This is a genomic window from Limnospira sp. PMC 289.06 (genome assembly GCF_032350395.1).
In the GTDB taxonomy this organism is placed as follows: Bacteria; Cyanobacteriota; Cyanobacteriia; order Cyanobacteriales; family Microcoleaceae; genus Limnospira; species Limnospira platensis.
Genome location: NZ_JARPLC010000027.1, coordinates 1 through 47,815 on the forward strand (window position 1 = coordinate 1; position 47,815 = coordinate 47,815).

Below are 47,815 nucleotides of genomic sequence, written 5' to 3' on the forward strand. Positions count from 1 at the left end.
TCATAATGTTTACCTCCATTTTTTACAACTGTTCGGGGTCAATTCCTAACTCTCGTAGTTTAGCCGCTAGTTGGTCTTTTTGTTGTCGTTCAATTTCTAATTGATTTTGAGTAGTGATTAACTCATTTTGATATTTAGTAGCTGATTCTTCGGGAGTAGGCACTAAAACACCATCAGGACTAAAAAAGCGGAGTTGACGATTTTCTATTCCTAAGAATAGTTGCAGTTGTTCACTCCATAAATGTCCCTGATTATTGGGTGTTATCGGTTGATAAGTTCCCTGAATTAAAGCAAATCCTTGAAATTCTAAACTCTCTGGGTCAAACCAGAAATATTCGGGAGTGCGGAAAATATCTTGATAGATTTTCTTTTTCTCCGTGCGGTCAGTCTTAGCTGTGGAACTTGATAATAACTCGACAATGATATTAGGATATTTTCCCCCTTCTTCCCACACCACCCAACTTTTCCGCGATCGCCTTTCCGTGTCTAACACCACAAAGAAATCTGGTCCGCGAAAATCTGATGATTTTTTCTGATGAGGACTATAGTAAATCGTCAAGTTTCCCGCATCAAAATAATCGGTTCGGTCTCGCCATAACCAGTCTAGGCATTTAATCAGTAACAAGATTTGTTGTAGGTGTAAATAACTTTCCAATGGCAACTCCTGACTTTCTAAATCTCCCGGAGGAAACTCGATATCTTGGTCTAGGGTGATTTGAGTCGGTTCTAATTCCTGAGCTATAGCCATAGCTGTCTCCAGTCATGTATTGATAGTATAGTCTATTTTTGCTAATTATAGCATGGATATGGGAGGGTTAGGGGTGACGAAACATGATGATTAATAGCTGAGTATTTATTCTGGATGTAATCGGTTGTTAGTATTCAATGAAAGTTGATTAATTAGATTGATAAATATATGGAGAGCGATCGCCATAGTAGATTTATCAAATATTCATGACATAGTTAGGTAAATTTGATACATAAGTTTACATACTGGATGGAGAGCGTGGCGAAATGTTAAATATCTGTATAATCGGCAATCTGTATAGTTTTGAGGAATTTATAATATAAATATTAAGAAGTAGGATTTGTTGAGGAAATAATTTTACAATATCAGCATTAGATGTTTCTTATGGTAGGAAGAGGCGATTATGCCTTATGTATGCGAGCTAGGCACCGGTCAAAAAATTTATCTTGATAACCAAGGGTCGCAAACTTTTGTGACGATCGCCAGTGGATCACCCGGACAGCAACAGCAAGCCAGCAATGGATTCCAGACTGGAACCTGGACTTCCCCCCCCTCCATGTATCGGACGGAAAATGGGGTAGTGTTGAAAATAGAAACTGCTCAGGGTGAACACTTCGTGCAACTCCAGGGAAGTAGTATGAGTGTCATGGGTCAGACACCCTCCCTCGGAAGCGCCCAGCAGATGTCAGTTCAGCAGGTTTCGAGTACCCCTGCATCTTCGATGAAGCCAATGGAACCGATGAAGCCGATGGAACCGATGAAGCCAATGGAAGGGATGAAGCCGATGGAACCGATGAAGCCGATGCAAATGGGGAGTATGCAAATGAGTATGAACCCCATGGAAATGCGGATGGGTAACATGGAGCTAAAAATGGGTTCTTCTTCCTCATCGGAATCGGAATCAGGAGGTCGTAAATTCTGTAGTAACTGCGGTGCGACAGTAAAACCGGACGATCGCTTCTGCGGAAGTTGCGGTCATCAACTCCATTAAAAGCAATAGGCAATAGGCAAGAGACCAAAGGCAAGAGAGGCAGCTTTTTTGTATGGTCTTTTGCCTGCTTAAATTGCGAACTTACCAACCATATATCCCTCTTGCCCAAATTGAGTTATGTCAGTAAAAGTTAGCCTCAACCATCAGCTTGTCTACCATTTTGAAAATCCAGTAATTCTAGGTCCTCATACATTAGGATTGCGACCTTCTCCCCACTGTCGCACCCCTATTAATAGCTATTCCCTAAAGATTGAACCTGATGATTACACGATGACCTGGCAACAGGACCCCTATGGCAATTATTTGGGGAGGCTCAACTTTTTATCAAAAACCGATCGCCTAGGGATTACAGTAGATATTATTGCAGATTTACACCCGATTAATCCGTTTAACTTCGTCATGGAAAGCTATGCCGAACGCTATCCATTCATCTACGAAGAACAACTAGGGCGGGAATTAATCCCATTTTTAGAAATAGATGAATCCAGCCCCATACTCAAAGACTGGGTAGAACAGCACCGGGTCAAGGATATATATACCCCAGAATTTATAATTACCATTAATCAGAAACTCGCTGATTATATTAAGTATACAGTCCGATTTGAACCGGGTATTCAAACCTGCGAAGAAACCCTAAAAACTCAAATAGGTTCCTGTAGAGATACAGCATGGTTAATGGTGCAGATTTTGCGGCACTATGGACTCGCCGCCCGCTTTGTCTCCGGTTACCTAATTCAACTGAAACCCGATGTTCCCCCACTAGATGGACCCCCTGGACCAGAAGCTGATAATGCAGATTTACACGCTTGGGCGGAAGTATATATTCCTGGGGCGGGTTGGATTGGTTTAGACCCCACCTCTGGTTTTTTAGCAGCAGAAGGTCATATTCCCCTCGTGTGTACCGCCGACCCCCAAGCCGCCTCCCCAGTTCAGGGAACCGCCGAACCCTGCGGGTCAAATTTAGAGTTTGCGGTGACGGTTTCTCGTTACGAAAATCAACCGCGCACCAGTCAACCCTATAGCCCTAGTCAATGGGAAACCATAGACCGCCTCGGTCAAGCAGTAGAGGATAAATTGCAAAGTTTAGGGGTAGGTTTAACCATGGGTGGGGAACCTACTTTTGTTTCTATTGATGATTTTGAGTCTCCCCAGTGGCAGGTACAAGCCTTGGGAGAGGAAAAGCGCAGGTTAGCCGGACAGCTATTACACCGCCTAGAAAGTAAGTTTTCTAAGGGTGGCGGCTTGCTACATTATGGCATGGGAAAATGGTATCCGGGGGAAATTTTGCCGAGGTGGGCTTTAGGCTGTTATTGGCGAGAAGATGGTCAACCTATTTGGCATAATCGGGCTTTCATGGCGGTAGATGGTGACGATTATGGCTATGGGATTAAACAGGCAGAAGTCGTTATTCAAGAATTAGTTAAACAGTTAGGAATCGCAAGCGATCGCATTATTCCCACCTATGAATTAGAAACCGAAGAATTAGCCGGTTATGCCTTACCAATTTTACCAGTTGTCGAGTCAGAAGAATTACGCTGGGGTAGTTGTCCGTGGAAATTACCACAGGATAAATTGATTTTATTAAAAGGTGATTCCCCCTTGGGATTTCGACTGCCTTTAAGTGCCATAAGCTGGTCAGAAGAATTGCACCCAGAGGCGCGAGTACCGCTAGATCATAAACCTGCTGTGGTTGGTTCCGAACCCATCAATTTACCAGAAAATTCCGTGCGGGTAGCCATGGCGGTAGAGGCGCGGGATGGCTGTATATATGTTTTCGTTCCTCCCATAACTTCCGCCCGGTGTTTTTTAGATTTAATTACAGCCATTGAAAAAACCGCCACTGCTGTTAATATTCCCGTATTAGTTGAAGGATACACCCCCCCTGGAAATGATGGAATTATGGGATTTCAGATTACCCCAGATCCGGGAGTAATTGAAGTCAATATTCACCCCGCCAAAAATTGGTCAGAATTAACCGCAATTACCACCACTTTATATGAGGAAGCGCGGCTATGTCGGTTGGGAACTGAAAAATATGCCCTAGATGGTCGGCGCATAAGTACCGGAGGCGGCGCACATATCACCATTGGTGGTAAGAGCGTTCAAGACAGCCCCCTATTACGTCGCCCTGACCTATTAAGAAGTTTGATTTCCTATTGGCAAAATCACCCCAGTTTATCCTACTTATTTGCGGGGTTATTTATCGGACCGACTAGCCAATCACCCCGGGTAGATGAAGCCAGACACGAAGGTTTATATGAGTTAGAAATCGCCTTTCAACAGTTAGAAAAGGGGCGAGAAGTACCCCCTGGATTAGTCGATCGCTTATTGCGAAACCTGCTAATTGATGTCACCGGAAATACTCACCGTTCAGCATTTTGTATTGATAAACTCTACCCATTAGAGAATTATCGCAACCAGTTAGGGCTATTAGAGTTTCGGGCTTTTGCGATGCCTCCCCATGCACAAATGGGGCTATTGCAAATGTTGTTAATTCGTTCCCTAGTGGCTTGGTTTTGGGAACATCCCTATACTAAACCCCTAATTCGTTGGGGAACTACCCTACACGATCGCTTTTTACTGCCCTATTTTATTGAAGAAGATTTAGGCACAGTTTTAAGAGATTTAAACGCGGCGGGTTATCCATTTAATTTAGCATGGTTTAAACCCTTTGTTGATTTTCGCTTTCCCAACTATGGAGAAATTACCCGTGATGGCGTGACATTAGAGTTAAGAAATGCCATAGAACCTTGGCACGTTTTAGGAGAAGAAACCGCCAATGGCGGTAACGCCAGATATGTTGATTCTTCCATGGAAAGGCTACAGGTCATGCTACGGGGGGCGATGGGAAATTCTCCCGGTTTAGATGGCTTTTCCCATCGTTATATTGTCACCTGTAATGGCTATGCAGTGCCCTTAAAATCTACCCTTAAACCTGGGGAATATGTAGGCGGGGTCAGGTTCCGGGCGCGACAATATGCCTCTTTATTGCATCCTTCTATTAACCCCCATACTCCCCTATTATTCGATATTGTTGATACTTGGGCTATGCGATCTATTGGGGGATGTACTTATTATATCAACCCTCCTAATGGCGTTGTTTATACAACATTTCCCATTAATGAAAGAGAGGCTGAGTCTAGGATGTTAGAAAGGTTTGCACCCATGGGTCACACTCCCGGAACTTTGGAAATTTCCACCCCCAATTTAAGCCCTGAATATCCTTTAACCTTAGATTTGCGCCGGGTGCAAACCTCTTAAAGCCGCCTAAAACTGATAAACCGCCCCAACACCTTCTAAGCCTATATTCGTGTCTGGGGCGGCAATAATTAGCCCTGTATTAAAGCCGGCGATCGCACTACCAAAGTTCAACACTCCATCACTGGGAGGAAGTTGGGGGTGTAAATAGGTTTCTAATAATTCCCCGGTGCGTAACTGGAATTTGAACGCCGCCCCAAAATCAAAAGGACCGAAACCGGGAGATCCTACCACAACATTATTGTTGCTGGTGGTAGCTATGGACTCACCAAAGCGATCGCCTGTCCGTAAGTTTTCCGGTGTGTAATTTGCCAAAATTGACCCCGTAATACCATCAATTAAAAACGCCGCCCCAGCATTTATTCCCCGCTGGTCATCACCCGGAGATCCAATGAGAATATCCCGTCCAATTCCCGACCAAGCGACAGCATGACCAAAATTATCTAGTCCTGGGTTAGGGTTACGAAAAGACTGGATTAAATCTCCCGTTACGCTATTAAATAAATAAGCCGAACCCGGACCGTTTGACTGACCAACTCCCAAGCTACCCGGTGCGCCAATTAATACCCAGTCTCCCACAGAGGCGATCGCCGCCCCAAAATAATCATCTGGTTGCGGGTTAGGATTATTAAAAATTTGCCGTAATTCTCCCGTTATACCATCAAATAAATAAGCAATTCCCCCTCGCAATTCCGATGTACTATCCCCCGGCGCACCAATTATTATATCATTACCAATAGTCGCCAAACTGTAGCCAAAATAATCGAAAGGTTCCGGGGTAGGATTGAATAATTGAGTCACGGGTAAACCCGTTATGGTGTTGTAAACATAAACCGCACCCGAAGCAAAGGCGATGCTACTATCTGTAGGCGCACCAATTACCGGGGATAAACCTAAACTAGCAATAGCAGCGCCAAACTCCGAACTTCCAGCATTAGCAGAAGGGTTCTGAAAGGCTGGTAAAATTTCTCCCGTAGTATCGTCTAAAACATAAACTAAACCTTGGGAATTATTCCATCCCGGACTACCAATTAAAATCTGATTGTTCACAGCTTCTAAAGTCGCGCCAAACCTGGCAAAAGATTCAGGTATGGGGTTATTAAAAGTTTGGATAGGGTCAGGGGGAGTCTGGTCGGAAATAATCCTTAATGTCGCCATACTAGGATTAATTAAAGTAGCATTTCCGGTGGCATCTTGTAGCGATAATTCCAAGACTTCAGGATAGGTAACAATTGGGTTATTAGCGATGGGAATTGATACAGTTTTACCCCCCAATTCTCCATCAGCAAAATTAATCACAATGGGGCTGATATCAACACCACTGGGAGGTAAAGGAGTTAATAAACTGGGAACCAAAGTTACACTAACTGCACCATCTTCACCACCGGCACGCACCACGGTAATGGGTTGGGTACTCATGCCATTATCCTGTACTTCAAATCTAGTTGATTCAAAGGATAAAACACCCGGAACAAAAAAGTCACTGCGGCTAATATCATTAGGACGGATACCTCGCAATAGGGCTATAATTTCTCCGGTGGGAGTTTCCAGAATTGTATTATTAATATTAGGGTTACTGTCATCAAGAATAATATTTAGCTGGTCTATGGGAACATCTCCCAGCAGCAAAATAGTATCTTGTCCGGGGGTAAAATCAAAAATTTGGTCGGTGTCAGCGGTGGTAAAACCATCACCAGCCTCTAACACAAAGGTATCATTTCCCGTCCCTCCTACTAGGGTATTACTTCCGGCATTTCCGAATAGTATATTATTACCCTCGTCTGCTAAAATTAAATCATTTCCCAGTCCGCCATAGATGGTATCATCCCCCTCGCCACCGCTAATAATATCATCACCGAGTCCGCCAAAAATCAGATCATTTCCCAGTCCACCACCAATTTGATCATCATCAATTCCCCCATATAAGGTATCATTTCCCGGTCCCCCAAAGATGGTATTTTCTCCAGCATCTCCAAAGATTAAATCATTACCTTCTCCCCCCCTAATAATATCAGCACCTTGTCCACCATAAATCAGATTATTTCCCCCATCTCCATCAATAACATCATTTCCCGGTCCCCCAAAGATAGTATCATTTCCCAGTCCTCCTGATAAGATATCATTCCCAGCATTTCCAAAGATTAAATCATCACCTGCATTACCTTCGATATAGTCATCTCCCTGACCGCCATATAAGGTGTCATTTCCTCCCCCTCCAAATATTTGATCATCCCCCTGGTTTCCATAAATTAGTGTTGGGTCTACTAAACTTCGGACTGTATCATTTCCAGACCCTAGAAATACTCCCAGAGGAAACACCCCTAATTGATTCTCAAAAAAGGTGATATCTACGGGGTTATCATCTCCGACAAGGCGCAGCAAGCCAGTAATTGGGTCAGTTTCAGGTCTTAATACCATAGTTAATTAGGCGATCGCATTTCATCACTAACAGGGAACAGGGTATCATTTTTTCTCCCCATCCACAACTGATCAATAGTCACAAACTCATATCTTTGTTTTAATAATTCAGGAATTACCTTAGCGCTAGTTTCTGCTACCTTACAGCCACCAAAATAGCCATCATGAAGGACAATGATAGACCCATTTTTAGTCTGTCGCAAAATGCGATCGCTCACCACCTCGACCCCCGGCTCTACCCAATCTTCAGGAACCACAGACCACATCACGGTTCGATAGTTCCAATTATTCAGAAGTTGTAAAGTTTTCCCAGTAAAAAAACCATTGGGGGGACGCACATATATAACTTGATTTTCTGGCAATCCACAAATCTGACAAATTGCCGATTGAGTTCGGTCTAAACTTAACTTTAATTCCTGTTTATTTAACCGGGTAAAAGACTTATGCTGATAACCATGAATCCCCAGACCATGCCCGCGTTTATAGACTTCTTGAGCAATATTAGGATATTTTTCGACTAATATTCCCAACCAAAAAAAACTAGCTTTAATCTGATAGTAGTCTAAAACTTCCAATAATTCTAAAGTATATTGAGGATGGGGGCCGTCATCTATAGTTAGGGCGATTTGTCGTTGAGATAAATTCCCACTCCATAAACAATTAGGAAAACCGAATTTTAACAGATGGTATAAAAACGGATACAAAAAAGCTAATTGTGGTTTAATTTTAGATGCCATGTTACAAATTTACTTACTCGTAATCTACAAACAGTTATTGAGTTGATGAACTCAGGCAGAACTCTCACCCTCAGCCAGACCAGTAGCCCACACGGACTCTATAGCTTATTGTAATAGTTGATCGGCACCATTAACATAGGATTTGCGAAAAACAAGAGTTTGATCTATAATCATACTTAGCCTAACTATAGCAAAGTAATTATCAATGTATTAGGGTGGGTATTTATCGGGTATAATTATCAATAAAACTTTGAGAAACAAGATATGATCGAAGTCATTGTAATTGGTGGTGGGGCGGCGGGTTTTTTTGGGGCGATCGCCTGTAAAGAAACCTACCCTAAAACCCATGTCACCTTATTAGAAGCTGGAAAAACTCCCCTAGCCAAAGTTCGCATTTCTGGCGGCGGACGCTGTAACGTTACCCACGCCTGTTTTGACCCCGTGGAGTTTATTCGCAACTATCCCAGGGGTAACAAAGCCTTGCGCGGACCTTTTACTAGGTTTCAAGCGAAACATACTGTAGACTGGTTTAACCACCGAGGAGTTAAGTTAAAAACCGAAGCTGATGGTCGAATGTTCCCCATAACTGATGATTCCGAAACTATTGTTAATTGCTTATTAAATAGCGCCAAAAATGCCGGAATCACAGTCAGAACCGGGGCGGCGGTTGTGGGGATTACTAAACTTGATCGAGGCTTTCAAGTATGTTTAAAATCCCAGGAAGTTTACCAATGCGATCGCCTATTAATAGCCACAGGAAGCAGTCCCGCTGGCTATAATTTTGCCCAAAAATTAGGACATACTATCATCCCCCCAGTGCCCTCCCTATTCACCTTTAATATAGCCGACAAACCCTTGCAGGAATTAGCCGGAATATCCGTAGATTCAGTTAACCTCCAACTAACCGGAACCCCATTAACCCAAACCGGACCCCTGTTAATTACTCACTGGGGAATTAGTGGACCCGCCGTCTTAAAATTATCAGCTTGGGGGGCAAGATTTTTGCAGGAATGTCGTTATAAAACCCCCTTAATAATTGATTGGCTACCAGAATTAAATATAGACCAATTGCGAGAAATTATCCTGCAGACTAAATCAGAATTTGGCAAGCGATCGCCATCTTCCCACTGTCCAATTAATTTACCCCGTCGCCTCTGGCAATATCTAATTATCCGAGTAGGAATCAACCCCCAACAACCTTGGGCGGAACTATCTAAAAAACACTTAAATCAACTCATCGAAGAATTAAAACGCAGTCGCCATCAAATCACTGGTAAAGGAGTCTTTAAAGAAGAATTCGTCACCTGTGGCGGAGTCAACCTCAAAGAAATAGACTTTAAGACCATGGCAAGTCGGCGGTGTCCGGGGCTATATTTTGCCGGAGAAATTCTTGATATTGACGGCGTGACAGGAGGCTTCAATTTTCAAAACGCCTGGACAACCGGATGGTTAGCCGGACAGGGGATGGGCGGTTTTCCGAACCCCAATTAATTATGATCAGATCGGGAATTGTTCAATCAGAAATTGAAGTAATCACTGTCAACCAAAACCATCGCCCATTAGAGGAGAGGACACCATGAAAAAATTATATCGCAGCCGTGAACATTGCCAAATCGCCGGAGTAGCCGGAGGAGTCGCCCAATACTTCAATGTTGACCCCTTGCTAGTGAGACTCACCTTTATTATTCTAGGCCTATCCGCCGCCCCCGGCATTATCATCTATGGCATACTGTGGCTGTTAGTACCCAAGGAACCAACCCGTATTGAGGAATTTGAGGATAGCAAAACCTCCAAATTGTAACCCCTAAATGCTAGAATCGAGGATTGGACACCCTTTTCACAGCAGGCAGTTTCATGAGTGTGGCAGACGATAAAACCGTTGTTCGGCAGTATTTTAATTCAACAGGCTTCGATCGCTGGCAAAGAATTTACGGTAACGGCGAAGTCAACCGGGTACAGCGGGATATCCGCGACGGACACCAGCAAACCGTCGATCGCGTCTTAGAATGGCTGCAAGCTGATGGAAACCTAGGCGGCTTAATGGTATGTGATGCAGGCTGTGGAGTCGGAAGCCTCAGCATACCCTTGGGAGACGCAGGGGCGATCGTTTCCGCCAGCGACATTTCCGAAAAAATGGTCGCCGAAGCCAACCAACGCGCCAGAAACCAACTAATCACCCGCGCCAGCAATATCAACTTTATGGCGCAAGACCTAGAAAAATTAACAGGTCGCTATCACACCGTAATTTGCTTAGATGTGTTAATTCACTATCCCCAAAACCAAGCAGCAGAGATGATCTCTCATCTATGTTCCCTCGCCGAAACCCGGATCATTCTGAGTTTCGCCCCCAAAACTCTAGCCCTAAGTATACTTAAAAAAATTGGCGAATTTTTCCCCGGACCCAGCAAAACCACCCGCGCCTACCAACACCGGGAGGCAGATATCGTCAAAATTCTCTCAGATAACGGCTTTACCGTTAGCCGAGAATCGATGATTTCTACCAGCTTTTATTTCTCACGGTTGTTAGAAGCCATACGCTGTTGATATTATTAATTTAGCCTCAATAAGGAAGTCAGGGGGATGAAACCATGCAGATATTTAAGCTGATAGTCGCCAGTTTCTTGATTCCCCTGGGGTTAATATTCTGGTTATCCGCTGCTACCGAATTAATTAGCCCCACCAACATATCAGATAATCCCTGGGGGAAAGTAGCGGGGGGGTTGATTTTGGGCAGCATTCCCCTGTTTATGGGGGGATGGTTTATGTGGGAATGGTATCGCGAAAGACGCAGGGAACTCTACCGCCGCCAAAGATATAAGCGATCGGTATTTCTGCACCTAATTCGAGATAACAGAGGCTTAGTCACGGTTTCTAGCCTAGCCAAAGCCGCCAATATATCCCCCCAGGAAGCTAAAGCATTTTTAGATCGGGCGGTCTCCAAATATCACGGCAATTCCCAACAATTAATTGATGGTGAACATTATTATTTGTTTGATATTGATTAATCACTGCCAAATCTTCCCATTTAAACAAACCGTAGAGACAAGTTAAACCTTGTCTCTTGTCAGTTCATTATGGCTATTTACGGGCTAGTTTTTCACCTCAGAAAACTCTAACACCCGTCCATCCAAATCCTTCACCAAAAAATTTAGAGGTCTTTCGCTGCGGATTTTAAACTTGAGGGCTTGGGTTTGTACCCGCATCAAAACTTGGTCTAAACAATCGCGATCAAAACAAACATGACGATGGCGATTTTTCGGACCATAACTAGCACCACTGATAATATGAAGTTGTGTATTTTTCATCAACTGATACCACAAGCCATCAGAAGCCCCTAAATCTTGGTTATTAGCAGTCGATATGTTAGTGGAAAGGTACAAAGGATCGATGCCTGTCGCCCCCAAAGTTTGCTCATAATTATAGTAGTAATGTAGGGGAACATCAGCCACAGGCAAATTTAGCAACCCCTCATAAAACTGTCTGGCCATATTTAGGTCAGTGACCATAATGGTATGAACCTTGGGGGCGCTAGTCAGGAACATCCACATAGCGACAGCATAAGCGGCCAGTAGCATCACCATTACCCCCTGAGTTGAGAAAATGCTGTCGAGGCCTAATTCCGGTAAAAAAGCACCTAGGGGCAGTGGATGCGGTAGGAAATTTTCTATAATGCTAGTGGCTAAAACCATGAACGATAATAGAACATAAAGAACTGAACTGGATAGCTGTAGCTATTAAAGGTTGCGGATGCAACATAACTGATAACGCTTTCAGACCTATTCCAGATTTAGTGATTATCTTAACAAAAATTTTCGCAGGCGATGAAACCCACTGTCACCCAAAACGATCGCATAAATGATCTGATCGATGTATTTGTCTACGGGAGTCTCAAACCCGGCGAGTTCAATTACAACCGTTTCTGTCTCGGACGCACCATAGAGGAATTACCAGCGTGCGCCCTAGGGGAATTATATTCCCTCTCCCTAGGCTACCCCGCCATGACCACCGGGACGCGCTGGGTATCTGGAGTTATCCTATCCTTCACAGACCCCAGCCTTCTGGCCGACCTCGATCGCCTCGAAGACTACCAAAGCGATCGCCCACCGGAGCAAAACCAATATCAACGCCGCCGCATTCTCACCTACACCCCAGACCAAAAACCCCTCCGTGAGACCTGGGCTTATTTCATGTATCCCCAAGTAGTTAGCTCCTTCCAGGGAGTCTTGATTCCCAGTGGCGACTGGAAACCCAGCTATAATTAACCTAGGGGTGAGCTATCGGACCCTTGGGAATCACAATCAGCGGTTGATCTATGGTCAAACTAACCGCCTCTGGATTAACAATAGGTAGCAAAGGCTCATTGAGGGCAATTTGTAGTGGCTCCGACTCAACTCGGTTCAACTGAGCAAAGAGAGTACCACCCCCACCAGTCGGAGCCCAACTCGCTAAAACCGCCAAAAACAGAGCCGCGATCGCACCCCCACCACTGACCACCATCAAATTATTCCGGCGTTCAACCTGGTTGAACACAGCACCCGCCAACTGTTGAGCCGATTCATTATTTTTCGGCTCCGGAATGGAGTGCAAACGCGATCGCAGTTGCATCATTTGCAGATAAGCCGCCTTATATTGGCGATCAATATCCAACCGTTGCTGAACCTGGCGGCGTTCCGCCGGTGTCGCCTCACCATCAACATAGGCTGACAGTAGCTCATACATTTGGTCATCCCAAGTCCCTTCTCCCTCGGACTCAGGATGCCAATTCGGGTTCAAATTACCTAAGCGATCGTCATGGTTAGACTTCATTGGGACACCCCCTAAAACGCAAGCAAAAATCGAAACCAACGGTCTAACCTTTTTGAATTAAATCGGGGAGAAAATGTAGAGCCACAAAAATCAACAGACCGCCGGTTTCTGACCATTAACTTCCTATTATATTCCCTCCAAACGGAATTAGTCATGATCTCAACTAATCATTTAGATAAGGTTGTAGTTGAGATTGTAACCGCTGACGAGCCCTAGCAATACGAGACTTAACAGTTCCTAAAGAAACTCCCGTAATTTCCGCAATTTCCTCATAAGCTAGGCCTTGAATTTCCCGCAGCACAATAGTAGTGCGGAACACCTCCGGCAAATCAGCGATCGCCTCTTGTAGGTGATCATAAAACTCTCTAGTCGCTAAATCCTCATCTGGACCCGGACGATCCGCCGGCAATTCCCATTCCATCTCGCCATCATCAACAGTGCGAGGAGCATCCAGAGACAAAGCCGGTCTCACCCGTTTCCGTTTCCGCAGTTCATCATAAAATAAATTAGTCGCAATCCGGCTTAACCACCCTTGGAACTTAGCCGGTTCCTGTAGTCGCTTAATATTGCGGTAAACTCGAATCCATATTTCTTGTGCTAAATCCGCCCTATCTTGCCAATCAGGCGCTAGGTGAAACAGAATCTTATCCACATGGGACTGATATCGGCGTAATAGTTCCGTAAAGGCAAGACGGTCTGGCTGCAACCCTTCCTGACATCGTAGAACTAGATCATAGTTCGACAGCTTTTCAGGGGATAATTGCACTTCGGGAGTCGTTGCCGACCCGGAAGACCAGGATAGGGGTACAAATTGACTCATCATAGTTTCAAATTTGCGTATTGGGGCAGGCTGTTGGTCTTTGACGCGGCATGAACCGATTAAGTTCCTAATGTTCATCTGGTTAGCAGGTAGCTTCACATAAGCCAATACTAACCCAACTACTAGATCCGTCAACCCAATGTTCCTTTTTCCAAATCGGGGCGTTATGCTTTAGGGTATCAATGGCATACTGGCAAGCCTCAAAAGCCTCTCGGCGGTGAGGACAACCTACCGCCACCAATACACTAAGATCCCCAATTTGTAGATGTCCGATCCGGTGCTGTATGACCACCCGCGTTACATCAGGCCATTGAGTTTTAATCTGTTCGGCAATTTCCTGGAACACCCGCAGCGCCATGGGCTGATAGGCTTGATATTCCAAGGACTTAACCGGTTTGCCGTCCGTTTGATTGCGAACCATGCCACTCATTACCACGATCGCACCATTGGCCGGATCGTCCACCAGATTATAAACATCTTCCAAGGACAACGGCGCTAGGGAAATCGCAAAATCTGACTGAGTTGGTAAAGAATACAGGTTCATTGTTTAATTATTTCCATCTTCGGCAATATTCATCAGGATATTTAATAAGGTAAAGGGGATTCATACATCGGCATTTCATCCCTTTCTGACATTTCTCTAGCCCTTTGTTCCTGGCTGGCGATATCTTCATCACTCATGTACTCATCCGCCATTTCCAACAGTTCTGGCACTGTTACAAACTCATAACCCTGCCTTTTCAACTCCGCAATAATTCTCGGAAGAGCCGCTACTGTAGGCGCACGGTTCCCACCTCCATCGTGCATCAGCACAATACCACCCGATTTCGCTTGAGTTAAAACATTACGAGCGATCGCATCCCTACCCGATCGCCAATCTGCTGAGTCCACAGACCACATAATATTAGCGTGATTTTGGCTATGAACATACTGAACCAAACCATTAGTCATTACCCCCCCTGGCGGTCGAAATAGAGCCGTTTTAGTCCCCGTCACCTCCTCAATTAAATCCCCCGTACTATTAATCTCCTTCGCCGCTTCCGCCTGACTTACCTTATGATAACGGTGGTTCCAGGTATGATTAGCTAACGCATGACCTTCATCTGCTACTTTTTTCGCAATCTCCTTGTTATTATTCAAAGCCGCCCCAATCAAGAAAAACGTCGCCTTAATATTATTTCTTCTGAGAATATCTAAAACCTGTTCCGTCGTTCGCGGCCAAGGACCATCATCAAAAGTCAGAGCAATCACTTTCCGGTCTGGTGGCAAATTCACCTCTTTTATAGTAGTTCCTTGAAATCGTTGAGGAACCGAAAAATTAAAGCGTTCATCTTGTAACTCCCTCAAGGCTTGTTGTGTTGATTGTAACCTTTGAGTTATAGCCAGTTTTATCGATGGAATTCCTACATTTGGGGAAGGTTGTTCTGTGGGATTATTAGAGGTTTCTACCTCCCTTTGTGTCTGTCTCTGAGCCACTACTTGTTGGCTTATTGGAGGCTGATATGTAACTTTCGCTTGGCGGTCTATATGTAAAGTCCAAGGTAAAGCTACACCCATAACAAAACTACTTAATGCTGCCAATATTGCTAGAGTTAAAACTCTTTGTTGGCGGCGATATACTCTGTAGTAAGGCTGAACCACGTCATATCTCCTTCACACCAATTAAATTTTATGTTGATTTTTACTAGCTAGTTATTATTGGGGCAATTGATATACAATTACCCTAGATGAGGACAGCTTACCCTACCTAATCCCAGCTAATTCACCGGAATTTAGATAAGTTCAAGAACTGAGACAGTATCTCTATCCTAGCTTTCCTTTAAACCCCTAACCTAGGGTCAAGAGCATCATGATTTTTCAGATGTTCTTTATATAATCTAACAATTTCATTAGTAACTTGCTCAATACTGAGTCCATCGGTACTAAGTTCGATCGCATCAACCGCCTTTCGCAGTGGAGCAATAGTTCGGTTACTATCTAATTCATCCCGTCGGATGATATCCCGTTTAATCTCTTCTAAACTGGTATTTAAATCACCCTTCTGTTGTAATTCCAGATAGCGACGCTTGGCTCGTTCTTCCACAGAAGCAGTCAGAAAAATTTTCAACTCAGCATCGGGGAAAACATGAGTGCCAATATCGCGTCCTTCCGCCACCAAACCGCCCCGACGACCTAACTGCTGTTGTTGTTTAACAAGACCACGACGGACTGCTACCTGAGCCGCGATCGCCGATACATTGCGGGTAACTTCCTGGGTACGGATCGCCTCAGTCACATCAGACCCATCTATCAAAACCCTAATTTGATCTTGATCAGGAATCAACTCAATCCGTGAACCACTAACCAACTCAGCGATCGCCGGTTCATCATCCACAGATATTTGAGACTCAAGCACCTTCCAGGTAATAGCGCGATACATTGCTCCCGTATCAAGGTACATCAAATTTAACAGTTGTGCAATATGACGGGTAACAGTAGACTTCCCCGCTCCGGCCGGGCCATCTATCGCCACAATAGGCTGGCGAGTATTGAGCATGATATTATCAATTAAACGAGTATTTCCCACCGATGCGGCGATCGCCAAAAGTCCTATTTCCTCAACAGTTTCCATAGGAACTAAAGTATCCGGCGCAACCAGTTCCAAATATTCTAGCTTCACCGCCGGCACTCTCGCCAGAATTTCTTGCGCCGCCTGTAACAGACCTAATCGCGATCGCACTCCCTCACCGTAGCGCCGTCTCGCCGCCTGTAAAGCCTTATATAAAACTGTAGCTTGCTGTTTCTGTTCCCGTGTCAAATACTGATTACGGGAACTATAAGCCAGTCCCGAAGCCTCTCGAATAATCGGACAGGCCACCATCTCAATCGGCCAATTCAAATCCGCCACCATGCGCCTAATGACCGCCACTTGTTGAGCATCTTTCTGGCCAAAATAGGCGCGGTTCGGCTGAATCAAATTAAACAATTTAGCCACAATAGTTGTCACCCCCTGAAAATGTCCAGGACGGGATGCGCCACACAAACGGGACGTGAGCGAGTCAGGGACAATCACACAAGTTTGTTGAGATAAGCCAGTTTCTGTGTTTCCCGTCTCCTCAGAGCCATAAATCTCCTCAACCGACGGAGCAAATACCACATCAGCCCCATTTTCCCGACACAGTGCTAAATCCGCCTCCAAATTACGGGGGTACTTTTGGAAATCTTCCCTAGGTCCAAATTGTAGGGGGTTAACAAAGATGCTAACCACCACCACATCAGATCCATTACGAGCCTGACGAATTAAGCTCAAATGTCCTGAATGTAAACCCCCCATAGTGGGGACTAAACCTATTTGCCGATTATGGCAGGCTTGGGAATAAGATCGCCAAGCCGCAACAGTTGTAAACAGGCGCATAAAAGTAGTTTTGGGCGCAATAATTGCACCCTAGTATCAATCATTCCCTTCATTGTATAGGGAACAGCACCATCGACCTTAATTAGCTGGCGTGATCACCTCCACTGTTACCGGAGCCACCCCACTGCTAATCATACCGATCGCCTGTGCAGCTCCAGCAGACAAGTCAATAATCCGACCTCCGATAAATGGGCCTCGGTCATTAATTCTCACCACCACAGAACGACCGTTATGCTGATTGGTAACACGGACTTCTGTACCAAAAGGTAAATAACGGTGAGCCGCCGTCATAGCATCTTGGTTGTAGCGTTCACCATTAGCCGTGCGGTTCCCATGAAAACCAGGACCATACCAAGAAGCCCAACCCTGGAGACGATTAGCCACCGAACGTACAGCTACTGTAGTCACTTCTGGCTCTGGTCTTCCTTCAATCTCGCTGAGGGGTGGCGCATTACCTACCTGTCTCCGCAGGCGGTTAGTAGCTTGTAGTGCATCTGTAGCCAGATCACGGGTATTGTCGGGGAGGATAGTATTACCATCAATGGCTACTAATTTTTCCTCACCTACTTGGATCACATAATTTTTTTCCTGATCATTCCATCGGACTCTGATGGTATCTGCATCAATATTGTCTCGACTGATCTGATTAATTTTGACCGCGACATTATTGGCTCTAGCGACTGGATCGCTGGCTTGTGTGAGGTAAGCCACTATTAAATTACCAGTTGAACTCTCAGCTACATTGACAGATTGATAGTTGATGGGGCGGGCTGTCGTTTCTGAGGGGTTTTGAACAAAGGTGAGGACGGGGATATTACGAACGAAGAGGGTTGCAGCTTGTTTGTCGTCTAATTCATGGGTTTCAATTTGGGTGATGTTCCCCTGTGATCTGGCTAATTGCTCAACATGGCTTCTCCCATCACTTTCTGGACATAAAAGGCGATCGCATTCAATTTCAGCATAAGCTGGCGCGCAAACTGATAGAACCAGTAAAGAAACTAGACCACTCCAAGGTTTTGCGTTCATAAATCTCTTAGATGAAACAACCACGTTTGAACTGAAATTCACTTAAACCCTACATGGGAGCCTATTACAGCACCATAGTCATGGGTACTCAATTTCCTGTTCGCTTGGGTTGAAGGAACTGCAACACACTAGCACGAACTTTTCTATTTGGGGAGCTAGTCTGGGGGCATAGTTTGCCGTCGGACTGACAAACTGGACAGTTTGGTTCCGGCTCAAATTCCCGGTCATCAAGACTTGGGGTAATTTCTACTGACGCAATACTAAGTGGTTCCAAAAAGTATTAAAGTTTCTTATAAGCCTTATAGGAGAGTTCGCGGGCCAAGCCTGAACACAAAAAAACAACAATCAATTATGGATTATCGAGAAGCTGGTGTTGATGTGGTAGCGGGTCGGGATTTTGTTAACCGTATCCGCGATCTGGTACAGGGAACTTATCGCCCAGAAGTATTGGGTGGTTTAGGGGGTTTTGGCGGCTGCTTGGAGTTACCCACAGGCTACCGTCAACCCGTCCTGGTATCTGGTACTGATGGTGTCGGTACTAAGCTAAAGATCGCTCATGCTGTTGACCGCCACGATACTATCGGTATTGATTTGGTGGCTATGTGTGTTAATGATGTGTTGACCTGTGGTGCGGAACCTCTGTTTTTTCTCGATTATCTGGCTACCGGAAAACTAGAACCAGAACAATTAACCCAGGTGATCACCGGAATAGCTACCGGTTGTCAACAAGCTGGATGTGCTTTACTGGGGGGAGAAACGGCCGAGATGCCGGGATTCTATCACCCAGGTGAGTATGACGTGGCTGGGTTTTGTGTCGGTATTGTCGAAAAGCAACAGTTACTTGATGGTAGTCAGGTGAAAATCGCAGATGTGGCGATCGCTTTAGCTAGTAGTGGTCTCCATAGTAATGGCTTTAGTCTCGTTCGTAAGATTATCGCCGATCGCCAAATTGATTGGAATGACCGCCCTACTCAATTTGAGGGTCAAACTGTTGGCCAGGTCTGTTTGACTCCTACTCGCATTTATGTCAAACCTATTCTGAATGCTATTGCTAAGGGTTTACCCATTCATGGTATGGCTCATATTACTGGCGGAGGACTACCGGAAAATTTGCCCCGAGCTATTCCGGAAAATGCTGCTATTCGCATGATTCCCCACAGTTGGCCGATTCCTCCCATTTTTACCTGGTTGGCGGAATTGGGAGATGTTCCCCAAAGTGCTATGTGGGAAACTTTTAATATGGGTATTGGTTTTGTCGTTTTTGTCCCACCCGATCACGCCTCAGAGGCGATCGCATTCTTTCAATCACACCATATCCCTAGTTATACCGTCGGGGAGGTCGTCCCTGGAAATCGAGAATTAATTGGTTTGGAATAGCAACAGGAGAAGTTTTGGCTAAAAAAAAGCTCCTTTGAGATACAATGATATTTCGCCATCAAATACCAAAGCGACCTTAGCAAAGCAATGTCCATTCAATGGCAGACCGCTAAAACTTACCAAGATATTCTTTATTGTAAGGCGGACGGAATCGCCAAAATTACCATTAACCGCCCGGATAAGCGCAATGCTTTTCGCCCGAAAACGGTATTTGAACTGTATGATGCTTTTACAGATGCCAGGGAAGATCAGGCGATCGGTGTGGTTCTGTTTACCGGGGCTGGTCCCCATACAGATGGCAAATATGCCTTTTGTTCCGGCGGCGATCAGACTGTGCGCGGAGAAGCTGGTTATATTGATGATATCGGTGTCCCCCGTCTCAATGTTCTCGACCTCCAACGCCTAATTAGATCAATGCCTAAAGTCGTTATCGCCCTGGTAGCAGGTTATGCGATCGGCGGTGGTCATGTTCTCCATCTCATTTGTGATTTAACTATAGCCGCCGATAACGCTATTTTTGGTCAAACTGGGCCGAAAGTTGGCAGTTTTGACGGCGGCTTTGGGGCGAGTTATATGGCTCGTGTTGTCGGTCAGAAAAAAGCGCGGGAAATTTGGTTTCTCTGTCGGCAGTATAATGCCCAACAAGCCTTAGATATGGGTTTAGTTAACTGTGTCGTTCCCGTTGATCAGCTTGAGGCTGAAGGGGTCACATGGGCGTTGGAGATTTTGGAAAAAAGCCCGATCGCTATTCGCTGTTTGAAATCCGCTTTCAATGCTGACTGTGATGGTCAGGCGGGGTTACAGGAGTTGGCAGGGAATGCCACTTTGTTGTATTATATGACTGAGGAAGGAGCCGAGGGAAAACAGGCGTTTTTGGAAAAACGAAAACCAGATTTTCGTCAGTATCCATGGCTTCCTTGACCGCTTTCGCGCTAAACAGCGATCGCTTCTCAGGGTTGATCCCTTGAAGCTTCTAATTCTGGGTGAGTTGCAGTTATATTTGGGAAGTCTCCCACCATTGCTTCTCGTAGGGTCGGGAGAGTTTGATTCAGATGAATTACTGTATCCACCGTTTCCCAAGAAGGTGCAAAGACGGGAAGTGCTAGGGGACAAGCTTTCCAACTGCCCTGGACCGGAACGTGGAGTTGATGGCATAGCCCGCCACGTCTCCCCTCAGGAGTGTAGTGTTGACAACAACGACAAGCAGACGTTAACAGGTTTGAAGCTCCCATAGCAGGCTTCCTCGCTCAAGAATGATCCAATACCTATATTCTCGTATATCCTTGATCCCTGCCTATAATCCGTCATCCCTTATCCAGTATGCCTTAGAATCCGTTTTTATCGTTCAGGAAACTTTATAATTGTTTTATATTCTCTTCATATATAGATACAAACTTAGCTAATTTGTTAAAGAAATGTAAAGCATCGGGGATCCAGTTTAAAGACATCAAAACCAATTGGGGATCAATGCTAATTGATTGAATCCCCTATTCGTCTTGGCATTTATCAGGTGTCAGGAGTTCGGCAAAGCAAATGTGGCAAACAGACCAGCGTTGTAGTTCACCGGGAGGGGTGGGGGATTGACATCGAGGACATAGGGGCCAATGTTGCGATCGCCTTTGGATTTTGCTGGCCCAAATTTCCCAAGCAGCGATCGGCGTTTTCGGTGCAGCCACATCCTCAGATCCCCTCTGCTCAATAGTCCCAAATTCCCCATTAACCGGGATAGTGCTGGGATGTTGTTGAGTCTCCTTGGTTTCCGTCAAAGCACCCGCCGCCAAAAGATTAGACCCATCAGACCACTGAGCCGTGGAAAACTTGATATCATGCAAAGGATCACACAGCCACTGATTTAGGTGTCGGACAATTTGCTTACGCCTGAAGGTAAGCTCCTGAGTCCAAGCCGCGCTAGAAGTAGCTACCTGCAGAATATTTCGGTAAATCGTTATGGGTCGAGTATGAGCCTGTGCTGATTTTCCGACCACATCAGGCCAATGGCTAACTACTAGCTGAAACTGCTGTTGTTCCGGGGTGAAAATCCGGTCAGCAAAGGTATTTATAATCTGATCAATGGATTCAAAGTTCAATTAAAATCAACCCCATTTTCCAGGAATTTTGTTATGAGCCAATCTTCTCAAATTGAAACTACCTCCTCCCCCCCCCAACTACAACCAGTCCTCCAATCGGTTTTGGAAAGCCTAGACGTAAAACTAGAGCAGGAACTAACCCGCTATCGGCGATATAGAAGGCAATCTCAATCTGATAATCAGCAGCCTAGGGAGCCATCTAATAACCAATCGCAATCATTTCCAGGTGCGATCGCTCCTCCTGTCAGAACTCCAGAATTACCCGCAAGTCAAGCAGAACCACAGCGCCCCCCCACAGGCTGGGAATCAGTCGTCTTACCAGAACCCGCTCCCATTGTTCCCCATAGCCAAAACCAAACAACAGCCAACGGCAATGGTTCCAGCGTCGAAACCTCAAGCGCCACCTCACCGTTAGGCTACCTGGAATCGACCGAAAAACTGATTAGCAGCATCGAAAAACGTGCCGAATATAGAAAACAGCAACGCAGTCAAAGTTGGACTAATAGATTATTTACCCCCTTGGGGATGGTCTCTATGCTGCTGCTGTTTATTTCTAGTGCCATTTTAGGCTATGTCGTCACAGGTGGTGCCGGCTTGCAAATACTAGGCTTCAATCGTCTGTTTAGGGATTCTATGACTCCTACTTCTGAGCCAATGGATGCCAACAGAGTAGAACCGACATCTCCTAACCTGGCTACCCAGGAGTTTGTGGAGTTAGATCTCAATACCCTCAGTACCATCAATCCTAATCCTAACCCCCCTACCACTGCACCCCAAGCCGCTCCACTAGATGGCAGCGCAACACCTCCCCCCGCTCCATCTCCGTCTGTGGTGATTCCCACTGGTCCTGGACTTAATAACCTATCCCAGGAACTGTTACCTCAACCTGTCGCACCTACACCCGCACCCGCAGCACCCGCAGCACCCGCAGCACCCGCAGCACCCGCAGCACCCGCAGGCGGAACTACCCCCCAAGCTAATACTCCCACCCCGGCGAATACTCCCACCCAGGTTAATGCTAATCCTGTGAGGGCTGAAGATGGATTCTATTATGTGGTAACAGATTACGACAATGATGCCAAGCTAGAAACAGTGCGCCGAGTGGTTCCTGATGCCTACATCCGCAGATTTAAAACAGGTGTCAAAATTCAAATGGGTGCTTTGGGTGATGCGGAATCGGCTAAACTCCTCGCTGAAGAATTACGAGCCGCAGGAATTGCCGTTCAATTTGATACCCCATCACCAGGAGAGTAATCTTAACCATGGTTCACATGATAAGCCCTCCTGGTAACTCCGAGGTATTAATACCAGTAGAACCCACTTAATTGCTGATCATTTTCGGGGAACGAAAGGCTACAATAAGGACAGGTTAACCTGCTAGGTATTGCTGCTATCTGTGGATAGTATCATGCTTCGCGCCTGTCCGTTGACCATCTCTGAATATTGGTCAAGTGTTCACCTTTTCAGGTCATAATAAATGCAACTCCTGAATCAAGTTTGGCAGATGGTTGGCTCCCATGTTAGCCGCCTATTTAACCAAACTAAAGATCCTGACCAACTGCTCAAGGAAGCTATAGACCAAATGCAGTCAGATCTAGTTCAACTACGACAGATCATAGCTGATACCCGTAGCACCCAAAAACAAATAGAACAGGATTATATTGATGCTGAAAAAAGTGCCCAGGAGTGGCACAAAAGGGCTCAGTTGGGTCTGAAAAAGGGTTCTGAATCGGTAGCACGGGAGGCTCTAATTAGAAGGAAATCTTACTTACATACAGCTAGTCAGATGCAAGAACAGTTGCAGATACAGCAACAAATTTTGGCACAACTTAAATCTAATTTACGAGAACTCTCGGAGCGTGCAGCTAATGCTAAAACTCAGCGGGATCTGTATCGGTCTAGATCCTATTCTCTGGAGGCTTACCAACGTTTGAATGAAATGGAGGAAAGCCTTGATTATACTAGGATTATAGACCGCCTTGAGGAGCGAGCTATTGAATTAGAAGTGCGATCGCAAGAATTAATCAGCCGGGGAGATGAATACAACTATGATAACTATTCTGATGCCGAAATTGAAGCTGAGTTAAATGCTATGAAAGCTCAAATCCGATGGCGATCGCATTGACCATCAAATCCTATCAATATTTCACGGGTTCGGTTTAGACATCTGGGGAGGCTCTACTAATCAATCATGCGCTTATTTATTATACCCCCTATACCCAAGTTATCCTTACGTCTGGTCTTAATTGTTCCATTTTTACTACAAATTACTATAGCTTTCGGATTAACAGGATGGTTGTCTTATCGGAATAGAACTCGCGCCATAAATGACCTGGCTACCCAGTTACAAGTTGAGGTTAGTAACCGGATTAAACAGGAAATGAATACCTATCTGGAAACTCCTCACCTGATTAATCAAATTAATGTTGATGCTATCAATCAAGGGTTAATTTCCATAGATAACATTCCCGCACTAGAACGCTATCTATGGACACAATTACAGCAGTTCCCCACCGCCAGCTATATTGGTATGGGTATGGAAAACGGGGATTATATTGGCGCGGGACGCTATGATGATGGTTCCATTGAATTTGATATTTTAACTGATAGCACTAATCGTCAGTTAGAAAAATGGTTAACAGATGATCAAGGGAACCGAACTGAGTTGGTGAGTTCCCGCGATAATTATGATCCTAGAGGTAGACCTTGGTATCTGGTAGCGGTAGAGGCGGGTAAGCCAGTTTGGAGTGAGATTTATGGGTATTTTGGCTCCCAAGCCTTAGTGGTTTCTGCTAATCGACCAATTAATGATTCCCAAGGAAATTTACTCGGTGTAGCCAGCAGTGACCTAACTTTAAAGCGCATTAGTGAGTTTCTCGGTACCTTAGAAATTGGCAAAACCGGACAGACATTTATTGTGGAACGTAATGGTTATTTAGTGGGAACTTCTACCCTCGAAAAAACCTTTATTACGGATGAAGAAAATCGCGACACTGAAAGAATTTTGGCAGTCGAAAGCAGTGATATAATGACCAGAGAAACTGCCCAATATTTATTTGATAAATTGGCTGATATTAGTGAAATAAACAATCACGATCGCCTCAGTTTTTATGCTAATAGTCGGCGAGAGTTTGTCCAGGTAACTCCCATGATTGACCCTAGGGGAATTGATTGGTTAATTGTGGTGGTGGTTCCTGAAGCGGATTTTATGGAACAGATCCATGAAAATACCCGCATCACAATTTTATTATTTATGGCGGCGTTAGTGTTAGCAATAATTTTGGGTATTCTCACTGCTAGATGGATTAGTGAACCGATTTTACGCCTCAGTGAAGCCTCCAGTGCTATTGCTAGTGGGGCTCGTAATGCGACCGCTAGTGCTGAGTTAAATCAACAGGTAAAAGTTGAGAAGATTCGAGAATTGGGGATGTTATCTGAATCCTTTAATATGATGATACAAAATTTGCGGGATTCATTTATTGCACTAGAAAAGACTAACCGCGAATTAGAACAACGGGTATTAGAAAGGACGGCGGCGCTGTTTCAAGAAAAAGAGCGATCGGAAGAGTTATTACTGAATGTTTTACCTAAGCCTATTGCTGACCAGTTGAAAGCCAATAAAAAAGCTATCGCTTCTGCTATTGAAGAAGTCACTATTTTATTTGCTGATATTGTGGGATTTACTCCCCTATCAGCGCGCATGGATCCTATTGAGTTGGTGAGTTTACTTAATGAAATGTTTTCGATTTTTGATAACCTAGCCGATAAACATAAATTAGAGAAGATTAAAACTATTGGCGATGCTTATATGGTGGTGGGAGGTTTACCGCTACCGCAAAATAATCATGCGGAGGCGATCGCCGATATGGCTTTAGAAATGCAAGCAGCAATGAAACAGTTTCAAGGTAGTTATTTAATGGGTTCAGAATCATTCCAAATTCGCATTGGTATCAATACCGGAGCCGTGGTAGCTGGGGTAATTGGGATTAAAAAATTTATTTATGATTTATGGGGAGATGCGGTTAATATTGCTTCCCGCATGGAATCATCAGGAACACCCGGTTCTATTCAAGTCACCGAGGAAACCTACCACCGTCTCAAGTATAATTATATATTTAAAAAACGCGGTCTAATTCCCGTCAAAGGAAAAGGACAGATGACTACTTATTGGTTATTGGGGAAAAAACCAGTAGTAGATATTTCCTAATGATTACCATCTATCTATCAGTTAATATCCTGATCCTCAATTATCGATTTAACCGCATTAGATTGACTGAGGACATAAACACCAGCCACAGTTATTTCAACCGGAATAGTACCCAGTAAACTAGGGCTAGGGGCGAGTAATTTACCATTATACTGATTCAAAATCGGCTTAATCTGATTCAGGGAACTTTCCGCCGCCTTTTGTGTAGCAACCATTTCAGCTTTTCGCTGTTCAGGAGATAGACGTGGCGATCGCTGATGATTAGATGGGGGAACCTGGAGGAAAACCAGAACCCGGATTTTTTCCTGAGACTTGAGACCCGCCAAACGAGCAGCAAATTCGGGGCTAATTTTCATCTGGTAGTTCTCCCTAACGCAACTGTTTAATGGGGTTAATGGGGGGAGCGCTGCTGGGTTAGCATCTCCTAGCACCACCCCCAGCAAAGTTAATCCAATTATGCCGTATGGCATCATCAAAACCACCCCCCCTAATATAATCATTAAACCTATTTCAGAGCTTGTAGAGCTTCCCAAGGCTTAATTAACCCCCATCCCCAACGGTTATCCGGGCGCATTTGTTCTCCCCCAGGGTGTTCGGCTGTTTCTCGCAACACTTCCACAATTTTGCTCACTGGAACATCAGGTTGTGCAGCTAACAATAGCGCCACCACTCCAGCCACGTGGGGAGTCGCCATAGATGTACCATCCATATAAGTATACTCAAAAGACCCATTAGCCTGTTTAGTCGGAGGAACAGCCGAATAAACCTGAGCCCCAGGGGCGGATATATCCGGCTTAGTCACTAAGCGGTTAGGAGCATCATCTGGAAATACTAAACTCGCGCCACTGCTAAAAAATGTAATTCCCAGTTCCGAATTAGGGAGCATTTCCACCGCCCCAATAGAGAAAGCATTATGAGCATTTCCAGGACAGCTAGTATTACCATGATTTTCGTTACCGACCGCCACCACAGGCAGAATATCATATTGATTGATCAGCATATCAAAAACCTGGGCAAATAGAGGCTCATAGTAACTCATACCCAACGACATATTTATCACATCTGCCCCATTCTCAATTGACCAGGAAATACCCTCGATTAAGGTTCGCAGGGTGGCATTACCAATCAGAACCCCTCCCGCTAGTAAGTCCGCTTCTGGGGCGACACCAATTGAAACCCCACTTTCTGTTTTACCACCAGCCACAGTACCACAAACGTGGGTCCCATGATTTCCACCATCAAAGGAAGGCGTAGCCGTAATTCGTCGCCCTAAAGGGTCGATGACTACAAACCCTTTAACCCGGTCTTTTAAGGCTGGATGATCTCCATGTACTCCCGTATCGAGAACCGATACTGTAACCCCTTTACCTTTGGTCTTTTCCCACATTTTGGGAATTTCTAATAGTTCTAATCCCCAGGTTAACTTGTTATTTTCTTCCTGCCTCCGTAATTGTTGATAGTCAATGGCACTAGGTTCAATTAATTTGATTTTTTGGTTAGGTAAAACTGCTACCACTCCTGGTTGTTCCACTAAAGCTGGTAAAGTTTCGGCGGTCACTTCTACTGTAGCAATGGGTAATGCACCTGAACCAATAGCAGAGACATTGAAGTTTTGACCGACAGCACTTTTATAACTGGCTGCTAGTTTGCTGACTTCGGCTTGGTGACTGGTGGCGGTTTGCTGGATAGTATTAAATCTTTGTTGAGAGTCACGCGGCGCGATATTTGTGGGGTACTGTCCCTGGAAAATTACGATCGCATCTTGTTTCCCTTGGGGGTCGGTGTGGGATAAAAACGGAGCAAAAGCTGGTGAAATTTTGGGGTTAATGGTCATTATCTTATGTCCTGTGAATTGATGGGAATTACCTAGGTAGACAGGTTCACTAATCTGGTTTAGGATTACCTTGATTAGGTTGAACCATTCCCTACCTATTTAACTATTTGACCCCAGTTTACTAATATACTGACATCTGGGGTGAAGGGTTCGCACCTCTTGTGGTTGTCAGTCCTCAACTTCGTTGACCTCTCAACCATTTCCGGCAAGGTTGAGATTTTAGCTATCAGATACTGTAGCAATGCAGTCTATTTCTACCAATACATCTTTCGGTAATCTGGCTACTTCTACGCAGGCACGAGCGGGAGCATTTTCGGAATCGAAAAATTTGGCATAAATTTCATTTACGCTGCTAAAATGGCTCATATCCTTGAGGAAAATGGTGGTTTTGACTACTTCTGACCAACTGCTTTTGGCAGCAGTAAGGATCGCTTCTAGGTTCGCCATTACCTGTTTAGTCTGTTGTTCGATATCTCCTGAACCCATCAGTTGATTGGTTTCTGGGTCGATCGCAATTTGGCCAGATACAAATACCATACCATTGACGATTACAGCTTGGCTATAAGGCCCCACAGGAGCCGGGGCGTGATTGGTGCAGATGATTTGACGCTTCATATTTGGGGTGGTTATAACTGCTATTGTTGATGCTTATTTTACACCTGATCGTCAATATGCGATCGCCCCTTTTTCTATTTTCATCTTCCCGAAATTGCCCGAATCATTGCCCGGATCAACAACACAGTATAAAATTACTCTAGGAGGGAATTATTGCCGGGTAATATTCTCCAACCTACCGCAGTGGCAGTTAACTCGAAATGACTATGATTGATGAAGGTGTTATCAAATATCAATGTAATTGGATAGAGGCTGAACCCTTAGCCTCCCCAGTCTTAGCCGAGTTAATGTATTGGCGCGATCGCTTGTATTCTTTGGGACTCATTGGAGTCTATGACAACGGCATAGGGTTTGGTAATATCAGTGTGCGTCTGGGAAACTCTGGAGAATTTATCATCACTGGAACCCAAACCGGACACCTAGCCCATTTAACCCCCCAGCATTATACCTTGGTTTCCGATTTTAGTTGGCAGGAAAATTGGATCACCTGTCGCGGTCCGATTCAAGCCTCATCAGAAGCCTTAACTCATGCTGCCATATATAGCCATCAACCTCAAATTAAGGCGATCGCCCATGTTCATAATCCCCAAATTTGGCAGCAATTAATGTTTAAAGTTCCCACCACTAACCCTAATGTTCCCTATGGAACCCCGCAAATGGCAGAGGAAATGTTCCGTTTATTTGCACAGGAAAATCTAGCCGATCACCAAATTTTAGTCATGGGAGGACATCAAGACGGCTTTTTGAGTTTTGGTCAGAATTTGACAGAAGCTGGGGAAATTCTGCTACAATCGGTTAACATATATCCGACAACATAACTATAGTTGGAGTCTTATGCAAAGACGTTCTATCGATTCCTTAGAAATCAATCGTCGCGCAGTACAACTGTTTGATGCTGCCTCTAACCGCTATAAAATTACTGTTCAGGTCGCTAAACGCGCCAAGCAGTGCCGCTACGAGGATTTTGATAATTTTGACGATAATCTGATGAAGCCAGTTATGCGGGCTATTGTGGAAATGTCCGATGAGTTGACCCAACCCGAAATTATTGTTGATCGCTAAAGTTTCATGAGACCAAGTTCCATAAAGCGATCGCCATATCCTAGACTCGTTGCATTAGCAGTCGCGAGTCTGGTCCTATTCACAGCGATCGCTACATTGACCAAATCTCCGACCCGCGCCCAAATCCCCCCCCAGCATTCCTCACAATTAGCCCAAGGGGGAATGTTGCGGGTGCGTGATGTTTGGCAACAGGTATATGAACTTTTGCCAGACCTACCCAAGGAAAATCACCACATTTCCACCGAAACCGGAGAACCTGCCGAAGATAACACCCTAATTGATCGGCTAATTCGCTATCACGTTTATATCCAAAATCGCCCTACCCAATTTCGCCTAGACTGGAAACTGACCCTGGCTGATTATTTAGGTGCTAATAAAATAATGCGGCCTGAGCAATACCCCCGCGCTCGTGTTTTGCGGGAAAATCCCCTAGAGGGAGACAAAAAGGCGATCGGCTCCTTAAATAGACAACAACGGGATGCCTTAGTTGATGTTCTCGTCGGTATCTTTAATCCTAGCGCTGCTGATGCCGTATCCGAAAGACAACCCCCAGCAGACCCGCCGTCAACACCTCCCCCATCAAATGCTGGTGATAATCGCCGTTTTTCCCTCCCTCCCCTTCCCCAGCCGGGAGACTCAGAATTGTTGCTTCCTTAGTTGAGTTAACAAATGGACAAAATTTTGAGAAATGGGGCTGGCTGGCGGTTAGGCTGGGACCCCAACGCCTCGGAGTTTAAGGGGTTAGTCGGGGGAGAAGGATGGGCGGTTGAGTTAACGGAACCGGAATTAGATGATTTGTGTCGTCTGTGTGGACAACTCGCCGACACCGTTAGCCAAATAGCTGCGGAAATTATGGACTCCGAACGCCTCACCTGTGAAGCTGAAAGCGATCGGCTTTGGGTACAGCTAGAAGGCGTACCCCACGCCTACAGCCTAGAGTTTATTCTGAGTAACGGGCGGCGCTGTGAGGGAAGTTGGCCCCCGGAGGCAGTCCCGGAACTTCTGGCCGCCATGAAAATTTTAAAAATGTTCTAAAAAGTTGTTGGAAATTTCGATTATGTGTGTTATGCTAGTGAAGCACATCGGGGCGTAGCGCAGCTTGGTAGCGCACCACTTTGGGGTAGTGGGGGTCGTGGGTTCAAATCCCGCCGCTCCGATTTTACTTAAACCCTTATCCTAAGGGCGAGCGACGGGAACACTTAACCCGGTAGTCGCTCTGTTGCAGCCAATTTGCAGACAATTTGCACCTAGCATAGGGGTAGAAACTATTGTAACTCAATCGAACCAAGTTGGAAGAGATGAAACGGACGCTGTTTGCAATTATTCTAGGTGTGTTTATCGCGGTCACTTTTTTGGTAGTCCCGCCCGCAGTTGCTGCTACAAATGCGGTTACGGGAGGACAAGGTAACCCGACAACTAAGCCAGTGGTCAACCAGACAGCAAGGAAAAGAACAGACAATTCTCGGGCTAAATGTGACCCTTCCTATCCTGATATTTGCATCCCACCTTACCCACCAGATCTAAATTGTAAGGATATCTCCGATCGCAGTTTCGGGTGATCGGTTCTGACCCCCATAAGTTCGATCGCGATCGAGATGGAATTGGTTGCGAGAATTAGCCATTAGTCCTATCCGAAAACCTATGCTCTAACTTAACTGTTAATTAAGCCCACGATTGACTAATGCTTAAAAATATCATCGAACTGCATTAAATCTAAGGTTACAATAGTCGGCAAACATTGGAAACAATCCAGGGCTAAATCCCAGCGTTCCTCACGCTTGAGCATCTGGTTTAACTTATCTTTAGCTGATAGTAAATATCGCACATCATTAGCTGCATAATTAAGCTGATTTTCCGATAAATTTGCAGCATTTCCCCAATCGGAACTTTGAGAAGATTTATCTAATTCCACCCCCTCCAATTCCATGATTAAATCTTTTAAGCCATGTTTGCCAGTATAAGTCCTGGCTAATTTACTGGCAATTTTAGTACAAAATACTGGGTTAACTTCAATCCCCAGATTATGGCGCAAAGTAGCGACATCAAACCGGGCGAAGTGAAAAACCTTGAGGATATTAGTGGTTTCTAAAAGGGTTTTTAAATTGGGTGCTTCCCTTTGTCCGCGTTCAATCCGAATCGCCACCACCTGTCCTTTCGGGTCACAAATTTGCACCAAACAGAGGCGATCGCGCCAAGGTAATAAACCCATAGTTTCCGTATCGATAGCCAAAGCCTCAGCTTCCATGAACTCCGAAACACGAGAATCACTCAAATCGCGATCGCACACCTGAAAATCATTCATAATCACGCACCCCTCTGGTGGTTTATTGAACCATATATCCTCTCACTGAGGGCGGACAAAAATCTGGGTAAAATAATACTCCCCCTTAGCATTTATAGCCACACCAATTCCAGTCAAAGAATAGTCACCGATCATATTTTTATGATGACCCGGGCTATCAATCCAACCTTTAACCGCCTGCTTTACCGGATCAGCATAACCATAATTATAAGCCAGATTTTCAGCAATTTGGCGGAAGCGGATCTGACTACCGACAGCCTCAAACCTTTCTTTTGAACCATCATGGCTAAACCGAACCCGTCCCGTCGCCATATCCTCCGAATGACGGCGAGACTCATTACTGATACGAGAGTCCAGTTGTAGAGGTGACAAACCTCGGCTTTGGCGGTACTCATTCACCTGTTGATGAACCTGTCGTTCCAAACTAGCAATATCTCTGGTAGAAGCAATCACATAATTTGAGGGATTAACCACTGAGAAAAAACCCACTTCCGGGAGGAAATGATAACCCAAGATTAACCCCATTCCCACAGAAGCCAAAGCCATTAAATTGCGTGTCATAGTCAAATCTCTGAATCAAGAAACTTAGCTACTGTTTGCACATCCTTATCACCCCGTCCCGAACAATTGAGAACAATATTAGGGCTACCTTCGAGTTGAGGACAGAGAGTTTCTAAATAAGCGATCGCATGGGAAGTTTCCAAAGCCGGAATAATACCCTCCAACTGGGATAAACGCCCTAAAGCATCCACCGCCTCCCGGTCAGTAACGCTGTAATATTCAGCCCGTTGGGTATCCTTCAGATAGCTGTGTTCCGGTCCCACTCCCGGATAATCCAACCCGGCGCTAATAGAATGTGCTTCAATAATCTGACCATCATCATCCTGCAATAGATAACTCATAGCGCCATGTAGAACCCCCACACGCCCATGAGTTAGGGTGGCGGCGTGTTTTCCGGTCTCAATACCAGATCCGGCTGCTTCTACGCCAATTAGACGCACAGAGGACTCATTGACAAACTCATAAAACAACCCCATAGCATTCGACCCACCACCAACACAGGCGATCAGAATATCCGGTAAACCACCCCATTTTTCTAAACACTGGGCGCGGGTTTCCCGACCAATCACCCCATGAAAATCTCGCACCATCATTGGGTAAGGATGGGGGCCAGCCACAGAACCCAGAATATAGTGGGTAGTTTCCACATTCGTCACCCAATCCCGAATCGCCTCAGAAGTGGCATCCTTCAGGGTTCCGGTTCCCGCTGCCACCGGTCTGACTTCTGCCCCTAATAGCCTCATTCTAAAGACATTCAGGGCTTGGCGTTCCATATCCTGTACGCCCATATAGATTACACAGTCTAAGCCGTAGCGGGCGCAAACCGTAGCGGTAGCGACTCCATGTTGACCCGCCCCAGTTTCCGCAATAATCCGTTTTTTGCCCATTTTGCAGGCTAGGAGAGCTTGGGCGAGGGCGTTGTTGATTTTATGAGCGCCAGTATGGTTGAGGTCTTCCCGTTTTAAGTAGATTTTCGGACCGCTACCGTCAGGTCTAGCATAGCGATCGCTTAAACGGGGGGCAAAATACAGGGGACTCGGCCGCCCCACATAGTCCCGCAATAAATCTTCTAGTTCCCTTTGAAAGTCGCGATCGCTCACATAATGTTTAAAAGCCGCTTCCAGTTCGGCCAAAGCTGGCATTAAAGTTTCCGGGACATATTTACCACCAAATTGCCCAAACCGTCCTACAGATGGGTCAATTACTGGATTGGGGTTCGTTGATGAGTTGGAATGTAGGGGAGTGGTTGTCATGAACAGGGGATTAATTTTCAGTACATCCAATGATTATAAGCCCTTCGAGACAGGTTGCACAATCGCCCTAGGAGTTGATATTGGTCTGTACATCAAAGCTATTTCCGACATAAGTTTGTCGGACACAGCCCACAATACTTGTCTGAATCGCAGCTAAAATCATTAAGCGAGATTTTTATATGCCCTACCATGCTCAAACATAGTGACTTTTCCCAAATAGACCAGACCATTCGCGTCCAAATTCTCAGCGAAGCACTCCCCTATATCCAAAAATTTGCTGGTCGTACCATTGTCGTTAAATATGGCGGCGCGGCCATGAAAGACAGTAACCTTAAAGATACTGTCATGCGAGATATTGTGCTGCTGTCCTGTGTTGGTATTCGGCCAGTGGTAGTACATGGTGGAGGCCCAGAAATCAATACCTGGTTAGGGAAACTGGGAATTGAACCCCAATTCAAAAACGGCTTACGGGTCACAGATGCCCCCACAATGGATGTAGTCGAAATGGTACTCGTGGGGCGAGTCAATAAAGAAATTGTCTCCCTCATCAATCAGGTAGGAGGTTTAGCAGTAGGATTATGTGGTAAAGATGCTAACCTGATCCGCGCTCGTCCCCAGGGTGAAGAGGGCATAGGATTTGTGGGAGAGGTAACCAGTATTGATACCAAGTTACTAGAATCCTTAGTTGATGGCGGTTATATTCCTGTAGTGTCCAGCGTAGCATCTGATGAAACAGGTCAAGCCTACAATATCAATGCTGACACTGTTGCTGGTGAAATCGCCGCCGCTTTAGGGGCCGAAAAATTGATTTTGCTCACCGACACAGCCGGAATTTTAGAGGACTACCATAAACCCGAGACCCTCATTGCCAAGTTAGACATTCAGGAAGCCAGGGGACTGATTGAACGAGGAATTGTGGCTGGCGGTATGATTCCTAAAGTTACCTGCTGTGTGCGGAGTCTCGCCCAGGGAGTACGCGCCGCCCATATTATCGATGGTCGCCTTCCCCATGCCTTGCTTCAGGAAATCTTTACCGACGCGGGAATTGGCTCTATGTTAGTAGCCTCTGACCTTAAATACTAATAGCCAATCCCGTCACTTAATCATATAGCGGGCTATCTAGCCCGCACCCCGGAGAAGGGGCAACCCTTGTTGGCACGGTATGCCTCATCTGCACCGTAGCCCCAATTCGTCAATTAGGGCTACTGCCATTAGTGGTGGGTTGTTGACTATGCTTTAGGCTCAATACGAGCGTAGAAAGCACCACGGATTTTCACCTCAACAGCTTCTTTCGCACCTAAATCATTATCAGAAGGCTGTTCGCTTTCAAAAATGCCAGCAATTTCGCCAGTTTCGCCATCAACTTTAGCTACCTGTAGGGAAATATGACCAGCCTTAAACTTGGTATCAGCAAGTTTAACATTGGCATTAACATAATCTTCCTCGTCAGCAGTAGCAGGTAAAGCCACAGCATTATCATAACCAGAAGCCAAACCCCGTGCCTTCGGATCGAGGAAAGTTGAACCCCGATAGGAAGGGACATTAAAATCCCCAGAGAAGTCGGTAGAAGTATTAATGCTAGTCAGTCCAGGTTGACTGGTGGCTACTAACCCTTTAATAGTGAATAGGAATGGCACTTGCTCACCACCAGGGAGTAAAACGGTAATGGGCTGAAAATCAATCCCATCTTTTTCAGTAAATTTCAGGCTGCCATCTGGCTGAAATTTCAAGAGACCGCGAACCTGGTCTAAGCTATAAGTGAAGCGAGTTAACAATCTGCCTGGTACAAACTCAGCCTCTTGTCGCTTATTAGCCGGTTCTTCTTTCACAAAGTAGCTAGTAGGTTGCAGACACAAGCCTGTAATTTCATAGGAAGCATTTTGGTCAAGGGGAATTGAACCCCGGGCGGTTTCAGGAAGACTCGGACAGTTAACCGCTAAACCAGTGTTCCGAATATCATCATAAGTTAGTAATGATGGATCTTTTGCGGATGGACTTTCAGAGCAAGCTGTGAGTACCGAAAGGCAAAATGCCAAGAATGTCGCCACTAAAGCGCGATATTTCATTTTCAACCTCAATATCCAAAATCGATATGTGACATAATTTTCTAGTTGGCAGAATCGACGCTCCCCGCTCCCTAGATTGAGCGAGTCACCTGATCCCACCCCATTTTAATGGGGGCTGTCCAATACAGCATTTTACCCTGATTACGACTTTTTTGTTACCAGAAGTACAAATTTATCGGCTTTAAGTGTTTTTACCTGGGTTTATTTACGGATTTAAGCGGAAATTGGTAGCAGGTTAGATCTATGATGAAATCGTGAACAAGCATAATCATAATAGGAAATTATGGAGCAGGAGACTGATTTTGAGGCTCAATTGCAGTTGTTGACCCAGAATATCCAGGATTTGACCGTCCAAGCTAATGATGACACCCTCATGCTGTTATCCCTATTGCGAACCTTAGAACAGCTTCACCAAAAAATCCGAGAAGATGTGTTTCAGAAGACTTTACCCAAGAACAGACAGGAACTTTATCATTTACTGCGCGAGATAGAAGCCCAAGGGGGATGGCCATATATTCCCCGTAAATCCCTAAGATTCATTTTGAAAAATCTGGATTTATCAACCCCCTCTGATCCGGACAATAAGGGGGCGTAGTGAGTATAGATGCGATTTTGGGGTCTTTTGAACGTTTTGGCATTAATCTTGGCTTAGAACGCATTACAGAGCTTATGGTGAGGTTAAATAATCCTCACTACCAAGTCCCTGTTTTGCATATTGCTGGAACTAACGGTAAAGGGTCGGTATGTGCCTATTTATCCTCAGTGCTGACGGAAGCGGGATATCGTGTGGGGCGCTATATTTCTCCCCATTTGGTCGATTGGACTGAGAGAATTTGTATCAATGGGGTTCCTATAGATAATCGGGATTTGCAGATTGTACTGCAAGATGTGATCAGGGCTATTTCTTCTGATGAACTGTTACCGACTCAATTTGAGGTGATTACTGCGGCGGCTTGGCTTTATTTTGCCAGAGAGAAAGTCGATGTGGCGGTGATTGAGGTGGGCTTAGGGGGACGACTCGATGCTACTAATGTGATTGATCAGCCTTTGGTCAGTGTAATTACTAGCCTCAGTCGGGAACATTGGCAGCGTCTGGGTCCTACTTTGGCGGATATTGCTAGGGAAAAGGCGGGTATTCTTAAACGAGGATGTCCGGCGGTGGTGGGACCCCTTCCGCCGGAAGCGCGAAAAGTGGTGAACGATCGCCTTTTAACTCTTGGCTGTCCCACTACTTGGGTCGAACCGGCACAATTGCTCAAGTCTGACCCTTTTCACCCGGTAGCTAGTTATGGGAATTTCCAATATATTTTACCCATGCCGGGACAAGTTCAATTGCTCAACTCAGCTATAGCGATCGCCGTTTTGGAGTCTCTCAAACAACAGGGTTGGGCGATTTCTGATACAGCTATCATCGAGGGTATCGCTAAAACTCGCTGGCCGGGTCGTCTACAATGGATAAGTTGCCATGACAATCGCTCATTTTTGCTTGATGGAGCGCATAACCCGGCGGCTGCGGCGGCTTTGCGTGAATATGTGGATGAGTTGCAACAGAGGGGAACTGTTGATGGTCCGATTACCTGGGTAATGGGGATGTTATCCACTAAAGACCATGATGATATTTTCAGGGCGACGTTACATTCTGGCGATCGCTTACATTTAGTTCCCGTACCTGATCATAGTTCAGCGATGCCGAACGGGCTCGCCCACCTCGCCCACGAAATTTGTCCCCAACTTGGATATTGTCAAACCCATAGCGATCCTATTGTAGGCTTAGAAACAGCTTTAGCTAATTCAGATAATAGTCTAGTAGTCCTGTGTGGTTCCCTATACTTAGTAGGTCATATCCTGAAAGCTGTCTCATCAGGTGGGGGGGGATATTGATACTCAGTCCGAGAGAATTTGGAGGCGGATTTTCCCCTCGTCGCTATCTCCTAGATTAACCTCAATCACCTGACCGGCTAACTGTTCGAGACAATTAAGGAGCGATCGCAAGTGGGGGGTACTGGCTCCGGTATCTACATATAAGCGATCGGCGAGACTCCCCACTCGTCGCCAAGTGCTATGAAGTTTAACAATAGTTTGTTCCAACTGAGTAGCCTGCTTAACCAAATCGGAAGCCGTAGCTAAACACCCCACCCGCAAAGCCTCTTCCAAAGCCATTTCCAGATCTACCGAAGACTGATTTAAAGCCTGAACCTGTGCAGCAGCATCAAGATATTTAGCTAAACTACGAGCATCAGAGGTTAACTGGCGCACGGTATCGACATCAGGGTTAGCGACCATTTCTCGTTGAATTTCCCCAACGTGGGTATCTGGTAACTTTTCCATTTCCCGCACCAGAGGCGCTAGATAACGGGGTGGAAGCGCTCCCACAGCGGCTTTTTCCCGGACTTCATCAGGAACCAAATCGGAACTCATAGCGGTCCATTCATCAGCCAGTTGGCGGACTTCCCTTGTTGTGATGCGATCGCCTGCACAGGCCACATCACTGACCATTTGCTGTACTTCTGGGGAAGATTTAGCGGTTTCGATAAAAGCTCGTTTACTGAAATTGTTAATAGCATCGGGGTTCAGATGTCCCTCAGCCAGGAGAGTATCAGCACTATTAGCCAGTTCAATTAAAGCATAAGCCTGACTTTTGCTGATTTCTCGCTGTTTGAGCCAGTGGAGAAAACCCATTCCCCGACCTTCGCCGCCTCGTTTTTCGCGATCGCGAACCGCCCGCAAAATCCGTCCCCGCCAAATTTCGGTTTGTAAATCAAAGCGATCGCACACTTTCCAGGCTGTGTCTACCTGATGAGCAAATTCATGGTCGGAAACTTCCTCATCTTCAGGATCAGGGAGTTCAAAATTAAGGTCACTCAACTCGGTGAGAACCTCAGCGAGTTCAGTCGCAGATTGGGGAATTTCAGGCATCTACTAGCGTAATGGTTATGGACTTGCCGGAACATTATACATTAACAGGTCTTAGGCAAAGCTGTTTCTGGGTAAATCCGAATCTTCTTTGATAACAGACCTGTATTTCCTGAGTCCGTACAATCGGCAACTGAAGACCTGGACAATGGCATGGTTGTTGTGTGAGATAATGAGTCAATATACCACCATAACTGGAATAATATTTCCGGAAATATCCTTAAATTACTTGTTAATCCCCCTCTAATCAGAAACACCGAACTACCATGAAGCAAGCGATCGCCATTCCTTCCGTTTCCGTAACCTACGCCCACCGATGGCACTTCTACCCGCACCAACGCCCCCCTGATGCGCCATAATCAAGAGATCGCCTACCAAAAAAGGGGGGAACAATATCTGCTGATTAAATCTCCCCCCGCCTCTGGGAAAAGTCGGGCGCTGATGTTTATCGCCCTCGATAAGCTGGAAAACCAGAACCTGAAACAAGCGATCGTCGTTGCCGGGGGAAAAGGCGATCGGTGCTAGTTTCCATGATGAACCTCTGACTAAGTTTGGCTTTTGGGCAGATTGGCACGTTGAACCCCGGTGGAACCTCTGCAAGCCAGACGGCAGCGATGGCGGTAAAGTAGAAGCGGTGAAAACCTTTCTCGAAGCGCGATGATCAAGTCTTAATTTGCACCCATGCCACCTTCGGCTTTGCGGTGGATAAATTTGGCGTAGAAATGCGCTTACGATCGCCTGATTGCGGTTGATGAGTTTCACCATGTTTCCTCTAACCCTGACAACAAGCTGGGAGACCATATCCGCCAACTGATGGCTCGCGACAAAACCCATATCGTGGCCATGACGGGTTCTTATTTTCGGGGGGATGCCGAAGCAGTCCTACATCCCGAAGACGAAGCCAAATTTCACCACGACTACCGGTGCACTATTATGAACAACTCAACGGCTATGAACACCTAAAACAACTGGATATCGGCTATTATTTTTACTCCGGTAGCTACACCGATGAAATCATGCAGGTACCGGGCCCCAACGAAAAAACGCTTTCTGCATATTCCTAACGTTAATTCCCGCGAGAGTACCAAGGACAAAATCCGGTACGCTTAACATATTATTGAGGCATTGGGAGAATGGCAAGGCACGCCTCCACTTGCAGGATTTCAATGGGTCAAAACCGCGCCCGGGTAAGATTCTCAAGATTGCCGATTTGGTGGATGATGACCCCAGCAAGCGGGATAAAGTGGCAGCCGCACTGAAGGACCCCACCCACAAAGATAATCGCGATCGCGTTGATATTATCATTGCCCCCCTGATGGCTAAAGAAGGCTTTGATTGGATTGGTACAACACGCTTTAACCATTGGTTACCGTTCCAGTTTGACCGAAATTGTCCAGATTATTGGGCGGGCGACCCGCGACGCACCGGGTAAAACCCGCGCCCGGTTTACCAACTTGATTGCGGAACCTGATGCCAGCGAGATGGCAGTGACAGAGGCGGTGAATGATACGATTAAGGTGATCGCTGCCAGTCTGCTAATGGAACAAGTCCTAGCCCCCCGCTTTCAGTTCAAACCCAAGCGCCCGGACAATCAACCCACCCCCGGCTTTGACTATGGAGAAAGTGGCTACGATCCGAGTCGATGCAATGTGGGAGTTAAGCCACCAAAGCGGGGAAATTCAGCTAGAAATTAAGGGTTTAGCCCTACCCAAAAGCCCGGAAGCCTCCCGCATTTGTCGGGAAGATTTAACGGAATTGGTGACGGCTTTTGTCCAAGATAAGCCGAGTATCGAGCGCGGTCTATTTGATGAGGAATTGGTGGCAGAGGAACTCACCCAACTACGGATGGGTAAAATTATTAAACAGAAATTCCCCCTACTGGATGAAGGCGATCGCGAAGCCGTCCGCCAACACGCAGTAGCCGCTCTCAATTTGGTACAACAAGCTAAGAAAACCAGTAACGAAGGGGACGGGGTAGCCACCAAAAACACCGCCCTAATTGACGGGGTGCGGCAGTTTTCCCTATCGGTGACAGACTTAGATATCGATCTGATTGACCGGATTAATCCTTTTGGGGAAGCATACGCGATTCTAGCTAAGTCCACTCGTCGGGAACGCCTGAAACTGGTCGCAGAGGCGATCGCCGCCAAGCGAGTCAATCTCTCCGTAGAAGAAGCGCGAGAGTTAGCAAAGCGGGCGCTACAGTTCAAACAGGAAAGGGGTCGGTTGCCTTCCCTCACTGCCGCCGATCCTTGGGAAAAGTGCATGGCGGAAGGGGTTGCCTTTGTGCAACGGAAAGTTAAGGAGGAAAAAAAAGCCTAAAATCAATTGATAGCTCATCTGGAGGTGAAAATCCATGAAGCTCTCCCTAGAAAAACCCACCCCCCCAAACTCCATCCTCCAACGCCACAACGCCACCTGGCAAGACTATGTGGCTATCCGGGATCACCCGGATATAGACTGGCAAAAAATCTCATTTCATCAAGGATGGTTGTGGGTAGATATGGGTAAAGAAGGACCGAATCATGCTTCGTTCAGTGATTTGATAACGGCAATTTTCTTTGTTTGGGTATTTCTGCACCCTGAGTTTGTTTTGCAATCTTATGGTCGCGCTTGTCATTGAATGCCCCGATACCCACGCCTGTGCGCCAGATTTAGTGCTGTACAAGGGTGATAATATTCCCCGATGGCAACCCGGACCAGCCGCGCCGGATTGACTTGCGTCGCCACCGTTTGCCGGACTTGGTGGGGGAAATTGCTGATACTACCCTCAGCCTTGACCTAGATGAACAAAAGCAACTCTACGCCAGCTTAGGGATTTCTGAATATTGGGTGGTTGATATGAAAGGGCGGCGGATTTTTGCCTTTAGCTTGACTCCATTGGGGCATTATGAAGCGATCGCCCAGTCCCAAGTATTGACGGGGTTGCCGATCGCCCTTTTAGAACAAACCCTAGAACGGCTGAACACCGAAACCAACACCGCTGCTGCCAATTGGTTAATCCAACAGTTACAAAACCCGCCAGAACATGCATGAGAGCATTGCTGAACCTGAACACCACGAGGAAAACAATGGCTAAATCCCCGCCCAAATCTACCACTGATGAAGATTTAGAACTGTTGGCACAGTTGGGGATAAATATCGCCCCGGAAGCGACTCCCGAATATTCCCCTAGAGAAGAACGGATTATCGCGCTCGTTTGAGGAAATCGATCGCTTTGTTGCCGAAAAAGGTAGACTTCCTCAACTTATGGGCGATCGGGATATTTTCGAGCGCCTCTATGCAGTGCGCCTGGAACGTTTGCGGGAATCGGCGGAATGTCGCGCCCTCCTTGAACCTCTGGACTACCGAGGACTTTTAAACATCGAAAATGATGCCAGTTTTACCGAATCAGAAAACCTGGAAGAGGACCAAATTGATGCGGCGCTTTTGGCTTCTTTGGGGGTTGATGCTGCTCCCGAAAATGATATCACCCAGTTAACTCATGTGCGATCGCGTCAAGAAATTAAGGCGGCGGAAGAAATTGCCCAGCGGTTTCCCTGCCAGAATTTTGATGAATTTAAACCCATCTTTGAGGAAGTTCAGCGTCAGTTAAAAACAGGCGATCGCCAAGCCGTGAAATATCAGGATTATGCCACCATTAATCAAGGGGATTTGTTTATTCTTGATGGTCAAAAAGTTCTGGTAGCAGAGACGGGGGAGATGTTGATCACTGACTATGGTCTGAGAAATTATAGGCTCCGGGTAATTTATGATGGCACGGCTGAGAGCAATCCTCTGTTTAGATCACTTCAGCGAGCCTTAAATAAGGATAAAACCAGCCGCCGCATCACTAAGCTGGATCGGCGGGATTGGGGGCGTTTATTTTCCGGTCAGCCCTAACCAGAAGTTAAATCAGATGATGATGATTTAATCACGGGTTATATTTATGTATTGCGGAGCCTATCTGACGAGCCTTTTATAGCCAAAAATCGGTCGATTATTCATAAAATTGGCGTGACGGGTGGGGATGTTAAAAAGCGCATTGCTAAGGCAAAGCATAACCCTAACTATCTGTTAGCAGATGTGGAAATTGTAGCCACTTTTCAACTGGCAAATATCCACCCGAAAAAGCTAGAGCTTCTCCTACATAAGTTTTTCGCGGGGGCGCGATTAGACCTGGAATTGATGGATCGTTCTTCTTGATTTTTTCCCAGTCCAGCCTAGAGAGTCGTTTCTAGTGCCATTAGATGCCATTGAAGAGGCGATCGCCAAAATCCAGGACGGCACCATTGAGCAATTCCAATATGAGCCGGAATTAGCCAGTATTATTAGAGTATCATAACACATTTTAGTAATAAAAAGCAATTGGGTTCCCACAATGGACATTTTCCCATGGGTTTTGGGAACCCGCAGAGTTTAATAGTTTAACTCACCAACGGAGTGAACGACGATGATTACAGAAATAGAGTTAAAAGATTTCAAAAGTTATAAATCGGCGACATTGCACTTAGGGCGGCTTACGGTATTAATTGGAGCCAATGCTTCCGGTAAAAGTAATGTTATTGAAGCCTTGCGGCTTTTATCTCGGCTTGCCACTGGGGAAAGACTTGGATTGCTCAGAAATCCGCAAAAAAAAGGAGATAATTTCTTTCGAGATAATGTCGAACATTTGGGATATAGAGGAAAGCAGACATTTCAACTAGCTGGCTTGACAAACCATCCCGATTGGGAAAGTTTTGAGATTCAACTAGGACTCAGTTCAGACAACCATTTGCAGGTTATGCAAGAACGGATTACCAGTTCAACTTCTAAAGTTCCGTTGTCTGAAATCACCAGTGAACCGCAAGGGGCAGGAAGTGATATTTTTGTGACTTATAATAATTTCGCAAAACGCAGCAAAAAACCGAGCCTGTTTTGTAGTATTTATTTGGCGGTTTTTGCCCAACTTTTAAGTACCATTTGATTTCGACCTGAAAATCTCAAAAGTCAAGAAATTATCCCGAATTGTTGAGAAAAATATGTCCGTTATTTAAGTGGAATTGTGTTTTTAGAACCAGAGCCTAGCTTGATGAAAAACTATGGTCACAAAACCGATTTAATTTTGCGTGAGAAAGGGCAAAATTTATCGGGAGTTATTTATAATTTATGTCAATCTACAACCTCTAAGCAGGCGGTTTTAGACTTTGTTTGTAGTCTTCCAGAACAGAATATTGAGGAGATTAGTTTTTTAGAAACCCCTCGGGATGAGGTGATGTTACAACTCACTGAAACCTTTGGAGGGGTGGCAACTCCTTATGATGCCGCCAGATTGTCTGATGGAACCCTGCGAGTTTTATCCATTGCAGCAGTATTACTTTCTGCACCGGAAGAAAGTTTAGTAGTCATTTAAGAAATCGATAATGGTGTACACCCGAGTCGTGCGAGTGCCTTACTGTCTCGGATGGCTGAAATTGCTCGACAACGTAACCTCCGTATTCTCATTAGTAGCCATAATCCTGCTTTATTAGATGCTCTTCCTGATGAGGCAATTCCTGAGACTGAATTTTGTTATCGCAGTCCTGATGATGGGTCAAGTCAGTTAATTCGGTTGCAAGATATTCCCGATTACCCGGAACTGATTGCTCAGGGTTCCGTGGGTCATTTAATGACTCGGGGACTGTTAGAACGTTTTGTCAAGCAGCATCCAGGAAATGAGAACAAAAAACAGCAGGCTCTAGACTGGTTGACTTCGCTTAATTCCATGGTGGAGGCTCACTAATGGCGGATGTTTCGATTGTCGATACTTCGGTTTTTTGTAATGTTCTTAATATTCCTAAATTGAATGATGAGCGAGGCTTAGTCATGGAACAACTTAGGGATTTTTTGGAAAAAGGAACCCATTTGCTGTTACCAATGGCGGTTGTTTATGAAACCGGAAATCATAATATTGCTCATATCAGTGAGGGTCGTTGGCGCCGACAATGTGCTGAGTTGTTTGTTGAGCAAGTTAAAATGGCGATCGCCGGAGAAACCCCTTGGACGGTAATGCAGGTTCCCACTTTGGATGAAGTGCAACTCTGGTTGACTGATTTTCCGGATTCAGCAACACAAGGTAAGGGTATGGGTGATCTGTCAATTATCCAAGAATGGGAAAAATCGAGGCGCTTGTTTCCCAATCGGCGGGTGTTTATCTGGTCTTTAGATACTCACCTTCAGGGGTATGATTCCCATCCTTAAAATGTTTAAGAGGAAGACAGTAATTTGGTGAGGGAGATAGGAGAGCTTTCGTGATGCAAACAAGGCCAATCGCATTTGCTATAGTCTTACAGCTTGTTATAATAGGGTCAGTATATAAATGAAACTTTATGTTGTGGAAACCCATAGAAAATTTACCCTGTAACTGGCAAGATTTAGCTAGTAGTGAACTGCCCCCTTTAGTCACCGTTTGGAACGAGCAAGCAGATCGCATGCGTCAATCGGGATAGTTTCAAATCTTTAGCGAAAAGCTGCGGCGGGAAATCGCCATTGAAACCGGAATTATTGAGCGTTTATACACCATAGATCGCGGCATCACTCGTTTGTTAATTGAACAGGGAATTAATGAAGCATTAATCCCTCACGGCTCTACAGATATTCCAGTTAAACAGGTCGTTTCGCTCATTAAAGATCAAGAGGCTGCCATTGAGGGATTATTTGATTTTGTTGGGGGTCAAAGAAATCTATCTAATTCTTATATCAAGCAGTTACATCAAGTTTTAACCCAGAGTCAGGAAAGCACAGAAGCCTTAAACCCACAGGGAAAAATCTTTAGGGTTTCCTTAATTAAAGGCGACTGGAAACGTCAACCCAATAACCCCCTCCGACCAGATGGCACAATTCACGAGTATTGTCCGCCGGAACAAGTAGCATCGGAAATGGAGCTATTAATCACCTTACATCATCAACATCAAGAACAAAAAGTTCCCCCAGAAATTGAGGCGGCTTGGTTGCATCATCGATTTACCCAAATCCACCCTTTTCAAGATGGAAATGGTCGGGTTGCTCGTTGTTTAGCCAGTTTAGTTTTCATCCAAGCGAGTTGGTTTCCTTTAGTGATAACCCGGGACGATCTCGCCGTTTATATTGCCGCTTTGGAAGATGCGGACTGCGGTGAATTATCGAGTTTAATTAATCTTTTTGCTAAGAGCAAAAAGCAAGTATTTTTAGCTATCTTCAGCCTTTAACTGATTCTCCGTTTCAATTTTCCTATGCTGATGAACAGGAAAATTTGATTCCCCGTTTCCAGCAGTGGCTACAAAATGTCATGGTGACTGGGTTAGAGTATTGGAATAACAGCCTTTAAATGATTTTAAGGGCTTGATTGATCTACTTTATCAGTTTTCTCAATGGTTGGGTCTATGAGGGAAATTCCACTATTGAAGACTTGGAAATCATTAAGCCGAATTTGCCAGCACAACTGGAAGGGTTAAAAGATACCTATCTCGATGTTAAAGTGCGCTTGAATGACGGCACATTGGTGATTATTGAAAGGCAGGTTTTGAATGTGCAATCCTTTCCAGTTTGACCGAAATTGTCCAAATGATTGGGCGGGCGACCCGCGACGCACCGGGTAAAACCCGCGCCCGGTTTACCAACTTGATTGCGGAACCTGATGCCGTCGATGCAATGTGGGAGTTAATCCAGAAAGCGGGGAAATTCACCTAGAAATTAAGGGTTTAGCCCTACCCAAAAGCCCGGAAGTCTCCCGCATTTGTCGGGAAGATTTAACGGACGCGGAACGGCTGAAACTCGTCGCAGAGGCGATTCCCTCGCCTGAGCTTCGCGATCGCCGCCAAGGGAGTCAATCTCTCCGTAGAAGAAGCGCGAGAGTTAGCAAAACGGGCGCTACGGTTCAAATAGCAAAGGGGTCGGTTGCCTTCCCTCACCGCCGCCGATCCTTGGGAAAAGCCTATGGCGGAAGGGGTTGCCTTTCTGCAACGGAAAGTTAAGGAGGAAAAAAAGCCTAAAATCAATTTATAGCTCATCGCTGCTGCCAATTGGTTAATCCAACAGTTACAAAACCCGCCACAACCACCGGACGGCATTGCTGAACCTGAACACCACTGCGTTTGCACAGCCAGAGGCGAGGAAATATCGCCAGGTAAGCTTAAATCAGGATAAAGCCAGCCGTTGCATCACTGAGCTAGATGTAGTGGGCCCCCTATTTTCCATCTGGCAGCCAGAGGCTTATTAACGAAAAGAGGCTAATATTGATAATATAGGTGCGAGACGTTCAGGCATGAAATATGGTTGAAATACCTCAAATAACCGCCTGGTGGGGACTTCAACCCCTTGGTTGAATATAAGGAGCGCACTCCTGACCATCCTCATAACTGTTTATATGTCCCAACGTTTGGTATAGAATATACAAAGTGCGAGACGTTCAGGCATGAAATATGGTTGAAATACCTGAAATAACCGCCTGGTGGGGACTTCAGCCCCTTGGTTGAATATAAGGAGCGCACTCCTGACCATCCTCATAACTGTTTGTACGTCCCGAAGTTTAGTATCACAACGATACAAAACGAGGCAGGGAACCCAAGGTCAAAGCGAACTAACTTATACAAATTCCTTATAGTAAGCCCAAAAATGGATAAGTAAAAGCTAGGAAATTAGGGTAACGGCGATAGCCACCCCCAGTTTTGGGAATCACAATCTCAGGATTGAAGCGGGGAACGGAAGGCATGAAGCAGAACCAACTGCCAAACTTGACCACTGCCAACCATCCATGATTAGGGAAACCGAATGTCCGGCTTGAACCATCGTAAATTCTAAGTAGCGAAATAGGTTGATACGCTGCGCTCAAAAGAGTATAGGGAAAAGTAGGGTATTTTTGTTAACACCTACACAGACCTTTAAAGTACCTCGGTGGAGAGGACAAATCTAAAGATGGAATGCCCATACAAACGGAACGTTTTAACCCCTTCTAGGCTCCGACAATCTGGTCGAGAGAGTCAGTAGTGAAAGTGTAAGCGCAAGCCTATTAGGGGGTGAGATGTGACCAAAAGCCAACGCCCTGTTGTAATGGCAGGGATATGCTAACAGGTCACGGTTTGATTGTAAAGAAATAGAGCCTAGTAGGTGTACAAATGGCGATAGCGAGTTTAAAGAAAGGGTTTGGGAAACCAAAACTAATCAAGACTACGAACAACGCATGGAAGGCAATCCCATGGACTAAGGTTCAACGGAAAGTTTTCAAGCTCCAAAAGAGTATATTTCAAGCAGCTAAATCGGGACAAAATGCAAAGGTTAGAAGGTGGCAACGTCTATTGGTGAAATCATACTATGCCCGGCTCTTAGCAGTGCGGCTGTAGGGGCGGGTTCCACGGTCAGCCATGCC

The 47,815-nt window shown here is 45.5% G+C and carries 57 protein-coding genes, 1 tRNA gene and 1 pseudogene; 39 read left to right on the plus strand and 20 right to left on the minus strand.

Annotated elements, in window-relative coordinates; genetic code table 11:
- Positions 1–22: 22 nt before the first annotated feature.
- Positions 23–748: a Uma2 family endonuclease gene (locus P5674_RS08275; RefSeq protein WP_315669929.1), complete on the minus strand. Its 726-nt coding sequence runs from the start codon at positions 746–748 to the stop codon at positions 23–25.
- Positions 749–1,151: 403 nt separating this feature from the next.
- On the opposite strand from P5674_RS08275, the gene P5674_RS08280 reads away from it, so the two are divergent.
- Both P5674_RS08280 and P5674_RS08285 read left to right on the plus strand, forming a co-directional pair.
- Positions 1,152–1,739, plus strand: a complete 588-nt coding sequence (locus P5674_RS08280; RefSeq protein WP_006618951.1) for a zinc ribbon domain-containing protein — start codon at positions 1,152–1,154, stop codon at positions 1,737–1,739.
- A gap of 117 nt (positions 1,740–1,856) precedes the next feature.
- On the plus strand, positions 1,857–5,000 hold the full coding sequence (locus P5674_RS08285) for a transglutaminase family protein (RefSeq protein ID WP_006618952.1): 3,144 nt from the start codon (positions 1,857–1,859) through the stop codon (positions 4,998–5,000).
- A 6-nt stretch (positions 5,001–5,006) separates the two neighbouring features.
- On the opposite strand, the gene P5674_RS08290 is transcribed toward P5674_RS08285, so the two are convergent.
- Together P5674_RS08290 and P5674_RS08295 are read right to left on the minus strand one after the other, a co-directional pair.
- A complete protein-coding gene (locus tag P5674_RS08290) occupies positions 5,007–7,415 on the minus strand; it encodes a calcium-binding protein (protein ID WP_006618953.1) in 2,409 nt (802 codons plus the stop codon).
- Positions 7,416–7,417: 2 nt separating this feature from the next.
- Positions 7,418–8,152, minus strand: coding sequence for a polysaccharide deacetylase family protein (locus P5674_RS08295; protein WP_006618954.1), 735 nt, complete (start codon positions 8,150–8,152; stop codon positions 7,418–7,420).
- A 264-nt stretch (positions 8,153–8,416) separates the two neighbouring features.
- On the opposite strand from P5674_RS08295, the gene P5674_RS08300 reads away from it, so the two are divergent.
- The 4 genes from P5674_RS08300 (at position 8,417) to P5674_RS08315 (ending at position 11,157) form a co-directional block, all read left to right on the plus strand.
- Positions 8,417–9,643: an NAD(P)/FAD-dependent oxidoreductase gene (locus P5674_RS08300; protein WP_006618955.1), complete on the plus strand. Its 1,227-nt coding sequence runs from the start codon at positions 8,417–8,419 to the stop codon at positions 9,641–9,643.
- 85 nt (positions 9,644–9,728) lie between these two features.
- On the plus strand, positions 9,729–9,953 hold the full coding sequence (locus P5674_RS08305) for a PspC domain-containing protein (protein WP_006618956.1): 225 nt from the start codon (positions 9,729–9,731) through the stop codon (positions 9,951–9,953).
- Positions 9,954–10,006: 53 nt separating this feature from the next.
- Complete coding sequence (bchM, locus tag P5674_RS08310; RefSeq protein ID WP_006618957.1) at positions 10,007–10,696, plus strand: magnesium protoporphyrin IX methyltransferase; 690 nt, start codon at positions 10,007–10,009, stop codon at positions 10,694–10,696.
- A gap of 44 nt (positions 10,697–10,740) precedes the next feature.
- The gene (locus P5674_RS08315; RefSeq protein ID WP_006618958.1) at positions 10,741–11,157 is read left to right on the plus strand and encodes a hypothetical protein; all 417 of its coding nucleotides are present in this window, start codon (positions 10,741–10,743) and stop codon (positions 11,155–11,157) included.
- 84 nt (positions 11,158–11,241) lie between these two features.
- Here P5674_RS08315 and P5674_RS08320 read toward each other — a convergent pair whose 3' ends face one another.
- Complete coding sequence (locus tag P5674_RS08320) at positions 11,242–11,841, minus strand: hypothetical protein (RefSeq protein WP_006618959.1); 600 nt, start codon at positions 11,839–11,841, stop codon at positions 11,242–11,244.
- Positions 11,842–11,973: 132 nt separating this feature from the next.
- Here P5674_RS08320 and P5674_RS08325 point away from each other — a divergent pair, with 132 nt between their 5' ends.
- Complete coding sequence (locus P5674_RS08325; RefSeq protein WP_006618960.1) at positions 11,974–12,414, plus strand: gamma-glutamylcyclotransferase family protein; 441 nt, start codon at positions 11,974–11,976, stop codon at positions 12,412–12,414.
- Between the two features lies 1 nt (position 12,415).
- On the opposite strand, the gene P5674_RS08330 is transcribed toward P5674_RS08325, so the two are convergent.
- The 6 genes from P5674_RS08330 to P5674_RS08355 form a co-directional block, all read right to left on the minus strand.
- On the minus strand, positions 12,416–12,958 hold the full coding sequence (locus P5674_RS08330) for an anti-sigma factor family protein (protein ID WP_006618961.1): 543 nt from the start codon (positions 12,956–12,958) through the stop codon (positions 12,416–12,418).
- A 163-nt stretch (positions 12,959–13,121) separates the two neighbouring features.
- On the minus strand, positions 13,122–13,778 hold the full coding sequence (locus P5674_RS08335) for a sigma-70 family RNA polymerase sigma factor (protein ID WP_006618962.1): 657 nt from the start codon (positions 13,776–13,778) through the stop codon (positions 13,122–13,124).
- 82 nt (positions 13,779–13,860) lie between these two features.
- Positions 13,861–14,322: a molybdenum cofactor biosynthesis protein MoaE gene (locus tag P5674_RS08340; protein ID WP_014277270.1), complete on the minus strand. Its 462-nt coding sequence runs from the start codon at positions 14,320–14,322 to the stop codon at positions 13,861–13,863.
- A 41-nt stretch (positions 14,323–14,363) separates the two neighbouring features.
- Positions 14,364–15,419: a polysaccharide deacetylase family protein gene (locus tag P5674_RS08345; protein WP_006618964.1), complete on the minus strand. Its 1,056-nt coding sequence runs from the start codon at positions 15,417–15,419 to the stop codon at positions 14,364–14,366.
- Positions 15,420–15,597: 178 nt separating this feature from the next.
- Positions 15,598–17,172 carry a bifunctional pantoate--beta-alanine ligase/(d)CMP kinase gene (locus tag P5674_RS08350; protein WP_315669930.1) on the minus strand — a complete coding sequence of 525 codons (1,575 nt, stop codon included), beginning with the start codon at positions 17,170–17,172 and terminating at the stop codon, positions 15,598–15,600.
- A 78-nt stretch (positions 17,173–17,250) separates the two neighbouring features.
- Positions 17,251–18,198, minus strand: a complete 948-nt coding sequence (locus tag P5674_RS08355; RefSeq protein WP_315669931.1) for a septal ring lytic transglycosylase RlpA family protein — start codon at positions 18,196–18,198, stop codon at positions 17,251–17,253.
- Between the two features lie 351 nt (positions 18,199–18,549).
- On the opposite strand from P5674_RS08355, the gene purM reads away from it, so the two are divergent.
- A complete protein-coding gene (purM, locus tag P5674_RS08360; protein ID WP_006625103.1) occupies positions 18,550–19,575 on the plus strand; it encodes a phosphoribosylformylglycinamidine cyclo-ligase in 1,026 nt (341 codons plus the stop codon).
- An 87-nt stretch (positions 19,576–19,662) separates the two neighbouring features.
- Entirely contained in the window at positions 19,663–20,496 is an 834-nt protein-coding gene (gene menB / locus P5674_RS08365; protein WP_006625102.1) for a 1,4-dihydroxy-2-naphthoyl-CoA synthase, read from the plus strand.
- A 29-nt stretch (positions 20,497–20,525) separates the two neighbouring features.
- Here the strand turns inward: menB and P5674_RS08370 are convergent, their stop codons facing one another.
- Together P5674_RS08370 and P5674_RS08375 are read right to left on the minus strand one after the other, a co-directional pair.
- Complete coding sequence (locus P5674_RS08370; RefSeq protein WP_006668788.1) at positions 20,526–20,807, minus strand: hypothetical protein; 282 nt, start codon at positions 20,805–20,807, stop codon at positions 20,526–20,528.
- A gap of 255 nt (positions 20,808–21,062) precedes the next feature.
- On the minus strand, positions 21,063–21,662 hold the full coding sequence (locus P5674_RS08375; protein WP_006625100.1) for a DUF721 domain-containing protein: 600 nt from the start codon (positions 21,660–21,662) through the stop codon (positions 21,063–21,065).
- Positions 21,663–21,695: 33 nt separating this feature from the next.
- Between P5674_RS08375 and P5674_RS08380 the strand changes: the two genes are divergently transcribed.
- The 3 genes from P5674_RS08380 (at position 21,696) to P5674_RS08390 (ending at position 25,869) form a co-directional block, all read left to right on the plus strand.
- A complete protein-coding gene (locus tag P5674_RS08380) occupies positions 21,696–22,916 on the plus strand; it encodes a hypothetical protein (RefSeq protein ID WP_006625099.1) in 1,221 nt (406 codons plus the stop codon).
- 223 nt (positions 22,917–23,139) lie between these two features.
- Positions 23,140–23,787, plus strand: a complete 648-nt coding sequence (locus P5674_RS08385) for a PspA/IM30 family protein (protein WP_006625098.1) — start codon at positions 23,140–23,142, stop codon at positions 23,785–23,787.
- Positions 23,788–23,853: 66 nt separating this feature from the next.
- Entirely contained in the window at positions 23,854–25,869 is a 2,016-nt protein-coding gene (locus P5674_RS08390) for an adenylate/guanylate cyclase domain-containing protein (RefSeq protein WP_006617441.1), read from the plus strand.
- 17 nt (positions 25,870–25,886) lie between these two features.
- On the opposite strand, the gene P5674_RS08395 is transcribed toward P5674_RS08390, so the two are convergent.
- The 3 genes from P5674_RS08395 to P5674_RS08405 all read right to left on the minus strand — a co-directional run bounded on the left by P5674_RS08395 (position 25,887) and on the right by P5674_RS08405 (position 28,318).
- Positions 25,887–26,225, minus strand: coding sequence for a DNA primase (locus tag P5674_RS08395; RefSeq protein WP_231852032.1), 339 nt, complete (start codon positions 26,223–26,225; stop codon positions 25,887–25,889).
- Positions 26,226–26,374: 149 nt separating this feature from the next.
- Positions 26,375–27,703, minus strand: a complete 1,329-nt coding sequence (locus tag P5674_RS08400; protein WP_006617443.1) for a S8 family serine peptidase — start codon at positions 27,701–27,703, stop codon at positions 26,375–26,377.
- Positions 27,704–27,922: 219 nt separating this feature from the next.
- On the minus strand, positions 27,923–28,318 hold the full coding sequence (locus P5674_RS08405; RefSeq protein ID WP_006617444.1) for a RidA family protein: 396 nt from the start codon (positions 28,316–28,318) through the stop codon (positions 27,923–27,925).
- Positions 28,319–28,518: 200 nt separating this feature from the next.
- Between P5674_RS08405 and P5674_RS08410 the strand changes: the two genes are divergently transcribed.
- From P5674_RS08410 to P5674_RS08430, 5 genes are all read left to right on the plus strand, one after another.
- Positions 28,519–29,136, plus strand: coding sequence for a class II aldolase/adducin family protein (locus P5674_RS08410; RefSeq protein ID WP_014277263.1), 618 nt, complete (start codon positions 28,519–28,521; stop codon positions 29,134–29,136).
- A 16-nt stretch (positions 29,137–29,152) separates the two neighbouring features.
- Positions 29,153–29,380 (plus strand): DNA-directed RNA polymerase subunit omega, encoded by a 228-nt coding sequence (locus P5674_RS08415; RefSeq protein ID WP_006617446.1) that lies wholly within the window; start codon positions 29,153–29,155, stop codon positions 29,378–29,380.
- Between the two features lie 6 nt (positions 29,381–29,386).
- Positions 29,387–30,037, plus strand: a complete 651-nt coding sequence (locus P5674_RS08420) for a hypothetical protein (RefSeq protein ID WP_014277262.1) — start codon at positions 29,387–29,389, stop codon at positions 30,035–30,037.
- Between the two features lie 12 nt (positions 30,038–30,049).
- Positions 30,050–30,415 carry a DUF1818 family protein gene (locus tag P5674_RS08425; protein ID WP_006617448.1) on the plus strand — a complete coding sequence of 122 codons (366 nt, stop codon included), beginning with the start codon at positions 30,050–30,052 and terminating at the stop codon, positions 30,413–30,415.
- A 48-nt stretch (positions 30,416–30,463) separates the two neighbouring features.
- A tRNA-Pro gene (locus P5674_RS08430) sits at positions 30,464–30,537 on the plus strand.
- Positions 30,538–31,058: 521 nt separating this feature from the next.
- Here the strand turns inward: P5674_RS08430 and P5674_RS08440 are convergent.
- The 3 genes from P5674_RS08440 to trpB are packed head-to-tail and all read right to left on the minus strand — an operon-like array spanning position 31,059 to position 33,496.
- A complete protein-coding gene (locus P5674_RS08440) occupies positions 31,059–31,682 on the minus strand; it encodes a ribonuclease H-like domain-containing protein (RefSeq protein ID WP_014277260.1) in 624 nt (207 codons plus the stop codon).
- 42 nt (positions 31,683–31,724) lie between these two features.
- Positions 31,725–32,243, minus strand: coding sequence for a CAP domain-containing protein (locus P5674_RS08445; protein WP_006617450.1), 519 nt, complete (start codon positions 32,241–32,243; stop codon positions 31,725–31,727).
- 2 nt (positions 32,244–32,245) lie between these two features.
- Complete coding sequence (gene trpB / locus P5674_RS08450; RefSeq protein ID WP_014277259.1) at positions 32,246–33,496, minus strand: tryptophan synthase subunit beta; 1,251 nt, start codon at positions 33,494–33,496, stop codon at positions 32,246–32,248.
- Here trpB and P5674_RS08455 point away from each other — a divergent pair.
- On the plus strand, positions 33,495–33,653 hold the full coding sequence (locus P5674_RS08455) for a hypothetical protein (RefSeq protein ID WP_157888751.1): 159 nt from the start codon (positions 33,495–33,497) through the stop codon (positions 33,651–33,653). The genes trpB and P5674_RS08455 overlap by 2 nt on opposite strands.
- Before the next feature lie 32 nt (positions 33,654–33,685).
- Complete coding sequence (argB, locus tag P5674_RS08460) at positions 33,686–34,579, plus strand: acetylglutamate kinase (protein WP_006616814.1); 894 nt, start codon at positions 33,686–33,688, stop codon at positions 34,577–34,579.
- Between the two features lie 146 nt (positions 34,580–34,725).
- Here the strand turns inward: argB and P5674_RS08465 are convergent, their stop codons facing one another.
- Entirely contained in the window at positions 34,726–35,562 is an 837-nt protein-coding gene (locus P5674_RS08465; RefSeq protein ID WP_006616815.1) for a photosystem II manganese-stabilizing polypeptide, read from the minus strand.
- Between the two features lie 283 nt (positions 35,563–35,845).
- Between P5674_RS08465 and P5674_RS08470 the strand changes: the two genes are divergently transcribed.
- Positions 35,846–36,157: a hypothetical protein gene (locus tag P5674_RS08470; RefSeq protein ID WP_006616816.1), complete on the plus strand. Its 312-nt coding sequence runs from the start codon at positions 35,846–35,848 to the stop codon at positions 36,155–36,157.
- A complete protein-coding gene (locus tag P5674_RS08475; RefSeq protein WP_006616817.1) occupies positions 36,157–37,443 on the plus strand; it encodes a bifunctional folylpolyglutamate synthase/dihydrofolate synthase in 1,287 nt (428 codons plus the stop codon). Before P5674_RS08470 ends, P5674_RS08475 begins: the two co-directional genes overlap by 1 nt.
- Before the next feature lie 3 nt (positions 37,444–37,446).
- On the opposite strand, the gene P5674_RS08480 is transcribed toward P5674_RS08475, so the two are convergent.
- Positions 37,447–38,478 (minus strand): hypothetical protein, encoded by a 1,032-nt coding sequence (locus P5674_RS08480; protein ID WP_006616818.1) that lies wholly within the window; start codon positions 38,476–38,478, stop codon positions 37,447–37,449.
- 345 nt (positions 38,479–38,823) lie between these two features.
- Here P5674_RS08480 and P5674_RS08485 point away from each other — a divergent pair, with 345 nt between their 5' ends.
- The 18 genes and pseudogenes from P5674_RS08485 (at position 38,824) to P5674_RS08570 (ending at position 47,789) form a co-directional block, all read left to right on the plus strand.
- Positions 38,824–39,000, plus strand: a complete 177-nt coding sequence (locus tag P5674_RS08485) for a DEAD/DEAH box helicase family protein (protein ID WP_006616819.1) — start codon at positions 38,824–38,826, stop codon at positions 38,998–39,000.
- On the plus strand, positions 38,972–39,136 hold the full coding sequence (locus P5674_RS08490) for a hypothetical protein (RefSeq protein ID WP_014277257.1): 165 nt from the start codon (positions 38,972–38,974) through the stop codon (positions 39,134–39,136). The genes P5674_RS08485 and P5674_RS08490 overlap by 29 nt, the downstream gene beginning before the upstream one ends.
- A gap of 670 nt (positions 39,137–39,806) precedes the next feature.
- Positions 39,807–40,169 (plus strand): hypothetical protein, encoded by a 363-nt coding sequence (locus P5674_RS08495; RefSeq protein WP_286171738.1) that lies wholly within the window; start codon positions 39,807–39,809, stop codon positions 40,167–40,169.
- Positions 40,099–40,797, plus strand: coding sequence for a helicase (locus P5674_RS08500; RefSeq protein ID WP_231852030.1), 699 nt, complete (start codon positions 40,099–40,101; stop codon positions 40,795–40,797). Before P5674_RS08495 ends, P5674_RS08500 begins: the two co-directional genes overlap by 71 nt.
- A 34-nt stretch (positions 40,798–40,831) precedes the next feature.
- Complete coding sequence (locus P5674_RS08505) at positions 40,832–41,098, plus strand: hypothetical protein (RefSeq protein WP_014277253.1); 267 nt, start codon at positions 40,832–40,834, stop codon at positions 41,096–41,098.
- Positions 41,099–41,145: 47 nt separating this feature from the next.
- Positions 41,146–41,511 (plus strand): Uma2 family endonuclease, encoded by a 366-nt coding sequence (locus P5674_RS08510; RefSeq protein WP_231852029.1) that lies wholly within the window; start codon positions 41,146–41,148, stop codon positions 41,509–41,511.
- Positions 41,512–41,546: 35 nt separating this feature from the next.
- Positions 41,547–41,678 carry a hypothetical protein gene (locus P5674_RS08515; RefSeq protein ID WP_286131425.1) on the plus strand — a complete coding sequence of 44 codons (132 nt, stop codon included), beginning with the start codon at positions 41,547–41,549 and terminating at the stop codon, positions 41,676–41,678.
- Between the two features lie 46 nt (positions 41,679–41,724).
- Positions 41,725–42,357 carry a hypothetical protein gene (locus P5674_RS08520; RefSeq protein WP_234933485.1) on the plus strand — a complete coding sequence of 211 codons (633 nt, stop codon included), beginning with the start codon at positions 41,725–41,727 and terminating at the stop codon, positions 42,355–42,357.
- Positions 42,358–42,408: 51 nt separating this feature from the next.
- Positions 42,409–42,660, plus strand: a complete 252-nt coding sequence (locus P5674_RS08525; RefSeq protein WP_014277250.1) for a GIY-YIG nuclease family protein — start codon at positions 42,409–42,411, stop codon at positions 42,658–42,660.
- A 247-nt stretch (positions 42,661–42,907) separates the two neighbouring features.
- Positions 42,908–43,420 (plus strand): AAA family ATPase, encoded by a 513-nt coding sequence (locus tag P5674_RS08530; protein WP_014277249.1) that lies wholly within the window; start codon positions 42,908–42,910, stop codon positions 43,418–43,420.
- A 78-nt stretch (positions 43,421–43,498) separates the two neighbouring features.
- The gene (locus P5674_RS08535) at positions 43,499–43,846 is read left to right on the plus strand and encodes an AAA family ATPase (RefSeq protein WP_014277248.1); all 348 of its coding nucleotides are present in this window, start codon (positions 43,499–43,501) and stop codon (positions 43,844–43,846) included.
- A 51-nt stretch (positions 43,847–43,897) separates the two neighbouring features.
- On the plus strand, positions 43,898–44,215 hold the full coding sequence (locus P5674_RS08540; RefSeq protein ID WP_014277247.1) for a hypothetical protein: 318 nt from the start codon (positions 43,898–43,900) through the stop codon (positions 44,213–44,215).
- Positions 44,215–44,673 carry a hypothetical protein gene (locus P5674_RS08545; protein ID WP_006616684.1) on the plus strand — a complete coding sequence of 153 codons (459 nt, stop codon included), beginning with the start codon at positions 44,215–44,217 and terminating at the stop codon, positions 44,671–44,673. The genes P5674_RS08540 and P5674_RS08545 overlap by 1 nt, the downstream gene beginning before the upstream one ends.
- 341 nt (positions 44,674–45,014) lie before the next feature.
- The gene (locus tag P5674_RS08550) at positions 45,015–45,659 is read left to right on the plus strand and encodes a Fic family protein (RefSeq protein ID WP_006616686.1); all 645 of its coding nucleotides are present in this window, start codon (positions 45,015–45,017) and stop codon (positions 45,657–45,659) included.
- 149 nt (positions 45,660–45,808) lie between these two features.
- Positions 45,809–45,991: pseudogene (locus P5674_RS08555) on the plus strand (PD-(D/E)XK nuclease family transposase); the annotation flags it as partial.
- A gap of 5 nt (positions 45,992–45,996) precedes the next feature.
- Complete coding sequence (locus P5674_RS08560; protein ID WP_231852028.1) at positions 45,997–46,140, plus strand: hypothetical protein; 144 nt, start codon at positions 45,997–45,999, stop codon at positions 46,138–46,140.
- Positions 46,104–46,424: a hypothetical protein gene (locus tag P5674_RS08565; RefSeq protein ID WP_231852027.1), complete on the plus strand. Its 321-nt coding sequence runs from the start codon at positions 46,104–46,106 to the stop codon at positions 46,422–46,424. Before P5674_RS08560 ends, P5674_RS08565 begins: the two co-directional genes overlap by 37 nt.
- A gap of 1,140 nt (positions 46,425–47,564) precedes the next feature.
- Complete coding sequence (locus tag P5674_RS08570; RefSeq protein ID WP_014277243.1) at positions 47,565–47,789, plus strand: reverse transcriptase N-terminal domain-containing protein; 225 nt, start codon at positions 47,565–47,567, stop codon at positions 47,787–47,789.
- The last annotated feature ends 26 nt before the right edge of the window (positions 47,790–47,815 follow it).

Excerpts from the sequence above, each read along its gene's own strand:
- P5674_RS08275 (WP_315669929.1), bottom strand. The coding sequence starts at position 748 with ATGGCTATAGCTCAGGAATTAGAACCGACTCAAATCACCCTAGACCAA.
- P5674_RS08280 (WP_006618951.1), top strand. The coding sequence starts at position 1,152 with ATGCCTTATGTATGCGAGCTAGGCACCGGTCAAAAAATTTATCTTGAT.
- P5674_RS08285 (WP_006618952.1), top strand. The coding sequence starts at position 1,857 with ATGTCAGTAAAAGTTAGCCTCAACCATCAGCTTGTCTACCATTTTGAA.
- P5674_RS08290 (WP_006618953.1), bottom strand. The coding sequence starts at position 7,415 with ATGGTATTAAGACCTGAAACTGACCCAATTACTGGCTTGCTGCGCCTT.
- P5674_RS08295 (WP_006618954.1), bottom strand. The coding sequence starts at position 8,152 with ATGGCATCTAAAATTAAACCACAATTAGCTTTTTTGTATCCGTTTTTA.
- P5674_RS08300 (WP_006618955.1), top strand. The coding sequence starts at position 8,417 with ATGATCGAAGTCATTGTAATTGGTGGTGGGGCGGCGGGTTTTTTTGGG.
- P5674_RS08305 (WP_006618956.1), top strand. The coding sequence starts at position 9,729 with ATGAAAAAATTATATCGCAGCCGTGAACATTGCCAAATCGCCGGAGTA.
- bchM (WP_006618957.1), top strand. The coding sequence starts at position 10,007 with ATGAGTGTGGCAGACGATAAAACCGTTGTTCGGCAGTATTTTAATTCA.
- P5674_RS08315 (WP_006618958.1), top strand. The coding sequence starts at position 10,741 with ATGCAGATATTTAAGCTGATAGTCGCCAGTTTCTTGATTCCCCTGGGG.
- P5674_RS08320 (WP_006618959.1), bottom strand. The coding sequence starts at position 11,841 with ATGGTTTTAGCCACTAGCATTATAGAAAATTTCCTACCGCATCCACTG.
- P5674_RS08325 (WP_006618960.1), top strand. The coding sequence starts at position 11,974 with ATGAAACCCACTGTCACCCAAAACGATCGCATAAATGATCTGATCGAT.
- P5674_RS08330 (WP_006618961.1), bottom strand. The coding sequence starts at position 12,958 with ATGAAGTCTAACCATGACGATCGCTTAGGTAATTTGAACCCGAATTGG.
- P5674_RS08335 (WP_006618962.1), bottom strand. The coding sequence starts at position 13,778 with ATGAGTCAATTTGTACCCCTATCCTGGTCTTCCGGGTCGGCAACGACT.
- P5674_RS08340 (WP_014277270.1), bottom strand. The coding sequence starts at position 14,322 with ATGAACCTGTATTCTTTACCAACTCAGTCAGATTTTGCGATTTCCCTA.
- P5674_RS08350 (WP_315669930.1), bottom strand. The coding sequence starts at position 17,172 with ATGCGCCTGTTTACAACTGTTGCGGCTTGGCGATCTTATTCCCAAGCC.
- P5674_RS08355 (WP_315669931.1), bottom strand. The coding sequence starts at position 18,198 with ATGAACGCAAAACCTTGGAGTGGTCTAGTTTCTTTACTGGTTCTATCA.
- purM (WP_006625103.1), top strand. The coding sequence starts at position 18,550 with ATGGATTATCGAGAAGCTGGTGTTGATGTGGTAGCGGGTCGGGATTTT.
- menB (WP_006625102.1), top strand. The coding sequence starts at position 19,663 with ATGTCCATTCAATGGCAGACCGCTAAAACTTACCAAGATATTCTTTAT.
- P5674_RS08370 (WP_006668788.1), bottom strand. The coding sequence starts at position 20,807 with ATGGGAGCTTCAAACCTGTTAACGTCTGCTTGTCGTTGTTGTCAACAC.
- P5674_RS08380 (WP_006625099.1), top strand. The coding sequence starts at position 21,696 with ATGAGCCAATCTTCTCAAATTGAAACTACCTCCTCCCCCCCCCAACTA.
- P5674_RS08385 (WP_006625098.1), top strand. The coding sequence starts at position 23,140 with ATGCAACTCCTGAATCAAGTTTGGCAGATGGTTGGCTCCCATGTTAGC.
- P5674_RS08390 (WP_006617441.1), top strand. The coding sequence starts at position 23,854 with ATGCGCTTATTTATTATACCCCCTATACCCAAGTTATCCTTACGTCTG.
- P5674_RS08395 (WP_231852032.1), bottom strand. The coding sequence starts at position 26,225 with ATGAAAATTAGCCCCGAATTTGCTGCTCGTTTGGCGGGTCTCAAGTCT.
- P5674_RS08400 (WP_006617443.1), bottom strand. The coding sequence starts at position 27,703 with ATGACCATTAACCCCAAAATTTCACCAGCTTTTGCTCCGTTTTTATCC.
- P5674_RS08405 (WP_006617444.1), bottom strand. The coding sequence starts at position 28,318 with ATGAAGCGTCAAATCATCTGCACCAATCACGCCCCGGCTCCTGTGGGG.
- P5674_RS08410 (WP_014277263.1), top strand. The coding sequence starts at position 28,519 with ATGACTATGATTGATGAAGGTGTTATCAAATATCAATGTAATTGGATA.
- P5674_RS08415 (WP_006617446.1), top strand. The coding sequence starts at position 29,153 with ATGCAAAGACGTTCTATCGATTCCTTAGAAATCAATCGTCGCGCAGTA.
- P5674_RS08420 (WP_014277262.1), top strand. The coding sequence starts at position 29,387 with ATGAGACCAAGTTCCATAAAGCGATCGCCATATCCTAGACTCGTTGCA.
- P5674_RS08425 (WP_006617448.1), top strand. The coding sequence starts at position 30,050 with ATGGACAAAATTTTGAGAAATGGGGCTGGCTGGCGGTTAGGCTGGGAC.
- P5674_RS08440 (WP_014277260.1), bottom strand. The coding sequence starts at position 31,682 with ATGAATGATTTTCAGGTGTGCGATCGCGATTTGAGTGATTCTCGTGTT.
- P5674_RS08445 (WP_006617450.1), bottom strand. The coding sequence starts at position 32,243 with ATGACACGCAATTTAATGGCTTTGGCTTCTGTGGGAATGGGGTTAATC.
- P5674_RS08455 (WP_157888751.1), top strand. The coding sequence starts at position 33,495 with ATGAACAGGGGATTAATTTTCAGTACATCCAATGATTATAAGCCCTTC.
- trpB (WP_014277259.1), bottom strand. The coding sequence starts at position 33,496 with ATGACAACCACTCCCCTACATTCCAACTCATCAACGAACCCCAATCCA.
- argB (WP_006616814.1), top strand. The coding sequence starts at position 33,686 with ATGCTCAAACATAGTGACTTTTCCCAAATAGACCAGACCATTCGCGTC.
- P5674_RS08465 (WP_006616815.1), bottom strand. The coding sequence starts at position 35,562 with ATGAAATATCGCGCTTTAGTGGCGACATTCTTGGCATTTTGCCTTTCG.
- P5674_RS08470 (WP_006616816.1), top strand. The coding sequence starts at position 35,846 with ATGGAGCAGGAGACTGATTTTGAGGCTCAATTGCAGTTGTTGACCCAG.
- P5674_RS08480 (WP_006616818.1), bottom strand. The coding sequence starts at position 38,478 with ATGCCTGAAATTCCCCAATCTGCGACTGAACTCGCTGAGGTTCTCACC.
- P5674_RS08485 (WP_006616819.1), top strand. The coding sequence starts at position 38,824 with ATGCGCCATAATCAAGAGATCGCCTACCAAAAAAGGGGGGAACAATAT.
- P5674_RS08505 (WP_014277253.1), top strand. The coding sequence starts at position 40,832 with ATGAAGCTCTCCCTAGAAAAACCCACCCCCCCAAACTCCATCCTCCAA.
- P5674_RS08515 (WP_286131425.1), top strand. The coding sequence starts at position 41,547 with ATGGCTAAATCCCCGCCCAAATCTACCACTGATGAAGATTTAGAACTG.
- P5674_RS08520 (WP_234933485.1), top strand. The coding sequence starts at position 41,725 with ATGGGCGATCGGGATATTTTCGAGCGCCTCTATGCAGTGCGCCTGGAA.
- P5674_RS08530 (WP_014277249.1), top strand. The coding sequence starts at position 42,908 with ATGATTACAGAAATAGAGTTAAAAGATTTCAAAAGTTATAAATCGGCG.
- P5674_RS08540 (WP_014277247.1), top strand. The coding sequence starts at position 43,898 with ATGGCTGAAATTGCTCGACAACGTAACCTCCGTATTCTCATTAGTAGC.
- P5674_RS08545 (WP_006616684.1), top strand. The coding sequence starts at position 44,215 with ATGGCGGATGTTTCGATTGTCGATACTTCGGTTTTTTGTAATGTTCTT.
- P5674_RS08570 (WP_014277243.1), top strand. The coding sequence starts at position 47,565 with ATGGCGATAGCGAGTTTAAAGAAAGGGTTTGGGAAACCAAAACTAATC.